The sequence below is a fragment of the Methylocaldum szegediense genome, from assembly GCF_949769195.1.
Taxonomy (GTDB): Bacteria; Pseudomonadota; Gammaproteobacteria; order Methylococcales; family Methylococcaceae; genus Methylocaldum; species Methylocaldum szegediense.
Map to the genome: position 1 here is coordinate 4,206,715 of NZ_OX458333.1, position 56,720 is coordinate 4,263,434.

The 56,720-nt window shown below is 56.9% G+C and carries 55 protein-coding genes and 1 pseudogene (2 of these 56 only partly in view); 39 read left to right on the plus strand and 17 right to left on the minus strand.

Going from position 1 to position 56,720, the window contains the following annotated elements:
• On the minus strand, positions 1–278 hold the start of the coding sequence (locus tag QEN43_RS18300) for a serine/threonine protein kinase (RefSeq protein ID WP_317963471.1). The gene continues 649 nt to the left of window position 1, outside the view; the window shows 278 of its 927 coding nt (coding positions 1–278); its start codon is at positions 276–278; the stop codon falls past the left edge of the window.
• 163 nt (positions 279–441) lie between these two features.
• Here QEN43_RS18300 and QEN43_RS18305 point away from each other — a divergent pair, with 163 nt between their 5' ends.
• Positions 442–1,299 (plus strand): YicC/YloC family endoribonuclease, encoded by an 858-nt coding sequence (locus QEN43_RS18305; protein ID WP_235726546.1) that lies wholly within the window; start codon positions 442–444, stop codon positions 1,297–1,299.
• A gap of 141 nt (positions 1,300–1,440) precedes the next feature.
• Here the strand turns inward: QEN43_RS18305 and QEN43_RS18310 are convergent, their stop codons facing one another.
• A complete protein-coding gene (locus tag QEN43_RS18310; protein WP_036268036.1) occupies positions 1,441–2,286 on the minus strand; it encodes an alpha/beta hydrolase family protein in 846 nt (281 codons plus the stop codon).
• A 305-nt stretch (positions 2,287–2,591) separates the two neighbouring features.
• Here QEN43_RS18310 and QEN43_RS18315 point away from each other — a divergent pair, with 305 nt between their 5' ends.
• The 7 genes and pseudogenes from QEN43_RS18315 (at position 2,592) to QEN43_RS18345 (ending at position 8,576) form a co-directional block, all read left to right on the plus strand.
• Positions 2,592–2,996 carry a hypothetical protein gene (locus QEN43_RS18315; protein WP_026609728.1) on the plus strand — a complete coding sequence of 135 codons (405 nt, stop codon included), beginning with the start codon at positions 2,592–2,594 and terminating at the stop codon, positions 2,994–2,996.
• 1,326 nt (positions 2,997–4,322) lie between these two features.
• Positions 4,323–4,730, plus strand: coding sequence for a c-type cytochrome (locus tag QEN43_RS18320; protein WP_084161774.1), 408 nt, complete (start codon positions 4,323–4,325; stop codon positions 4,728–4,730).
• Positions 4,731–4,841: 111 nt separating this feature from the next.
• A complete protein-coding gene (gene gmk, locus QEN43_RS18325) occupies positions 4,842–5,456 on the plus strand; it encodes a guanylate kinase (protein ID WP_026609731.1) in 615 nt (204 codons plus the stop codon).
• Positions 5,457–5,524: 68 nt separating this feature from the next.
• On the plus strand, positions 5,525–5,692 hold the full coding sequence (locus QEN43_RS18330) for a hypothetical protein (RefSeq protein ID WP_156912680.1): 168 nt from the start codon (positions 5,525–5,527) through the stop codon (positions 5,690–5,692).
• A 36-nt stretch (positions 5,693–5,728) separates the two neighbouring features.
• Positions 5,729–6,530: pseudogene (locus QEN43_RS18335) on the plus strand (IS256 family transposase); the annotation flags it as partial.
• A gap of 57 nt (positions 6,531–6,587) precedes the next feature.
• On the plus strand, positions 6,588–7,742 hold the full coding sequence (locus QEN43_RS18340; protein ID WP_084161777.1) for an acyltransferase family protein: 1,155 nt from the start codon (positions 6,588–6,590) through the stop codon (positions 7,740–7,742).
• A gap of 426 nt (positions 7,743–8,168) precedes the next feature.
• Positions 8,169–8,576: a hypothetical protein gene (locus QEN43_RS18345; protein WP_317963472.1), complete on the plus strand. Its 408-nt coding sequence runs from the start codon at positions 8,169–8,171 to the stop codon at positions 8,574–8,576.
• Positions 8,577–8,674: 98 nt separating this feature from the next.
• Here QEN43_RS18345 and istB read toward each other — a convergent pair whose 3' ends face one another.
• Together istB and istA are read right to left on the minus strand one after the other, a co-directional pair.
• Entirely contained in the window at positions 8,675–9,457 is a 783-nt protein-coding gene (gene istB / locus QEN43_RS18350; protein ID WP_317963303.1) for an IS21-like element helper ATPase IstB, read from the minus strand.
• Complete coding sequence (istA, locus tag QEN43_RS18355; protein WP_026609734.1) at positions 9,454–10,476, minus strand: IS21 family transposase; 1,023 nt, start codon at positions 10,474–10,476, stop codon at positions 9,454–9,456. Before istA ends, istB begins: the two co-directional genes overlap by 4 nt.
• Before the next feature lie 146 nt (positions 10,477–10,622).
• On the opposite strand from istA, the gene QEN43_RS18360 reads away from it, so the two are divergent.
• Both QEN43_RS18360 and QEN43_RS18365 read left to right on the plus strand, forming a co-directional pair.
• The gene (locus QEN43_RS18360; protein WP_036268039.1) at positions 10,623–11,219 is read left to right on the plus strand and encodes a hypothetical protein; all 597 of its coding nucleotides are present in this window, start codon (positions 10,623–10,625) and stop codon (positions 11,217–11,219) included.
• A 113-nt stretch (positions 11,220–11,332) separates the two neighbouring features.
• Complete coding sequence (locus QEN43_RS18365; RefSeq protein WP_026609736.1) at positions 11,333–11,650, plus strand: hypothetical protein; 318 nt, start codon at positions 11,333–11,335, stop codon at positions 11,648–11,650.
• Positions 11,651–11,949: 299 nt separating this feature from the next.
• On the opposite strand, the gene QEN43_RS18370 is transcribed toward QEN43_RS18365, so the two are convergent.
• Both QEN43_RS18370 and QEN43_RS18375 read right to left on the minus strand, forming a co-directional pair.
• Complete coding sequence (locus tag QEN43_RS18370; RefSeq protein WP_026609737.1) at positions 11,950–12,549, minus strand: LOG family protein; 600 nt, start codon at positions 12,547–12,549, stop codon at positions 11,950–11,952.
• 29 nt (positions 12,550–12,578) lie between these two features.
• Positions 12,579–16,274 (minus strand): hydantoinase B/oxoprolinase family protein, encoded by a 3,696-nt coding sequence (locus QEN43_RS18375; RefSeq protein ID WP_317963473.1) that lies wholly within the window; start codon positions 16,272–16,274, stop codon positions 12,579–12,581.
• Between the two features lie 114 nt (positions 16,275–16,388).
• Here QEN43_RS18375 and iscR point away from each other — a divergent pair, with 114 nt between their 5' ends.
• From iscR to parE, 8 genes are all read left to right on the plus strand, one after another.
• Positions 16,389–16,877 (plus strand): Fe-S cluster assembly transcriptional regulator IscR, encoded by a 489-nt coding sequence (gene iscR, locus QEN43_RS18380; RefSeq protein ID WP_317963474.1) that lies wholly within the window; start codon positions 16,389–16,391, stop codon positions 16,875–16,877.
• A gap of 11 nt (positions 16,878–16,888) precedes the next feature.
• Positions 16,889–18,040, plus strand: a complete 1,152-nt coding sequence (locus QEN43_RS18385; protein WP_317963475.1) for a cysteine desulfurase family protein — start codon at positions 16,889–16,891, stop codon at positions 18,038–18,040.
• Between the two features lie 62 nt (positions 18,041–18,102).
• Positions 18,103–18,426 (plus strand): HesB/IscA family protein, encoded by a 324-nt coding sequence (locus tag QEN43_RS18390; protein WP_026609740.1) that lies wholly within the window; start codon positions 18,103–18,105, stop codon positions 18,424–18,426.
• A gap of 396 nt (positions 18,427–18,822) precedes the next feature.
• Positions 18,823–20,007 carry an alanine transaminase gene (alaC, locus tag QEN43_RS18395; protein ID WP_026609741.1) on the plus strand — a complete coding sequence of 395 codons (1,185 nt, stop codon included), beginning with the start codon at positions 18,823–18,825 and terminating at the stop codon, positions 20,005–20,007.
• Between the two features lie 34 nt (positions 20,008–20,041).
• Entirely contained in the window at positions 20,042–21,352 is a 1,311-nt protein-coding gene (locus tag QEN43_RS18400) for a homoserine dehydrogenase (protein WP_317963476.1), read from the plus strand.
• A 256-nt stretch (positions 21,353–21,608) separates the two neighbouring features.
• The gene (locus QEN43_RS18405) at positions 21,609–22,088 is read left to right on the plus strand and encodes a Uma2 family endonuclease (RefSeq protein ID WP_026609743.1); all 480 of its coding nucleotides are present in this window, start codon (positions 21,609–21,611) and stop codon (positions 22,086–22,088) included.
• Positions 22,089–22,116: 28 nt separating this feature from the next.
• Positions 22,117–23,208 (plus strand): threonine synthase, encoded by a 1,092-nt coding sequence (gene thrC, locus QEN43_RS18410; RefSeq protein ID WP_026609744.1) that lies wholly within the window; start codon positions 22,117–22,119, stop codon positions 23,206–23,208.
• A 151-nt stretch (positions 23,209–23,359) separates the two neighbouring features.
• Positions 23,360–25,246, plus strand: a complete 1,887-nt coding sequence (parE, locus tag QEN43_RS18415; protein ID WP_317963477.1) for a DNA topoisomerase IV subunit B — start codon at positions 23,360–23,362, stop codon at positions 25,244–25,246.
• Positions 25,247–25,313: 67 nt separating this feature from the next.
• Here the strand turns inward: parE and QEN43_RS18420 are convergent, their stop codons facing one another.
• Positions 25,314–25,853 (minus strand): ferritin-like domain-containing protein, encoded by a 540-nt coding sequence (locus tag QEN43_RS18420; protein WP_026609746.1) that lies wholly within the window; start codon positions 25,851–25,853, stop codon positions 25,314–25,316.
• Between the two features lie 308 nt (positions 25,854–26,161).
• On the opposite strand from QEN43_RS18420, the gene QEN43_RS18425 reads away from it, so the two are divergent.
• Together QEN43_RS18425 and argF are read left to right on the plus strand one after the other, a co-directional pair.
• The gene (locus tag QEN43_RS18425; RefSeq protein WP_026609747.1) at positions 26,162–27,349 is read left to right on the plus strand and encodes an acetylornithine transaminase; all 1,188 of its coding nucleotides are present in this window, start codon (positions 26,162–26,164) and stop codon (positions 27,347–27,349) included.
• Positions 27,346–28,245 carry an ornithine carbamoyltransferase gene (gene argF, locus QEN43_RS18430; protein ID WP_317963478.1) on the plus strand — a complete coding sequence of 300 codons (900 nt, stop codon included), beginning with the start codon at positions 27,346–27,348 and terminating at the stop codon, positions 28,243–28,245. Before QEN43_RS18425 ends, argF begins: the two co-directional genes overlap by 4 nt.
• Before the next feature lie 42 nt (positions 28,246–28,287).
• Here the strand turns inward: argF and QEN43_RS18435 are convergent, their stop codons facing one another.
• Together QEN43_RS18435 and QEN43_RS18440 are read right to left on the minus strand one after the other, a co-directional pair.
• Positions 28,288–29,268 carry a malate dehydrogenase gene (locus tag QEN43_RS18435; protein ID WP_026609749.1) on the minus strand — a complete coding sequence of 327 codons (981 nt, stop codon included), beginning with the start codon at positions 29,266–29,268 and terminating at the stop codon, positions 28,288–28,290.
• Positions 29,269–29,496: 228 nt separating this feature from the next.
• A complete protein-coding gene (locus QEN43_RS18440; protein WP_026609750.1) occupies positions 29,497–29,703 on the minus strand; it encodes a heavy-metal-associated domain-containing protein in 207 nt (68 codons plus the stop codon).
• 479 nt (positions 29,704–30,182) lie between these two features.
• Here QEN43_RS18440 and QEN43_RS18445 point away from each other — a divergent pair, with 479 nt between their 5' ends.
• From QEN43_RS18445 to QEN43_RS18455, 3 genes are read left to right on the plus strand one after another with little or no spacing between them, the layout of a single operon-like run.
• Positions 30,183–31,523: a nicotinate phosphoribosyltransferase gene (locus QEN43_RS18445; RefSeq protein ID WP_026609751.1), complete on the plus strand. Its 1,341-nt coding sequence runs from the start codon at positions 30,183–30,185 to the stop codon at positions 31,521–31,523.
• Between the two features lie 47 nt (positions 31,524–31,570).
• Positions 31,571–32,149 (plus strand): alpha-ketoglutarate-dependent dioxygenase AlkB family protein, encoded by a 579-nt coding sequence (locus QEN43_RS18450; RefSeq protein WP_317963479.1) that lies wholly within the window; start codon positions 31,571–31,573, stop codon positions 32,147–32,149.
• 18 nt (positions 32,150–32,167) lie between these two features.
• Positions 32,168–32,353 carry a hypothetical protein gene (locus tag QEN43_RS18455; protein ID WP_026609753.1) on the plus strand — a complete coding sequence of 62 codons (186 nt, stop codon included), beginning with the start codon at positions 32,168–32,170 and terminating at the stop codon, positions 32,351–32,353.
• Positions 32,354–32,416: 63 nt separating this feature from the next.
• Here QEN43_RS18455 and QEN43_RS18460 read toward each other — a convergent pair whose 3' ends face one another.
• On the minus strand, positions 32,417–33,706 hold the full coding sequence (locus QEN43_RS18460) for a hemolysin family protein (RefSeq protein ID WP_036268042.1): 1,290 nt from the start codon (positions 33,704–33,706) through the stop codon (positions 32,417–32,419).
• Between the two features lie 342 nt (positions 33,707–34,048).
• Here QEN43_RS18460 and QEN43_RS18465 point away from each other — a divergent pair, with 342 nt between their 5' ends.
• Genes QEN43_RS18465 through QEN43_RS18475 form a run of 3 tightly spaced genes read left to right on the plus strand, consistent with a single transcriptional unit; the run spans position 34,049 to position 35,808 of the window.
• Complete coding sequence (locus QEN43_RS18465) at positions 34,049–34,549, plus strand: Hsp20/alpha crystallin family protein (RefSeq protein ID WP_026609755.1); 501 nt, start codon at positions 34,049–34,051, stop codon at positions 34,547–34,549.
• A gap of 58 nt (positions 34,550–34,607) precedes the next feature.
• Positions 34,608–35,273 carry a DUF1614 domain-containing protein gene (locus QEN43_RS18470; protein ID WP_026609756.1) on the plus strand — a complete coding sequence of 222 codons (666 nt, stop codon included), beginning with the start codon at positions 34,608–34,610 and terminating at the stop codon, positions 35,271–35,273.
• 55 nt (positions 35,274–35,328) lie between these two features.
• Complete coding sequence (locus QEN43_RS18475; RefSeq protein ID WP_026609757.1) at positions 35,329–35,808, plus strand: CDP-archaeol synthase; 480 nt, start codon at positions 35,329–35,331, stop codon at positions 35,806–35,808.
• On the opposite strand, the gene QEN43_RS18480 is transcribed toward QEN43_RS18475, so the two are convergent.
• Complete coding sequence (locus QEN43_RS18480) at positions 35,805–36,593, minus strand: metallophosphoesterase (RefSeq protein WP_235726547.1); 789 nt, start codon at positions 36,591–36,593, stop codon at positions 35,805–35,807. The genes QEN43_RS18475 and QEN43_RS18480 overlap by 4 nt on opposite strands.
• Positions 36,594–36,623: 30 nt before the next feature.
• Between QEN43_RS18480 and QEN43_RS18485 the strand changes: the two genes are divergently transcribed.
• Positions 36,624–36,779, plus strand: coding sequence for a hypothetical protein (locus QEN43_RS18485; protein ID WP_235726548.1), 156 nt, complete (start codon positions 36,624–36,626; stop codon positions 36,777–36,779).
• Between the two features lie 83 nt (positions 36,780–36,862).
• Here QEN43_RS18485 and QEN43_RS18490 read toward each other — a convergent pair whose 3' ends face one another.
• Complete coding sequence (locus tag QEN43_RS18490) at positions 36,863–37,171, minus strand: hypothetical protein (protein ID WP_026609759.1); 309 nt, start codon at positions 37,169–37,171, stop codon at positions 36,863–36,865.
• Positions 37,172–37,322: 151 nt separating this feature from the next.
• Here QEN43_RS18490 and QEN43_RS18495 point away from each other — a divergent pair, with 151 nt between their 5' ends.
• A complete protein-coding gene (locus tag QEN43_RS18495) occupies positions 37,323–37,679 on the plus strand; it encodes a nucleotide pyrophosphohydrolase (RefSeq protein ID WP_026609760.1) in 357 nt (118 codons plus the stop codon).
• 40 nt (positions 37,680–37,719) lie between these two features.
• Positions 37,720–38,349, plus strand: coding sequence for a high frequency lysogenization protein HflD (hflD, locus tag QEN43_RS18500; RefSeq protein ID WP_026609761.1), 630 nt, complete (start codon positions 37,720–37,722; stop codon positions 38,347–38,349).
• Here hflD and QEN43_RS18505 read toward each other — a convergent pair.
• Positions 38,336–38,713 carry a 4a-hydroxytetrahydrobiopterin dehydratase gene (locus QEN43_RS18505; protein WP_026609762.1) on the minus strand — a complete coding sequence of 126 codons (378 nt, stop codon included), beginning with the start codon at positions 38,711–38,713 and terminating at the stop codon, positions 38,336–38,338. The genes hflD and QEN43_RS18505 overlap by 14 nt on opposite strands.
• Before the next feature lie 211 nt (positions 38,714–38,924).
• Here QEN43_RS18505 and QEN43_RS18510 point away from each other — a divergent pair, with 211 nt between their 5' ends.
• From QEN43_RS18510 to QEN43_RS18520, 3 genes are all read left to right on the plus strand, one after another.
• Positions 38,925–39,893 (plus strand): L-threonine 3-dehydrogenase, encoded by a 969-nt coding sequence (locus tag QEN43_RS18510; protein ID WP_026609764.1) that lies wholly within the window; start codon positions 38,925–38,927, stop codon positions 39,891–39,893.
• A gap of 15 nt (positions 39,894–39,908) precedes the next feature.
• Positions 39,909–41,147, plus strand: coding sequence for an aminotransferase class I/II-fold pyridoxal phosphate-dependent enzyme (locus tag QEN43_RS18515; RefSeq protein ID WP_026609765.1), 1,239 nt, complete (start codon positions 39,909–39,911; stop codon positions 41,145–41,147).
• A gap of 341 nt (positions 41,148–41,488) precedes the next feature.
• Complete coding sequence (locus QEN43_RS18520; RefSeq protein WP_026609766.1) at positions 41,489–41,851, plus strand: HPF/RaiA family ribosome-associated protein; 363 nt, start codon at positions 41,489–41,491, stop codon at positions 41,849–41,851.
• Positions 41,852–42,210: 359 nt separating this feature from the next.
• Here the strand turns inward: QEN43_RS18520 and QEN43_RS18525 are convergent, their stop codons facing one another.
• The 3 genes from QEN43_RS18525 to QEN43_RS18535 all read right to left on the minus strand — a co-directional run bounded on the left by QEN43_RS18525 (position 42,211) and on the right by QEN43_RS18535 (position 45,939).
• The gene (locus tag QEN43_RS18525) at positions 42,211–44,490 is read right to left on the minus strand and encodes an ATP cone domain-containing protein (protein WP_026609767.1); all 2,280 of its coding nucleotides are present in this window, start codon (positions 44,488–44,490) and stop codon (positions 42,211–42,213) included.
• A gap of 592 nt (positions 44,491–45,082) precedes the next feature.
• Positions 45,083–45,502 carry an RDD family protein gene (locus tag QEN43_RS18530; RefSeq protein WP_317963480.1) on the minus strand — a complete coding sequence of 140 codons (420 nt, stop codon included), beginning with the start codon at positions 45,500–45,502 and terminating at the stop codon, positions 45,083–45,085.
• 203 nt (positions 45,503–45,705) lie between these two features.
• A complete protein-coding gene (locus QEN43_RS18535) occupies positions 45,706–45,939 on the minus strand; it encodes a hypothetical protein (RefSeq protein ID WP_026609769.1) in 234 nt (77 codons plus the stop codon).
• Between QEN43_RS18535 and QEN43_RS18540 the strand changes: the two genes are divergently transcribed.
• From QEN43_RS18540 to QEN43_RS18550, 3 genes are all read left to right on the plus strand, one after another.
• Positions 45,938–47,686 (plus strand): GGDEF domain-containing protein, encoded by a 1,749-nt coding sequence (locus QEN43_RS18540; protein ID WP_026609770.1) that lies wholly within the window; start codon positions 45,938–45,940, stop codon positions 47,684–47,686. The genes QEN43_RS18535 and QEN43_RS18540 overlap by 2 nt on opposite strands.
• A gap of 971 nt (positions 47,687–48,657) precedes the next feature.
• Entirely contained in the window at positions 48,658–48,930 is a 273-nt protein-coding gene (locus QEN43_RS18545) for a TraR/DksA C4-type zinc finger protein (protein ID WP_036268051.1), read from the plus strand.
• A gap of 220 nt (positions 48,931–49,150) precedes the next feature.
• The gene (locus tag QEN43_RS18550) at positions 49,151–49,987 is read left to right on the plus strand and encodes a sensor histidine kinase (protein WP_051331531.1); all 837 of its coding nucleotides are present in this window, start codon (positions 49,151–49,153) and stop codon (positions 49,985–49,987) included.
• A 108-nt stretch (positions 49,988–50,095) separates the two neighbouring features.
• Here the strand turns inward: QEN43_RS18550 and norR are convergent, their stop codons facing one another.
• Entirely contained in the window at positions 50,096–51,670 is a 1,575-nt protein-coding gene (gene norR, locus QEN43_RS18555) for a nitric oxide reductase transcriptional regulator NorR (protein WP_026609771.1), read from the minus strand.
• Positions 51,671–52,120: 450 nt separating this feature from the next.
• Between norR and QEN43_RS18560 the strand changes: the two genes are divergently transcribed.
• The 4 genes from QEN43_RS18560 to QEN43_RS18575 form a co-directional block, all read left to right on the plus strand.
• Positions 52,121–52,918, plus strand: coding sequence for a hypothetical protein (locus QEN43_RS18560; protein ID WP_156912682.1), 798 nt, complete (start codon positions 52,121–52,123; stop codon positions 52,916–52,918).
• Complete coding sequence (locus QEN43_RS18565) at positions 52,915–54,510, plus strand: DHA2 family efflux MFS transporter permease subunit (RefSeq protein ID WP_317963481.1); 1,596 nt, start codon at positions 52,915–52,917, stop codon at positions 54,508–54,510. The genes QEN43_RS18560 and QEN43_RS18565 overlap by 4 nt, the downstream gene beginning before the upstream one ends.
• Positions 54,507–56,009, plus strand: a complete 1,503-nt coding sequence (locus tag QEN43_RS18570; RefSeq protein ID WP_026609774.1) for an efflux transporter outer membrane subunit — start codon at positions 54,507–54,509, stop codon at positions 56,007–56,009. The genes QEN43_RS18565 and QEN43_RS18570 overlap by 4 nt, the downstream gene beginning before the upstream one ends.
• 124 nt (positions 56,010–56,133) lie before the next feature.
• Positions 56,134–56,720: the 5' end (the start) of an HlyD family efflux transporter periplasmic adaptor subunit gene (locus tag QEN43_RS18575; protein ID WP_084161783.1), read on the plus strand. 670 nt of this gene lie beyond the right edge of the window; the window shows 587 of its 1,257 coding nt (coding positions 1–587); it begins with the start codon at positions 56,134–56,136; its stop codon lies off the right edge, out of view.

Below are 56,720 nucleotides of genomic sequence, written 5' to 3' on the forward strand. Positions count from 1 at the left end.
TCCAGAAACAAACGACGGCCGCGTAGGAACATCGGGCGCGTTTGCTCGCTGTTCGGAACGACATGGTTTTCGGGCGTGCGGTGCGCCAGGCGGCGTGGAAGGTATTCTTTGATCGCTACTTGGTGCTGATCGGCCAACTGGCGCGCCAGGTAGACGGAACTGAACCCGCCGCCGGCCAACGGACGCTCGATCATGTACTGATCGACGATCGTTCCCGATTTCAAGAAGTACAGTTCTTTCGGAGGCTTGTCCGAAGAGTCCGGCCAGAGTTTCCGCATGGAAGGATTCGGCTTAATATTCCAGGTTCTTATTGTTCGTGCGGAGCCGGATTCTTTCTCTCGTCCTCATTCAAAGGGATTTTGAGCCGGCTGCAAAAGTCGAGTGTCTAAGTTCACTTCATAACTCAATCAGTATAAAGCAAGATTTTCCATGATTCGCAGCATGACTGCTTTCGCCAGCGGCGAACGAGAAATTCAGGACTGGCTTTTCACCTGGGAGATACGCTCGGTCAATCATCGCTACCTCGATCTCTCCATACGTTTACCGGATGCTTTCCGTTTTTTGGAGCCGGCCGCGCGTAGCCGCGTCGGAGCGTTCATTAGCCGAGGGCGTTTGGATTGCATCCTATCCTGCAAGAAAAATATCGAAGGCGAGGCCGACATCCGCATAAATCGGGAGTTGGTGACCAAGCTGCTGGCGGCTGCACGCGAGGTGGACGATCTCAGCGACCGACCCTTGATCGGCTTCAGTGCGCTGGATGTCTTGAAATGGCCGGGCGCCCTGTACGAGCCCGAGGCCGACCGAGAGCTGCTGGCCGCTGAAGTTCTCGATCTCTTAACCGACGTGCTTAAGCAAACAATCGTTGGGCGAGAAAACGAGGGGCGTCAGCTGGCCGTTTTACTCAGGGAGCGCTGCCTCAAGCTGAAGGAACACGTCGCCGCGGTGCGGGCGCGGATGCCGGAAGTGCTCCGGTCCATTCGGGAGAAGATCCTCGCGCGGCTGGTCGAAATCTCGGCCAATCCCGATGTCGAGCGGCTGGAGCAGGAGATGGTTTACCTGGCGCAGAAATTGGATGTGGACGAGGAATTGGATCGCCTCGACGCCCATGTCGACGAAGTCCTGCGGGCCTTGGGCCAGAAAGAACCGGTCGGCCGCCGTCTCGATTTCCTGCTCCAGGAAATGAACCGCGAAGCCAACACACTGGGCTCGAAATCCGCCGACGCGGAAACGACCAGGGCCTCGGTAGAGATGAAAGTGCTAATCGAACAGATGAGAGAGCAGACTCAGAACATCGAGTAGCGTTTCACACCCTTTCACGAAACCCGGAGGGTGTGAAAGTCGGGGAAACGCCGTTCGTTAGTCAGGTTGCTCAGGCCAGATTAGACACGGATATAACCAGCGTAATGAACTACGCCACCAGACAGGTCAGCATGCTTGTATTTAAGGGTTGAGGTGCTTTCTTAGAAAATCCAACAGGTCATGCCAAGCCTGCTCGTTCTCGAGGCGCTCAGCCAGAGTGACGCCGTGTGTTTGATAAGGTCCATAAACCAGGAAAGCGTGCCGACAATGGGGATAAATCTTCAATGTGGCGCGATGCTGAGCGCGGTCCAAATGGGCTTTGAACGTGATCGCTTGCTCGACGGGGACGATGTCATCCCTGCCGCCCTTTAGGATCAATATCGGCGCTTTTAATTTCGGAATCTGGGCCAGTGCTTGACGGGTCGAAAATGCCTGCGGTTTGTCTTCCGGGCCATGACCATAGACTCGCCGGGTCAGGGGGTCGCGGCCTAACTTTCCGGTTTGCCCGAGATGCTGCCACCAGCCGTAAATTTCCATGACACCGTCGGCTGCCACGACGGCATCGACCTCCGGTTCCTGGGCGGCGGCCAGCACACTGATCAGGGCGCCGTGCGAGACGCCGACTATGGCCACTTTCCGGGCGTCGATGCCTGGTACTCGCGCCAGCGGCGGCACAGCATTCAGCACATCCCGCACTTCGCCGGCCGCCACTTCGACGGTTCCTTCCGATCCGTCCTCGCCGCGATAGGAGGGGGCGAAGACGGCGTATCCTGCACGCGCCAGTCGGGCGCTGGCCCGCATATGTTCCTCGGAAATGCCGGAAATACCGTCATGATTGAAGAGGATAAGCGGCAATCGGTCTCGAGCGCGGGGCAGGAACAGCAGACCTTTGACCTTCAGCCCGTCGCTGGGATAAGTCCAAACCGAGACGGGGATACCACCGATTTGGCCGGCCGGCTCTTCGGTGACCTCCGATATGCGTGCCATCACACGATGGTGTAGAGTCACCGCGAGACAAAAGACGGACACCCAGGAGAGGGTTCGATTGAGGCGCGATTTTCGGGCGGTCGCCTTCCAGCGTACATTGCTCGGCTGTCGTCGCCGCATCCTCGTTGTCATCATTGTGATCGATCGTCGGTGTTAAACTCGGAGATCGGGTGCTGCGTCGCTCACACCTTAGGTAACGTGGTCGTCAGCACGGTGGGGCTTGCCAGCGATGGTAGCTGGACTCACCGAAAAGTACGACAGGACAGTTCTAAGGACTATTGCCGCAACTGTAATTGAGGAAGCGAATGACGAAACGCGAGACCGTTGTTTTTGCGCTTTTGATCGGATTTTCCGCTTTGGTCGCCGAGGAAGCCTCGGCGCAAGATCGCGACGGCCACGGTCGATTGCTCGATGAACCGCGGAGTGGACTCTATCGGGAGCCGTCTCAAGATATTCGGCAGGATCAAAAAAGCCTTCGGCAAGACTTCCGGGGCGAAATTCAGGAGCGTGCACGGGATCGCGGCGCCGGGCGGGGAGGCGTACGTCCGCGTCGAGGGGAGGGTGGGCGTGAGTCGCTGATGACACCCGAAGAACGCGGGCAATATCAAGACCGATACCGAGAGTTGCGCGAAGGAAAAAAAGGTCTGCGAGGTTTGAATGACGATGCCGGCACGGTACGAGGCTGGCGCGGCAGAGGCGAGAACCAATAGCCGTAGTCAGCGGGCTTCGAGTACGACGGGTAGGGAAGTAACCAGCCCCGACCTTTTCCGGACAGGTTTTTGCACTGTTCATCCCTTTTGCTCCGATTGAAGGCGAAATTGTAGGTTGCGGCGATATCCTTTCTGAGTGCCGCGACGATCGATAAAGCGCCGTTCAAAGAGCGCCCGTCGATAAGCTTTAATTTTCCCTTTTCCATACCCACCTCGCGGCGCTATCAATCGGTGAATAAGCCGCTTCGGCCGTCATCGTCAATATGGGATGATTACGGTATTGGACAGAGATTCTCGAAGGTTTAGCATGACTTGCTCTAGCGGAATATTCGCCCGAGTCCCGGCACAAACCGCCGTGCCTTTCCGGTCGCGAGCCATTCTATGTCGGTATTCCGAGGGTCCGGTGTGCAAAATAGGCTCAGGAAACCCGGTGGGCGTTTTGCGATCGAATTAAGGTAAAAACGCAATGCCAAGGTGCAATAGATAAGCAGGGATTCGGTTGAAGGTTGTCGGAGTTTAGGATTGTATTGTCTTAATCAGTTGGGGCAACGGAAATGAACCGACTTGAACTCTCGATTCCCGCCCAGACGAGGCAAAAAAATGATCGCGCTCCGCCGATGCGCATCATCCGGTTGATTTACGATAGCAGCGGGTTACGCAGGGTCATATCCCGCCAAGCAGGCTGCTTTCCCGATCTGGATGTCAGAAGAGCTCAGGGAGAAAGCGAAGCGGCATTCCGCCGTCGGGCGGGGTTGAGCGGGAGCGGATCGGAACAGAACTGAAGCAGGTTTAGGGTGTATTTCCTTCGATATATTCCTGAGCTTTCAAGGAGCAGGGAGTAATTCTCAAGTGCTTTTAGGTCATTTCAATTCGGGCGCTAAGCATTTTTACGTAAGCCTTTTAACTTTTTCGGACGGATGTGCCGGTTTAGTTGTGGAATAAGGCCGGCGGTAAGGAAACCTCTATAATCCGGTTTCATGGTTGGAAATCTGAACTCTCCAGTTGGAGTTCGATACCGTTTTCCGGACTTGCCCCAGCGTTCGGAGCAAAGCTTCGAAGGCGCGGGGATAGGCCGATAACCTAATTCTTGGGTCACTCCCTGATTGCGGGGCGTTTCTTACTCGATGTCGCGCTAGACCGCGACTTAGGGCCGAATCCCCTTAATTAAGCTCGTATCGGAACACTCTACAAACGGATGAGTCTCAAAGTATGACTCCACCTTCAGACCGGACAGGACGGCGAGGCCGTTTGTAACGCATTCCGAGTCCTTGCGAGCCACAAATGCCCCGTCGATTGGGAATCCTAATGAACAGCAGGAGTGTGGACATGGGGGAAGGAACCAAAATCGGCCGAGCTCGGAGCGAGCTGTTAACCGCACTTGCGATTTTGTTCCTATCCGTATCGTTTGGCGCCTGTGATCGCCGGGAGGAGCCCATAGGGACGTTCGTAGCCGGCGGTGATCCAGAGCGCGGAAGAGAGGCCGTAAAGCGATACGGCTGCGGGTCCTGCCATGTCATTCCCGGAATCGAAGGCGCGAACGGCCTGGTGGGCCCGCCTTTGAGCGGCATTGCAAGCCGTGTCTACATTGCCGGCATACTGACCAATACACCGGAAAATCTGGTGCGCTGGATTCAAGATCCGCCCGCAATCGATCCTCTGACCGCCATGCCGAATACCGCCGTCACCGAAGAGGATGCCCGGCATCTCGCCAGTTTTTTATACACCTTGCGGTAGACGGCCGATTCTCACGACCTCAACCATTGACATGCTAAGCTAACGACCCTTGGTCAACGCTACGGCGTGGGCCGGAAGTCGTCACACCATGCGGTATCATTCTTGAAGCATATGAATATCGGCACGCTGTTCATCGTTTCGGCCCCGTCCGGCGCCGGAAAAACTAGCCTAGTCAAAGCGCTGCGGGAAAATCTCGATGGGTTTACGGTGTCGGTGTCGCATACCACGCGGGCGCAGCGTCCGGGCGAAGTTCACGGCCGGGATTATTTCTTTGTGAGCCATGCCGAGTTCGAAACGATGATCGAGGCCGGCGAGTTTTTGGAACACGCCAGGGTGTTCGACAACTATTACGGCACGGCTCGGGCGACCGTGGAAAATGCCTTGGCCGGGGGACAGGACGTGTTGCTCGAGATCGATTGGCAGGGTGCCCGTCAAATCCGGACTTTAATGCCTGATTGCATTTCCATTTTCATCCTGCCGCCCTCGCTCCGCACGCTGGAAGAGCGACTCAAAGCACGCGGCCAGGACGATCCAGACACCATCGCCCGCCGCATGCGCGACGCCATCTCGGAAATGTCGCATTACAACGAGTACGATTACCTCATCGTCAACGACGATTTCGACCGCGCTCTCGCCGACTTGCGGAGCATCGTAGTCGCCAGCCGGCTCAAGACAGGGCGGCAGTCCGAGGTATACAAGGATTTGATCGACGGACTATTGGCCTAATTCCATTTTGTGTCGGCAAAGCGGCCAGCTCCAGGCCAGATTCACCATTCCGGTCAGCGGAGCCAGTATTGGAATTATGCTCGAAAGTTGTGGATGAGGTAGGCGGCGTATTCGGGATGGTCTTCGAGGTCATCCATTCCTACAAGAGGAGCGAATACGCCATGAGTGAAGATAAGATCATTGCGCTGAAGAATCCAGGGGTAGCCGCGCCGGTGGCGGATGTCTTGACGGAGTAGTTACGGCAAGGTGCCCAGCTGCGGCTGGCGACGGCGATCGCGGCTGGGGATTTTCTGGAGGCGCTGATGGCGCTGTTAGGGCGGGAGGCGCCGGGGCTGTCGGCGAATACGATCAGCCGCTTGAAAGAGGTCTGGAAGGACGAGCATCAGCGTTGGTCGCGGCGGGATTTGTCGAACCGGCGTTATGTGTATCTCTGGGTAGATGGCATTCATTTCGGGGTGCGGCTGGAGGATGCGGCGCAGTGCATTCTGGTGGTGATAGGGGCTACGGCGGACGGCAAGAAGGAGTTGCTGGCGTTGGCCGACGGTTATCGGGAGAGCGAACAGTCCTGGCGCGAGGTGCTGTTGGATCTCAAAGCCCGGGGTCTCACCCTTGATCCGCACCTAGCCATCGGCGACGGCGCCTTAGGCTTTTGGAAAGCCTTACCGCAGGTGTACGGGACCACCCGTGGCCGACGCTGTTGGGTCCATAAAACGGCGAATGTGCTCAATAAGCTGCCGAAGAGCCAACAGCCCAAAGCCAAAGCGGCGCTGCACGAGATCTGGATGGCCGCCACCCGGCAGGAAGCGCTGTTGCCGTTCTACGATTTTCCGGCGGAGCATTGGATTCACCTGAGGACCACTAATCCAATTGAATCCACCTTTGCCACGGTGAGGCTCAGAACTGCTAAAAGCGGCTGTGTGTCGCGGGAGAGCATCCAGGCAATGGTTTTGATGCTGGTGAAAAGGCCGAGCGGCATTGGTAGAAACCGAATTGAATCCCCGATTTAGCCCAAGTTATTGATGGGGCGTCTTCAAGGATCGCGTTCAGGAAGATGTCGAAAAAATTTCCACCTGATCAGCTCCGGATACACGAAATTGACCATTACTCCGTGCCAACTAAACCCAGGACAATATGAGATCATCATCCGGCGCACACTTCATAGCTCTCGACCACGTTAGGGCCTTGGCTGCCTTCATGGTTTTTACGTGGCATTTCACGCATGCAGCGAATGGCTACCCAGTCCCATTCGACTATGTTCCAACGCTATTCCCCTTCTCTATACTCGATGAAGGGCACACTGGCGTAGCTCTATTTATGACTCTCAGTGGTTATTTGTTCACAAAACTACTCGACGGCAAGTCGATTGACTATAGGGCGTTCATTTGGAATCGTGCTCTGCGTCTATTCCCTCTGTTAGTGGTTGTAGTTCTGATCGTCGGCATCAGGCAGTTTGTCAACGGCCAGAGTCTTTCTAGCTATGCCTACTCCATTGCGAAGGGTGCTATATTCCCATCCCTTCCCAACGGTGGGTGGTCAATTACAGTGGAGTTCCATTATTACATAATTCTCCCTCTGTTTCTCTGGATGCTGGCAAAATCAAAGCTATGGCTGCTTTCTGTTATCGCCGCAGCCATTTCATTACGTTTGTTTCTCTATCACGAGAAAGGAGAAATCCAGTCATTGGCTTACTGGACAATTATTGGCCGAATAGACCAGTTTGTGCTAGGAATGTTCTTCTATCAGTTCCGTTCTTACATTGCCAATCGTCATATTATTGCTCTACTGATAATCGTGGTTTTCACGATTATATATTGGTATTTTGATTTTCAAGGAGGCTTTTATAAGAACCCTTCATATCCATCTCCTAGTCCTCTTTGGATAATTCTTCCGACAATCGAAGGTTTCGCATACGCTATAGGTATCGCTTGGTATGACAATTCGTTCTCCCACTCGAAATCCGGGTTGTCGAAATTTATCGGGCGCATTGGAGAATACTCATACTCCATCTACCTTCTGCACTTTTTTGTAGTGTTTTACGCAGCTAAGTTTGTGAATGAAAGAGTCATGGATATTTCCAATTTCTATGTGGCATGTCTTTGGTCTGTTGTCTTCTTTGTTCTAATGACAATTCCAGGGTATTTCAGCTTTCGCTTCATTGAAGCACCTTTCCTTAAGTTGAGGAAAAGTTACGTCAAGACACCCTATGGAGGTCGGGAAACCCAAGGCATAAATGCCCCACAACGCGCTTCGGAAGACCCCCGCAAGCGGCGCGCCGCTGAGCTTTGACGTTATCGCGCCGAGCAAAGCTCGGCGTCTCTTGTAGGACGAAAGGACCGTAGGATGCGGTGACGACCGGAACTACCCTTCGACAGGCAAAGGACTTTCGAGCACCGCTGCACTTGTCGTGATCGCACGCATCGCGTTTTCTCTTTATCGCCTCAACACCCGTTTCGACCCTTCACGGCTCGCATTCAGCAGATTGACATGAATCATAAAATCTCAGGATAAGCATCAAACGCGATTAATCCGGTTCGTTTCTCACTTCATCCTACCAAGGTGGCTATTCAGAGTTGGCCGAATCCAATTTATTAAGGGATGCTTCTCTCTATGACTGTTTGGAAGGTTGGCTTATAAATCAGGTTTAGCGGCTTCACTTGGCTTCTTTCAGCTGAGCTTCCGTACCTTTGTGTTCAGGATCAAGAAGAAAGAGACATGCGCATCTCATCGTCCGATGGCAAGACCTGGATCGAAATTCGGCGGAATGAGGGTGATGATTTTCCGTCATTCGCGTTTAGCGGTGCCGTTAACATCGGGCACGGAAGATTCACGGACAGGAGTACGTCGCTTACATTCTTGAACCTGAGCGAGTTCGCCGAGGCATTAGATGCGTTCATCTTGCAGCGAGATCTCCAGCCTTGCCTGGAAGGCACTTACGGGAGTTACGCGAGGGTGTGGCAGCCTAGAAGTAAGAATGAAGTGATGCTTGGCTTCTGCATCGGAGATGCGTTTTCTGGTTGGGTAGGCACCTCAGAGTTCAAGTTGCAAGGCGAGTTCCCTATCGAGCAGGAGATTTTGAACTCGCTGGTGTTCGCCTTTCGGTCAATGGTAAGAGATGCCTAACAATGTGGTGGAGCATAATGGCTGTCAACGCCGACTGAAAAGTGACCCCTTTTGAGGGTTTATCGCCGAAGTAAAATTGACCCCTTGAGGCCCAAAAGTTATTCGACGGCCGCTGTCTGCGGCGGGGTTGTGCCTGCCTTGCGCTTGTCCTTCAATCGGTAACTGTCGCCGGTGATTTGCACGATGTGGGCGTGATGCAGGAGCCGATCCAGCATCGCGGCCGTCAGGGTCTGATCATCGGCAAAGGTGCCCGCCCACTGGGTGAACGGCAGGTTGCTGGTGAGAATCAGGCTGCCGCGCTCGTAGCGCTTGGCGACGACGTTGAAGAAGAGATTCGCTTCGTCACGTCCGAGCGGCAGATAGCCGATCTCATCGATGACCAACAGCCTGGGCGCCATCACGACCCGGTTGAAGTACTCCTTGAGACGCTCCTGGCGGTGTGCGGCGGTGAGTTGCAACATCAGATTGGCGGCGGTGACGAAGCGTGTCTTGAGGCCGGCCATCACCGCGCGGTAGGCCAAGGCGATCGCCAGATGGGTTTTACCAACCCCGCTGGGGCCGAGCAGGACGATGTTCTCGGTGCGCTCGATAAAGCTCAAACCCGCCAGTTCCTGGAGCTGGGCCCGGGGCGCTCCCAAGGAGAAAGCAAAGTCGTACTGCTCCAAAGTCTTCACGACCGGCAAGGTGGCCATCTTGAGCAAGGTCTGCCGGGTGCGTTCGGCGCGGGCCTTGGCCTCGGCGATGAGCAGTTTCTCGAGGAAGTCGGCAAAGCTCTCCTCGCGATCGGCGGCCTGCTGGGCCAGGTGGGGCCAGTCCGACCCGATCCGCTCGAGCTTCAGGCTTTGGCTGAGTTCGGTAATCCGGGCGTGCTGCAGATTCATGCCGTCACCTCCAGCAACTGGTCGTACACCGACAGGGGATGTTGCAGGCTGTCATGGGGCAAGACGCGGCCAACGTGCCGCTGGGGTGCCGGCAAGCCTTGGGGTGCCTGAACCGGCAACGGCCGCAGGGCGAGGCGCTCTTCGGCCAATCGCACCGCGGGCTGTACGCCGGTGGTGCCGTGCACCCGTTGATGCGCCACCTGATCGAGCCAGGGGCCGATCTGGGCATTGGCGGTCTCGACATCGAGTGTCAAGCCGGCGCTCTTGAGCGTGGCCGCCAGTGGCGTGATGAAGCTGGCTTTCAGGTATCCGTTGAAGCGCTCCACCTTGCCCTTGGTTTGGGCCCGGTACGGCCGGCAGACCTTGGGCCGGAAGCCATACGCCCCGGCCAGCGCGTACAGGGCCGGGTGCCAGCGGTGCCGGCCTTCACCGTAGGCGTCCCGTTCGGTGATGATGGCGCCGGCATTGTCGAACAGCACCTCTTCGGGCACCCCGCCGAAGTAGTGGAGGGCCTCGCGCAGCCCCGTCAACCAGGCCGCGCTGTCCTCGCGGTCGGAAAAGCGCACGAACGTGGCGCGACTGAACCCCAGCGTGGCCACGAAGGCTTTGAGCGGATCGCGCCCCCGCCGGATCGTCGTGAAATCGGCCTGCATCTGGCGGCCCGGTGGGGTTTCAAAGCGGACCACCGGTTCTTCCGGTCGCCGTTTGAAGGGGGCGAGATACGCCTTGAGCTGGCTGATGCCGCCTGCATAGCCCCGTTCACGAAGCTCTCGCAGCAGCACCGTGGCCGGAATCCAATGCGGACGTGCCGCCTCGATGCGTTGCTGCAGATAGGCTTTGAAGGGATCCAACTTGCAGGGGCGGGGCGCCCGCAGCCGGTACCGGGGCAACGCGCTTTCGCTGCGCAGGTACTTGCGTACCGTGTTGCGCGAGACGCCCAGCTCCCGCGCGATGGCTTTGATGCCATGGCCCTGTCGGGCCAATACTTTGATCTCCACTGACTGCTCCTGAGTCAACATTTCCGCGGCTCAAAAAAGCCGCCATTTTCCCCCAAGGGGTCAAATTTACTTCGGTGTCAGGGGTCATTTTTACATCGGCGGTGACAAATGGCGCTGATGTGCCGCGGTTCATCCTCGGCGTCGGGCGTCATAAAGGGGAGCCATAGGTGGGTAACGCGATATCTTGGTTGGCAGTGAGGGGAAAATCGCCCGAAGCCGTGATTCAGGAACTTGAGCTTACACCTACGGGAGAAACGGCACAATACGGTGAGTTCCTTTTTACCGGGCGCGCTCTGTCCAATGGATGGTTTGTCCTAGTCATCAATCACTGTGAACATGATTTTGTAAAACAGAAATCTCTCGCTTCACTCTCGAAGAATTGTGAAGTTATCGCCTGTTCAATTGAAGAACACGTCATGTTCTGCTCTTCAGAGCTGTGGACGAATGGGGAACAAATTTGGCGCATTGAGCACGATGCGCAAAAGAGCATTGATCACATCAATAGCTTTGGGGCACTGCCAGAAGGATATTTGGCAATTGAACGTGAATTTTCAGAGGAGCAAAAGAAAGCTGGCGGCAGAGAGGCTGAAGTCGACTATTTTTTTGAGATCCCTCTGCAAACAGCCAAGTCCATTGTTGGTTTCAAGCACGACGAACCGAGTTCTGAAGACGACGATTTTGAGGTTTTCGATGGCACAATCGGTTCATCATTTGCAAGTCAAAAATCAGCTCAAAGCAAAAGGCCATGGTGGAAGCTTTGGTAATATCGCTCAAGAACGCTATCAACGCGGGCGGTGAAAATCAGTGCTCCTCGTCGCCCAGCTTTTTCGTTGCCGGTAATCGCGAACGTTAGAGCTCAACTTAGTATGACGTCATCATGCGCTTCAAATGGTCTGATTCGGAGAAAAAAGTCGCAAGGCGAGCTTTTGATAAAGCGCTCGAGAAGGAATACGCCGCAATCATAGCCAAGTTTAAAGATATGGCTGCGAAGGCGGAAAAGCCCGAAGACCTTTGGGCGGTTCATAACTATCTCACGAAGCAGCAAAGAGCGCTTGATGAAAAATACGATTACCGCTATTCGGAACTCATCCTTGTATTTGCCAGGTTACTGAGCGAGAAGTGGATCGATGAAAAAGACCTCAATGGTCTGAATCCAGAGAAGCTTCAGGCTATTCGGAATCTCTTGTCCTGGTAAGCGGTTATGAGTACAGCCAGTCTTGGCTGCCAGCGTTAACTGTCCAGTCTCAACCAGACAGCCAGCAACAACGTAAGCGTCCGACCAGGTAGTCCGGGCGTCTCCTTAACATCGACTATGACCGCCGGATAACTTGGTGCATACCACTAAATTTCTTGATTTCGAATGCAAAGCCACCTCAAATCGGTGGCTTACGCAGAGCCTGTCTTGAGCGGAGATAAGGCGCTACCCCACTATCGATGGGTTTCGCTTTGCTCTACCCATCCTACAATGAATTTCCATTTGAATTCCGAACGGAATTACAACTGCTTCTCGTCCTGAATCCACGGAGCGACTGGTTCAGACTTGTAGGCGGCCAGGGATTCCAAAAGCGCTTCCAGGTCGGTGTGGGCCAGCAGTAGCCTTCGGCTCTCGGGTTTCAGGAAACCTTCCGCGAGAGCTCGATCGCATAAGCTCAGGAGAGGTTCGTAATAGCTTTCCACATCGAGAATCCCTATCGGTTTGCGGTGAAATCCAAGCTGAGCCCAGGTTAGGATTTCGAAGAGCTCCTCGAAGGTGCCGAACCCTCCGGGCATCGCGATGAAGGCGTCGGCGAGTTCCGCCATACGGGCTTTGCGGGCGTGCATCGAATCGACCACTTCGAGTCGGGTAAGAGAGGTGTGTTCTACCGTTTGACCTTCTACCTCACGGCCGATCAAAGCTTTCGGGATGACGCCGATAACCCGCCCTCCGGCCGCAAGGCAGGCATTCGATAGAATGCCCATGAGACCCACGTTTCCACCGCCATAAATGAGTTCCAAACCTCGTTCGGCCAGCAGCCGGCCCAAGGTTTCGGCAGCAATTCCGTACTCGGGGCGTTTGCCGGGGCTGGAACCGCAGAAAACGCAAACGCTCTTCACCTGATCACCTCTCCATCAAAAAACAGTCATCAATTGGCGGTTTTCCGAGAGCCCGAGTCCGTGGGACCCGGCTCCATCGAACTTCCGTATCCGCCGCCCCCGGGCGTCTCGATGACGAACACATCGCCCTCGGCCATGTCGGTTTCGGCCTGAGATCCGAGAATTTCCACGGCTCCGTTGCGTCGGATCACGAGGTTTCTCCCGCAGGCTCCGGGATTTCCGCCAGCGAGGCCGAATGGCGGCTGTAGGCGACGGCTGGACACGATTCCGGCGGTCATGGGCTCAAGAAACCGGATTTTTCGGATGACGCCGTCGCCGCCTTTGTACAAGCCCTCGCCGCCGCTACCCCGGCGGATGGCGAAGGTTTCTAGCCGTACCGGAAAGCGCCATTCCAGTACTTCGGGGTCGGTGATACAGGAATTGGTCATGTGCGTGTGCACGGCGTCTGCACCGTCGAAACCGGCTCCAGCGCCGGCTCCGCCGCAGATGGTTTCGTAGTATTGATAGCGCGTGTTGCCGAAGGTGAAATTGTTCATCGTGCCTTGGGAGGCGGCCAGCACGCCCAGCGCGCCGTACACGGCATCCACGATGTGCTGCGAGGTTTCCACGTTTCCCGCTGCGACCGCCGCAGGATAGCGCGGGTTCAGCAGGGAGCCTTCGGGAATCCGGATGTCGAGCGGACGCAGACAGCCGGCATTCAGCGGAATATCGTCGTCCACTAGGGTACGGAATACGTAAAGGACGGCGGCTTTGCACACAGCGGCCGGGGCGTTTAGATTGTCGGGCTGTTGCGGCGAGGTTCCGGAAAAATCGATCGAGGCTTGCCGCTTTTCCTTATCGACGCGAATCGCCACGCGGATGACCGCACCGGAATCCAGCGGCACTTCGAACTCGCCGTCGCAGAGCCGCGCGATCACCCGCCGCACCGCTTCTTCCGCATTGTCTTGTACATACCTCATGTAACACTGGACCGTCGCCAGAGAATAGCGTGCCAGCATGCCGCGGAGCGCCTGCACGCCTTTCACGTTGGCGGCGATCTGGGCGCGGAGATCCGAGAGGTTTCGGTCAGGATCGCGGGCCGGGTAGGGGTTCGCGTTCAGCCAGTCGCGGATGGCCGATTCGAGCAAGCGTCCGTTTTCGACGATCTTGAGACCGGAGCTCAGAACCCCTTCCTGATCGATAGATGTGGATCGGGGCGGCATCGAGCCGGGCGTGATGCCGCCCACGTCGGCGTGATGGCCGCGCGAGGCGAGATAGAACAGGACCGATTCGCCCGCATCGTCGAATAGCGGGGTGATGACGGTGATGTCCGGCAGATGCGTACCGCCGTGATAGGGGGAATTGATGAGCCAGACGTCGCCTGGCCGCAGTTTGTCCCCGTGACGCGCGATCAGCGCTTTGACGCTTTCGTCCATGGAACCCAGGTGAACCGGAATGTGCGGGGCGTTGGCGACGAGTTCGCCGTTCCCGTCGAACAGCGCGCAGGAAAAATCGAGACGTTCCTTGATGTTCACCGAGTGGGCCGTGTTTTGGAGCGTATAGCCCATGTCCTCGGCCACCGACATGAACAGCCGGTTGAAGATTTCGAGACGCGCCGGATCGAGCGGCTGCTCCTTTGCCTCGGTTTCCGGCGGGCTATCCGCACGGTCGATCGCTTCGTGAGCGCTGAGAATGAGATGGTTGCGGGCGGTAATCTCGCCCTGCCAACCGGGTTCAATGATTGTGGTTGAATTGGGTTCGATCAGGATGGCAGGGCCTTGCAAGCGCACGCCCGGTTTCAAGTCCTCGCGCCGGTAAACCGGGGTATCGTGATGGCTTCGCCCGGAGTACATTGGAACTCGGGCGATGGGGACCGGTGTGGTTTCGGGTTCCAAAGGTAAAACCGGCTCTTCGACCGGTTCGTTCAGGCCGATCAGCTCCACAGCTGCCGTCTCGACCAGCAGGGCCTTGTCGGAGTAAACGAAGCCGAAGCGCTGGCGGTGGCGCTCCTCGAATACCGTCCGCATTTCCACCGAATCGCCGAGCGGTACGGCAAACAAGGTGTCGGTTCCTTCGTAACGGAGCATCGCCTGGCGGGTTGCGACGATCCGTTCCGGTGGAACATCTTGGGCCGAGAGTTCCGCGCGCCCTTCGGCTTCGAGGTCATCAAGCTTCGCACGAAGCACTAGGATAGCGGCATCGTTCAGCCGCTCGGCGATCGCCCGTTCCTTGACGACGCGGTAATCGGCAAGACCCATGCCGTAGGCCGACAATACGCCGGCCAGTGGATGCAGAAAAATTTTGCCGATGCCGAGCCGTTCGGCGACCTTGCAAGCATGTTGGCCGCCGGCGGCGCCGAAGCAGCACAGGACGTAATCGGCCAGATCGTGGCCGCGCTGCACCGAAATCGTCTTGATGGCGGCGGCCATGTTCTCCACCGCCACGTCGATGAAGCCTTCCGCCACTTCTTCGGACGACAGCGCTCGGCCTGAGTCTGATCGGATGGTCTCGGCCAGTTCCCGGAATTTGCGCCGAACGATCTCGGTATCGAGAGCCTCATTGCCGTTCGGTCCGAACACGTGCGGAAAGAACTCCGGGCGTATTTTTCCAACCATGACGTTGGCGTCGGTCACGCATAAAGGTCCGCCGCGCCGGTAGCAGGCGGGTCCCGGATTGGCTCCGGCCGAGTCGGGCCCAACTCTAAAGCGTAGGCCGTCGAAATGCAGGATCGAACCTCCTCCCGCCGCGACCGTGTGAATATTCAGAATAGGGGCTCTTAGCCGGACGCCGGCAATCTCGGATTCCTGGCTGCGCTCGAATTCGCCGGCGTAATGCGCGACGTCGGTGGATGTGCCGCCCATATCGAAGGTGACGATGCGGTCGAAGCCGGCGAGACGGGAGACAGCCACCGCGCCGACGATGCCTCCGGCGGGACCCGAGAGAATGCAGTCCTTGCCCTGGAACCGGCGGGCGTCCGCCAATCCACCGTTGGACTGCATGAACAGCAGCTTGCGTTTTTGGCCTTCCGGCATCTTGCCATTCGGCTCGGTGCCCAAGCCAGCCTCGACCTGATCGATATAACGGCGCAATGCCGGGGACAGATAAGCATCCGCGACCGTGATATCGCCTCGCCCGATCAACTTCATGGCGGGGCTCACGCGGTGGGAAAGGGAGACTTGCGTGAAGCCGATCGCCTTGGCCAGCTTTTCCAGTTCGAGTTCGTGATCCGGCTTTCGCCAAGCGTGCATGAGCACGACAGCGAGCGACCGAAAACCGTCCCGGTAGGCCTCGTGGAGCCGTCGTTCCGCCTCAGTAAGATCGAGCGGTTCCACCTCAGAGCCGTGGGCGTCGATGCGCCCTGTGATTTCGACGACCTTTTGGTAAAGCGGTTCGGGGCGGCGGATATTCAGGGCGAAGATATCGGGTCGGTTCTGATGGCCGATGCGGAGGGCGTCAGCGAAACCTCGCGTGATCGCAAGGACTGTCGGTTCACCTTTCCGTTCCAGGAGCGCGTTTGTTCCCACCGTGGTGCCCATCCGGACGAGTTCGATGTTGGCGTCGCCGAGTGGCGCATCGGGCGCCAGACCCAACACATCGCGGATGCCCTGGAGGGCGGCATCGCGGTAGCGGTCCGGATTTTCCGATAGAAGCTTGTGGGTCAGGAGGAGGCCGTCCGACCGACGGGCGACGATGTCGGTGAAGGTGCCGCCGCGATCGATCCAAAATTGCCAGGATTTCGAATGCATGATGCTATCGCCTTGACAGCCGAAACCGAAGGTTTCTTAAATAATTGACTATTTTTCTAGGATATGTGAACCTGAATTCCCACGAAATTGGTGTGAATTTCCGGGAGTCATGCCGTGCGCTTAACGACGAAAGGCCGCTACGCTGTCACCGCCATGCTGGATCTGGCCTATCATAGCGAAAAAAGGCCGGTGACATTGACCGATATCGCGAAACGACAGCACATCTCGCTGTCCTATCTCGAGCAGTTGTTCGCGCGTTTGCGTCGGGCCGGAATGGTCGAGGGGGTGCGAGGCCCAGGAGGTGGCTATCAATTGAGCCGCGATGCCAGCCAAATCAGTATCGCCGACATCATTATCGCGGTCGACGAAGCCATCGATTCGACGCGCTGCGGCGGTAAAGCCAACTGCCAGAACAACCAGCCCTGCTTGACCCATGATCTTTGGTTGGGATTGAGCGAGCAGATTCGCGAGTATTTGGCCTCGATCAGCTTGGCGGATGTCCTGCAGCGCAAGAACGTGCGTATGGTCGCCGAACGTCAGGACAAGCAGGCGTCCGGTGTTCAGGGTATCGACATGCTTTTGCGTAGGGAAACGCGTATTTAGCTTTCCACGCGATGCTTTATTTCGACCACAATGCGACCACTCCGCTGGACGAGCGGGTTCTGGAAGCGATGGCACCGTATCTCGGGGCCTTTTACGGTAACCCGTCCAGCCTTTACCGAATGGGGCGGATCTGCCGCGGCGCAATCGATACGGCCAGGGAGCAGGTCGCTGCTCTGGTGGGGGCTCATCCGTCCGAGGTCGTGTTTACCAGTGGCGGGACCGAAGCCAATAACTTGGCCTTGAAGGGCCTAGCTTTTGCCCGCGAGCCGGGATTGATCGTTGCGGGCGCCACCGAACATCCATCGGTTTCGGAGCCCTTGGAGTTTCTAAAGGCTCGGGGCTGGCGGATTGCAACGATTCCGGTGGGTCGAGACGGTTTGGCCGATGTGGCTTTCATCGAATCTTTGCCGGCCGGCGAGATTCGATTTGCAACCCTAATGCTGGCTAACAACGAAACCGGCGTGATTCAGGATATCGCGCCGATCGCCGGTTGGTTTCGCGAGCTGGGCATTGTTTTCCATTGCGATGCGGTGCAGGCAGCGGGCAAGATCGCGATCGATTTCAAAGCCAGCGGCGTACATATGATGTCACTCTCGGGGCATAAGATTTACGGCCCCAAAGGCGTGGGGGCGCTGATCCTCGATAAAGCCGTTATGCTCGAGCCTCTGCTGCACGGCGGCGGGCAGGAGCAAGGGCTTCGCGGCGGTACCGAAAACGTTGCCGCCATTGTCGGTTTCGGCAAAGCGGCGGAGCTGGCTTTGTCCGAGTTGGAGGAAAGACGCGCCCGCCTGCTCGGTCTCCGCGAACGGTTGGAAGCCGGGTTGAAGACTATCCCCGGCGCGGTCGTGTTTGCCGAAGGTTCGGAACGCTTGCCGAATACCGTGCAGTTCGGTATCGCAGGGTACGACGGCGAGGCCTTAGTCATGAATCTTGACCGGCAGGGCATAGCGGTGTCGAGCGGTTCTGCCTGTGCCAGCGGTGCCGGCGAGCCGAGCCCGGTACTCGTCGCCATGGGGGTTGAGCCGGAAGTCGCCAAGAGCGCGGTACGTGTCAGCTTTGGCAAGAGTAACACCGAGACGGAAGTCGACCGTTTTTTGGATGTCTTGAAAAAGCTCGTGGGCATATCCACGTCCGAAAGCCGGGGAGTGATGCCGATTATTTAAAAGGCTATGCCCTGAGCTTCTATTAAGCTTTTTGAACCAGCGATTCGACAGAGATTACGAGTATGTCCATTACCTTAACTGAGAAGGCAGCGGAGCAAATCGCCAAGCAACTGCAAAAGCGTGGCAAAGGCGTAGGGCTACGGCTGGGCGTGAAAAAGTCCGGCTGCACTGGGTTCGCCTATGTCGTCGAATACGCCGATGCTGTGGAACCAGACGATTCCGTATTCGAACAACACGGCGTGAAAGTCGTCGTGAGGAATAACGATCTGGCCTATCTCTCGGGCGTGCGAGTGGATTATCGCCGGGAAGGAATCAACGAAGCGTTTCGATTCGACAATCCCAACGTCAAGGCGACCTGCGGCTGCGGGGAAAGCTTTGCCGTTTAGGGATGTTCTCATCTACCATCCGATGTCATAGCGTGACTTGTGGTATCGAGTCACGCCGTTTGCGAATCATAGCAACACATCAACGCTGAAATAAGCCTTCCCTGAGCGCGGTCGATAGCGTCAGGGCTTCTATGGCACATCGGTGTGCCTGCCCTTTCCTGTGGCGTGCGCTCCCGTTCGCTCGGCGCGAACGGGAACGTCTAAAGCATGTCCCGTTTCAGGATTAAGCCCGCGTATAGCCGCAAGCGTCGGGGACCGTGGTTATACGGGGTGTTTGCCTCTTTGCTCCATTCCCAAAGCGCCGTTGACAGGCAAAAACCGCATCGGTACTGTAAGTTGCTTGGTTACGCGCCTAGGTTCCGCTTTAAGAATACTCCCTTACGCAAAGAGTCCTGGATGGAAGAATTTCAACGTATTAAGCGCCTGCCCCCTTACGTTTTCAATATCGTTAACGAACTCAAGACTAAGGAACGCGCCCAAGGTGTCGACATCATCGATTTCGGCATGGGGAACCCGGATAGACCCACGCCCCAGCACATCGTCGACAAGCTGGTCGAGGTGGCGCAAAAAGGGACGGCCCATCGTTATTCCGTTTCCAAAGGCATTCCCCGCCTTCGCAAAGCCATTTGCGGATGGTACCGTCGCCGTTTCGGCGTCGAGCTCGATTACGACTCCCAGGCAATCGTTACCATCGGGTCGAAAGAGGGCTTGGCTCATCTGATGTTCGCCACCTTGGGGCCGGGCGACGCGGTGCTGGTGCCGAATCCCGCTTATCCCATCCATCCTTACGGCTGTGTGCTGGCAGGGGCGGACGTACGCCACGTGCCGCTAGTGCCGGGGGTGGATTTCTTCGAGGAGTTGGAAAAAGCCATCAAGACCTCCTGGCCCAAGCCCAAGATGCTGATCCTAAATTTCCCAGGCAATCCGACCACTCAATGCGTGGAGCTGGAATTTTTCGAAAAGGTCGTCGAACTGGCACGGGAATACCGGATCTGGGTGGTGCACGATATTGCCTATGCGGACTTGGTGTTCGACGGCTACACCGCACCGTCCATCTTGCAGGTGCCGGGAGCCACCGACATCGCCGTCGAGTTCTTCACGCTTTCCAAGAGCTACAACATGCCCGGTTGGCGGGTTGGTTTCATGTGTGGCAACCGCGAACTGGTTGCGGCCTTGGGACGCATCAAGTCGTATTTGGACTACGGTACGTTCACGCCGATCCAGGTGGCGGCGATCGCCGCCTTGGAAGGACCTCAGGATTGCGTCGCCGAGATACGCGAGACCTACCGCTCTCGCCGCGACGTCTTATGCGCAGGACTGGACAACATCGGCTGGACGGTCCAGAAACCCAAGGGCACCATGTTCGTCTGGGCGCCTATTCCTGAACAGTACAAACATCTCGGGTCTCTCGAATTCGCCAAGAAACTCCTGCTGGAGGCGCAGGTGGCGGTGTCTCCCGGCATCGGCTTCGGCGAGTACGGCGACGATCATGTTCGCTTCAGCTTGATCGAGAACGAACACCGTACTCGCCAAGCGATCCGCGGCATACGGCATATGATGCGCAAGGATAACTCAGTATAATTCCGGCATTTTTGTTGCTTCATAGGAGAGCGTTTTGAAACCCGTAAACATCGGTTTGCTCGGTTTGGGTACGGTTGGGGGCGGTACGGTCAAGGTTCTCAAGCGGAACGCCGACGAAATTACGCGCCGGGCCGGCCGGGAAATCCACATCAGTGTCGTGGCGGCTCGAGACCTCAACCGTACCAGGATTTGCGACACCGCCGGCATCCGATTGACTACGGATCCGTACGAAGTCGTCACCGATCCCGAGGTGGACATCGTCGTGGAACTGATAGGCGGCCTCGACCCGGCGAAAGATCTGGTCATGCGGGCGCTGGACGCCGGGAAGCATGTCATCACCGCCAACAAGATGCTCATCGCGTTGCACGGCAACGAGATCTTCGCCAAGGCCAGCGAAAAGGGTCTGATGGTGGCGTTCGAAGCGGCCGTGGCGGGCGGCATTCCCATCATTAAGGCGTTGCGCGAGGGGCTTTCCGGCAACAAGGTGGAATGGCTGGCGGGCATCATCAACGGTACCTGCAATTTCATTCTCACGGAAATGCGCGAAAAGGGCCGGGATTTCGTGGACGTGCTCAAGGAAGCGCAAGCGCTTGGGTATGCCGAATCCGATCCTACCTTCGACGTAGAGGGTATCGATGCCGCCCATAAGCTGACGATCCTGGCCTCCATTGCCTTCGGTATCCCGTTGCAGTTCGACAAGGTCTGGACCGAAGGCATCAGCGGCGTTACGGCACTCGACGTAGCCTATGCGGAAGCTTTGGGTTATCGAATCAAATTACTCGGCATCGCTCGCCGCGTTGAAAAAGGCATCGAACTGCGCGTGCATCCGACGTTGATTCCCGAGCGGCGGCTGATCGCCAACGTCAATGGCGTCATGAACGCGGTCCTGGTCAAGGGCGATGCAGTGGGGCCAACTTTGTATTACGGCGCGGGAGCCGGTGCTGAGCCCACGGCCTCGTCGGTCGTGGCGGACATCGTCGACGTGGTGCGCACGCTGACCTCGGATCCGGAAAATCGGGTGCCGCATCTGGCCTTCCAGCCCGACGCGATTTCCGATATCCCGATTCTGCCCATCGAGGACATCGAAACGGCCTACTATCTTCGCCTGAGCGCCGAGGACAAGCCCGGCGTTCTGGCTGATGTGACGCGTATTCTGGCCAATCACAATATCAGTATCGAAGCGGTGATCCAGAAAGAGCCGCCGAACGGGGAAAGCCATCTACCCGTCATCATGCTGACGCAGAAAGTCCAGGAGCGAAAGCTGAACAATGCCATCCGCGAGATCGAAGCACTGTCCGCCATCAACGGACCGGTGAAGCGGATCCGGCTGGAGACTCTGGGTTAGATGAGAGATTAAGGAAGCTCCGACTCACTTCTTTCGACAAGGCCTGTCCCGAGCCCTTCGACTTAGCTCAGGACGGGCCTATCGAAGGGGATGAACGGAATCCAATTGTTTAGAGCTTCCTTAAAGACGAACCAGTTCCGCGCCAGCCTAGGTTCCGTTGATTGATCCGTAAACTGGATCAAAAGCAACCACAAGCAGGTTCTGGTCCAGGTCATGGTATAACCCGGAATAGTGAGACAAGACTCTCGGATTACCCATGGATCCCAAGCTCCTTACCGCGGCCGAACTCGGCGTCCGTCTCGAAATCGTCGGCGGTATGCCATTATGGGAAGCGCAGCCGCTGTATAAACATCAAAAAGCAGTCGATCGCATACGAGCTACGATCAAGCCCGAATCCCAAGCCGGCTGCGCCGGCGTACATGTCGCCGATGTTTACGTCGCTTTTCCCGATGGGTCATTGAAACGAACGGATATCTCCATTTTCTGTCGGGAACCTGACGAGGAAGACGAAGCCATCCGTCTTATTCCTGAAGCCGTGATCGAAGTCATCAGCAAGGGGTTCGATTACAAGGATTTGGAAATCGGCCCGAACTTCTATTTGGCCCAAGGCGTCAAGGACGTCATCGTCTGTAATCCCTACACCTTGGTTGTGCTGCATGTACGCCGGGATGGGGCTGCGCACCATGTTTCGCCGGTCGAAGTTCGGCTGGAATGCGGTTGTTCCGTGACCGTGTAAGTTTTTTCAATCAACTTTCGCCAATAACATGTCTGAAACCAAACGCTATACCGGCCTCATCGAAAAATACCGCGACCGCCTGCCGGTCACGCCGGACACTCGGCCCGTCAGTCTGTGCGAGGGCAACACGCCATTAATCCAGTTGCTCAACATCCCGAAGCTGATCGGCAAGGATGTGGATATTTACGTTAAGTTCGAAGGCTTGAACCCGACCGGATCGTTTAAGGACCGCGGCATGACCATGGCCGTGACCCAGGCTGTACACGAGGGCAGCCGAGCTATCATCTGCGCGTCCACCGGCAATACCTCGGCCGCCGCCGCCGCATATGCCGCGCGTGCCGGCATTACCGCTTTCGTATTGATTCCCGAAGGCAAGATCGCCATGGGCAAACTGGCCCAGGCCATGATCTACGGTGCCAAGGTGATCCAGATCAACGGCAATTTCGACGCCGGGATGCAGCTGGTCAAGACAATTGCCGATCACGCGCCGGTAACGATCGTCAACTCGATCAATCCATACCGCATCGAAGGGCAGAAAACCGCCGCATTCGAAATCGTCGACGCTCTTGGCCGTGCGCCGGATTATCACTGCTTGCCGGTCGGTAACGCCGGCAATATCACGGCTTATTGGAAGGGCTACAGCGAATACGCGCTAGGTACCGAAACCCACGCTCCGGTGACCGACAAACGGCCGATCATGTGCGGCTATCAGGCCGCGGGCGCAGCGCCTTTCATCACCGGTGAATTCGTAGATCATCCCGAAACCGTCGCCACCGCCATTCGCATCGGACATCCGCAGTCGTGGGAGGGTGCCTGGCGCGCGCAAAAGGAGTCGGGCGGCTGGTTCGCAGCATTCACCGATGAGGACATCCTGGCGGCGCAGAAACTTCTGGCGGAAAAGGAGGGTATCTTCTGCGAACCCGCCTCGGCTACGTCTCTGGCTGGCGCCCTGCACGACATCAAATCTGGTCGCATTCCGGAAGGCAGCGCCATCGTCTGCACGCTCACCGGCAATGGCCTCAAGGATCCCGACACGGCCATAGCCCAGTGCACGACCAAGCCGGTGACGGTGGACGCGACCTTGGATTCGGTGAAACGGGCGATTTTGGAGGCGATGTAATCGAACTCCGCCTTAGCGCCCTGAGTAAACGCCGAATTCGGCGTGAGACATACTTAGTCCACCGGCTCGTGTGCCGTTTGAGACCGGCGATTTTGGCCGGTTATGAAATCGCAGACTGCTTAACCGAGGTCAGGTCCATTCAGCAGACTCAATGAACGAAGTTTACGACGCCTCATCGATTGAAGTTCTTTCAGGGCTCGATCCGGTCCGGAAGCGCCCCGGCATGTATACCGATACCACCCGCCCGAATCACCTGGTTCAGGAGGTGGTGGACAACAGTGTCGACGAAGCCTTAGCGGGTTATGCGAAATCCATCGAGGTGCGGCTGCTGGCCGACGGCGGGGTGGAAGTCCGGGACGACGGCCGCGGCATGCCCGTGGATATTCATCCTGAACTCGGTGTATCCGGGGTTGAGGTGATCCTGACTAAGCTGCATGCGGGCGGGAAATTCTCCAACAAGAACTACCGATTTTCGGGCGGATTGCACGGGGTTGGGGTTTCGGTGGTGAACGCGCTGTCCGACCGGCTCGAAGTCGAGGTGCGAAGGGGCGGAAAAATCTACGCGATGAGTTTCGCCCAAGGTGAAAAAACCTCGGAGTTGCGTGAAATCGGTACAACGGCGACGCGTGATTCCGGCAGCACTGTCCGATTTTGGCCGGAAGCCCGCTATTTCGATACGCCGCGTGTCGCTGTTCCGCGCCTGAAAGCTTTGCTTCGCGCCAAGGCGGTGTTGTGCCCGGGACTCAAGATCACGCTGAAGGACGAGCAGGCCAACGAAGAAGAGACCTGGTATTTCGAAAACGGTCTTCCCCAATACCTGCTGGACCGTATCGGATCGAACGCTTGCGTCCCGGAAGAACCCTTCGTCGGCAATTTCGAAGGTCATCAGGAGGCCGTAGATTGGGCAGTGCTCTGGACGCCCGAAGCGGGCGAGCCCGTTACGGAGAGCTACGTCAACCTGGTGCCGACGCCTTTAGGTGGAACCCACGTCAATGGTCTGCGCACCGGCTTGACCGAGGCGGTGCGGGAATTCTGCGAGTTTCGGAATCTCCTCCCGCGCGGAATCAAGATCGCGCCGGAAGACGTCTGGGAGCGCTGTCACTACGTGCTTTCGGTCAAGATGCAGGAACCGCAGTTTTCCGGACAGACCAAAGAACGGCTCAGTTCCCGCGAGTGCGCGGCATTTGTGTCCGGCGTGGTGAAAGATGCGTTCAGCCTCTGGCTCAACCAACATCCTGCCATCGGCGAGCGTATCGCCGAACTGGTTATCGAGAGCGCCCAAAAGCGACTCAAGGCCAGTCGTCAGGTGACCCGCAAGAAAATCACGGCGGGGCCTGCTCTTCCTGGCAAGCTTGCCGATTGTAGTTCCCAGGACGTGAAGCTGACTGAGTTGTTTCTGGTGGAGGGCGATTCTGCCGGCGGTTCCGCGAAACAGGCGCGGGACAAGGAATTCCAGGCGGTAATGCCCTTGCGTGGCAAGATTCTCAACACTTGGGAAGTGGATTCCAGCGGCGTGCTGGCATCTCAAGAAGTGCACGACATCAGCGTGGCGATCGGGGTCGAGCCGGGTTCCTCCGATCTGAGCGGGCTGCGTTACGGCAAGATCTGCGTGCTGGCGGACGCCGATTCCGACGGCAATCACATTGCGACCCTACTGTGTGCTCTATTCGTTCGCCATTTCCGGCCCTTGGTTGAGGCAGGGCATGTGTTCGTCGCCATGCCGCCTCTGTATCGCATCGACGTGGGTAAGAACGTTTATTACGCTTTGGACGAAGCAGAAAAAAAAGGCGTGCTCGATCGAATCGAGGCGGAAAAGATCCGGGGGAAGATTAGTGTCCAGCGCTTCAAAGGCTTGGGCGAGATGAATCCATCCCAGCTCCGCGAAACGACGATGAATCCCGACACCCGGCGGCTGGTGCAACTGACCCTGGACGAGCAAGACGCGACCGACGAGCGCCTGGATATGCTTCTCGCCAAGCGGCGCGCCGCCGATCGCAGGGTCTGGCTCGAAGAGAAGGGCAATCTGGCAGATGTCTAATCTCGGTTCGCGCGAGCAGGGTTCGATGAGTGGCCGTACGGCCAATCCTTTTTAGAAATCAACCGGTCTATCGCCCCAGGTCTTGCAGTAGATTCACCAGGTCGTCGGCATGATTCTCTTCATTCGCCAGGACTTCTTCCATAAGTCCCCGGGTCGTGGGATCGGCATTGCCGACATATTCGATGATCTCACGATAACTGTCGATCGCGATACGTTCGGCGACTAAATCTTCCTTGATCATATCGATCAGCGACTCGCCCTCCACGTATTCCGAATGACTTTTCGATTGTAGTCCGCTCGGCGATAAATCCGGTTCTCCGCCCAACTGTACGATGCGTTCGGCGATGCGGTCGGCATGCATCTGTTCGTCGTTAGCATGTTCAAGGAATTCCTGAGCGACGCTTTGGGCATTGATGCCGGACGCCATGAAGTAATGGCGCTTGTAACGAAGCACGCATACGATTTCCGTGGCTAGTGCTTCGTTGAGTAGTTTGACGACAGTGGCGCGGTCGGCCTTGTAGCCCGGGGTCACCGCGCCTTGCTCGATGTGCTGCCTTGCGCGTTCTCTCAAGGTCTTGACATCGGTGAGAAAAGAGCTATTTGCCATAGCGGGGTCTCCTTGCTGGTAGTGAATGTCTCGCTATTGCTGCTTGGCAGGTCTCGATCCATTACTCGTTATGACAGTCTTTTCCGCAAAAAAATCGAACCGTGTCCTGCCAGGAGGACGCCGAACGCGAGAAATCTTCACGGAGAAAAGCGAGCCTTTCCGCTAACCGGACGGTTTGCCCGCGCCGCTGTCGCGCCTCGGTATCTGGTCCTACAAGTGCTTGTACCCAGGCTTTTTTTTACTATAATGATTCCCTTCGTTCTTGGGGCAGTCTTGCGACTGCCTTTTTGTTTTGGGGAAGACGAGTGATGACCAGTCAGGTAATGCCGACTTATGCCCGATTACCGGTAATGTTCGACCGGGGCGAGGGTGCATGGCTTTGGGACACGGAGGGCAAGCGCTATCTGGACGCCATTTCCGGCGTCGCGGTATGTAGCCTGGGTCATGCCCATCCGGCTATTTCTCGTGCCATTTGCGAGCAGGCGGGCAAATTGTTGCACACTTCGAACATTTACCGGATCGAGAAGCAAGAAGAGCTCGCCGCCGAACTGTGCCGTCTGAGCGGACTGGATAACGCTTTTTTCTGTAATTCCGGCGCCGAGGCGAACGAGGCGGCTCTCAAGATCGCTCGACGCTACGGACATCATCGCGGCATAGATCGGCCCGCCGTAATCGTCATGGAGGGCAGCTTTCACGGACGCACGCTCGCGACCTTGAGCGCCACCGGCAATCCCAAGGTGCAGGACGGATTTGAACCTCTGGTCGACGGTTTCGTTCGAGTACCCTACGGCAGCCTCGCGGCCGTCGAGGCGGTCGTCGACCCTAAGGTCGTGGCTGTCCTGGTCGAACCGGTGCAGGGCGAGGGTGGCGTACGCGTTCCAGCCGACGACTATCTACCCGGCCTTCGCCGCATCTGTGATCAGCGCGGCTGGCTTCTGATGCTGGACGAGGTTCAGACCGGTATTGGTCGGACCGGTAAGTGGTTCGCATTCCAGCACTACGATATCGCACCCGATGTCATGACCCTGGCTAAAGCCTTAGGCAACGGCGTGCCTATCGGCGCCTGCGTCGCTAGAGGAATCGCCGCCGAGATGTTGACCGCCGGCAAACATGCGTCCACCTTCGGCGGTAATCCCCTGGCCTGTAACGCCGCATTGGCCGTATTGAAGACCATCGCCGAAAACGGCATGGTGCAGCGTGCGGCAGAAATGGGTGAGCGTCTCTTGAGCGGAATTCGCGACCGGCTATCGGACAATGCCCGAGTCGTCAATGTTCGCGGAAAAGGCCTGATGATCGGTATCGAACTCGACACACCTTGTGCCGAGCTGGTTCCTCAGGCACTGAGCCGTGGCCTTTTGATCAATGTCACGGCGGATCGAACGATACGCTTGTTGCCACCGTTCGTGTTCAACAACGATGAGGAAAAGCAATTGATCGAAGGCGTCTCCGCTCTGGTTGCCGACTACACGGCTCACGGGAACGGAGAAAAGGCATGAACCCGCGTCATTTGATTACTTTGCTGGATCTGAGCAGCGATGAGTTCCGCGGGCTCATCCGGCGGGCCATCGAGCTCAAGCATCTCAAGAGCCCCTACGAACCGCTGAAAAACAAAGTGCTTGGGATGATGTTCGAGAAATCCTCGACCCGCACGCGATTGTCGTTCGAAGTCGGCATGGTTCAATTCGGCGGAGCCGCGATTTTTCTCTCGCCACGGGACACTCAGTTGGGACGAGGCGAGCCCGTCGAAGATTCCGCCCGGGTCGTATCGCGCATGGTCGATGCCGTCATGCTGCGTACCCATTCGCACGAAATGGTCGAAACTTTCGCGGCCTATTCGCGAGTGCCGGTTATCAACGGTCTGACGGACCGATTCCATCCCTGCCAATTGCTCGCCGACATGCAGACCTATTTTGAACACCGCGGTGATATTACCGGTAGGACGGTAGCCTGGATCGGTGATGGCAACAATATGTGCCAAACCTATATCCACGCGGCAGGACTGCTCGATTTCCGGCTTCGCATCGCCTGCCCGGCTGGCTACGAACCCGACCCGGCTCTGGTCGAATGGGCGGGCAGTCGCGTAGAACTAATGCGCGATCCCACGGAGGCAGTGCGAGGTGCGGACCTAGTCGTAACCGACGTCTGGGCTAGCATGGGCCAGGAATCGGAACAGGCAGAGCGCCGAAATGCTTTCCAAGGTTACCAGGTCGATTCGGATCTGATGAGGCTGGCGGCTTCGGAGGCGTTATTCATGCATTGTCTCCCGGCCCATCGCGGCGAGGAGGTCAGTGCCGAAGTGCTCGAAGGCCCGCAAAGTGTGGTCTGGGACGAGGCCGAGAACCGCCTGCATTCACAAAAGGCTTTGCTGGAATTGCTGCTGGTCAAAAGCTGATTTTCATTCGATGGCGGCGGGGGATAGTGCCGCCGCCTGCACTCAACGAAGAAGGTGACGAACCTCCTCGCGTTCAGCCAGCAGTTCGGCCTCGGTGATCTTGAGCCTTTCCCGGCTAAATTCGCTGGTTTCCAAATTCTGTACCACTCGGTACTTCGCGTTCTCGATTTCGACCGGATAGGAAAACATGAGGCCCGGCGTGATGTCATAACTGCCGTCGCTGAGGACCGTCATACTGGTCCAATCCCCGGCCGGTGTGCCGAAAAGCCAATTCCGCATATGCTCTAGCGCTGCATTGGCGGCCGAAGCGGCGCTCGATTTTCCGCGCTTTTGGATTACCACCGCGCCGCGGTTTTGTACGGTGGGGATGAATTCTTTTTCGTACCAATCCCATTCGATCTGGTCGAGGGCCGGTTTTCCCCGAACCAAGGCGTGGTGTAAGTCCGGGTACTGTGTTGTCGAATGATTGCCCCAGATGATCACTCGCTTGATATCGTTCACCGAGCAGCCGCAATGAAGGGCTAACTGGCTTACTGCCCGATTGTGGTCGAGTCGGGTCATCGCCGCGAAGTTTTCCGACGGAAGATCGGGGGCGTTATGCTGGGCGATCAGGGCGTTGGTATTGGCTGGATTGCCAACCACCAAGGTTTTGACGCTACGCTTGGCGGCAACATTTAGGGCACGACCCTGAATGGCGAAAATGTCGGCATTCACCCTCAACAGATCCTTGCGCTCCATGCCGGGACCGCGTGGCTTCGCACCGATCAGAAAGGCAAGATCGACGTTTTCGAAGGCGACATAAGGATCATCGGATATGACGATGTCGTGGAGCAGGGGTGATGCACAATCGATAAGCTCCATCCGGACGCCGTCCAGTCCCGCCATGGCTTCGGGAATTTCGAGCAAATGCAAGACGATGGGGTGATCGTCGCCCAGCAAGTCCCCCGCAATCAGCCGAAACAGCAATGCGTAGCTGATTTGCCCAGCCGCTCCGGTGACGGCGATATGTGCAGGCGTTTTCATGTGCATACCCTATTTCGTGTTTGAGTATCGAGCCGCGGCGCCAAGGCCAGGGAGCAATTCCCTGCTCGAAAACCTCTCAGACATTAGACAGGTAAGCGGCACGATTCGCGATTCCGTTCTATCCATCGGCACCTCTCCGTAGTCCGTCACAAGACGGCAAACATTAATCCCATCTTTTTGGAGCCCGGAATGGGCTCCAGTCCTTGCAGCGTTGGTGCGCGGGAACTTTCAGTCGACGGTGAAGCCTTTTTCGGTGATGGCCTTCTTGACCGAGGCCAAGTCGGTCTGGGTTTGGTCGTAATCGATCTCGACCGTGCCAGCCTTGTGGGAAGCGATGACTGATAAAACGCCGGCACAGGATTTGACGGCGTCCTGAACCAGATTCTCGCAGCCGCCGCACTTCATACCCGAGACCTTCAAGACGATTTTTGCCATTGAACACACCCAATCTGTGAAAGCAATGATTTCCGATACGAGCTCGCGGCCTACCGCGATTGCGATCTTGCCGATGCGAAAGCTTCTGAACCAAAAGCCAGCGGATTGCGCCCAAGTTCAAACAGAGCAATTCCGCATTTGCAGCGGGCCTTGAACTCGAAGCCATGCGTGGGCGTCCAGGAATTATAAGTCTTGCCGTTGGAGCGAACCAGACATTCGGTATATAGGCATCGGCGGCTCTTGAAACAAGAGTTGGTTTGACAGTCAACGCACGATCGCCTAATGATTCGAAACCGATAGGCTTTGTTTTCTTATGACATTAAATCCTCAGAAAATTTCGCCCGACATTATCGATAAGGCCCTTGAATACCCCAGTCGGGCTTACCGGCCGCCGCCAAGGGCCCTCGCGCCAAACCTAGGCTCGGGCGATTTGGTGCCGCGCAGGGCGCTTGTTTCACACCAAAGAATCGGATGATGGTATGAACGGGGAAAACACTGCGCTTCTTACCGATCTTTATCAGCTCACCATGCTCCAGGCTTATCATCGGGAGGGCATGTCGGATACGGCCAGCTTCGAACTGTTCGTACGAAAGATTCCGCCGACTCGAAATTTTCTGGTTGCCGCCGGGCTGGACCAGCTTATCGAGTTCCTCGAGAGTTTCAGGTTTTCCGACGAGGAGTGCGAATGGCTCGGTACTCTAGGGTATTTTTCTCAGGACTTTATCGACTATTTATCCAAGCTTCGTTTTACTGGGGATGTTCACGCCATCCCGGAAGGCACGATCTTTTTCCAGAACGAGCCTATCGTTCGAGTCACGGCACCGATTTCAGAGGCGCAAATCATCGAGACTCGTCTGATCAATATCATTCAGCTTCAGACCATGATCGCTTCAAAAGCGATTCGCTCGGTCCTCGCGGCACCCGGAAAGCTTTTGGTGGATTTTGGATTACGCCGCGCTCATGGTGCCGAAGCCGGTCTGATGGCGGCTCGTGCCGCTTACCTGGCTGGCTTCGACGGTACATCGAACGTGTTGGCTGGGAAATTGTTTGGCATTCCGACTTACGGCACCATGGCCCATTCCTACGTCATGGCACATGACGACGAGGCCGACGCCTTTGAACGGTTCGCGGAAAGCCTGCCAGGCAACGTTGTGCTTCTGATCGACACCTACGATACGCTGGAGGCTGCCCGAAAAGTGGTTGCATTGGCTCCCAGGTTGGCGGCAAAAAATATCGCTATCAAAGGCGTGCGTCTCGACAGCGGCGACCTCACGGAACTGGCCAAGGGCGTAAGAACGATTCTGGACGATGGCGGGCTTACGCAATGCACGATCTTCGTCAGCGGTGATCTGGACGAGCATGAACTCTCGAGGGTGCTCAAGGCAGGCGCCCCTATCGATGGATTCGGTGTCGGGACGCGCCTGACGACATCCCGGGATATGCCATATCTGAATTGCGCCTACAAGCTGCAGGAATATGCGGGACGCCCCAGGCGCAAACGCTCCAAAGGCAAGGAAAGCTGGCCGGCACGCAAGCAGGTGTACCGCCGTTACGACGATGACGGCCGTATGCTGCACGACATCATTGCGATAGAGGACGAGCCCGGACTGGAAGGTGAACCCCTGCTCCGCCAGGTAATGGCGGGAGGCAAGCGGGTCGGCGCGAGGGAAACACTGGCCGACATGCGAGCGCGGTTGCGCGAACAATTGCAGCGGTTGCCGGTCGAGTTGGCTGCGCTCGATAAGAGTTCGACGTACCCTGTGTTGATCTCCGACGGTTTGCAGCGGATGGTGCAACACATGGAAAGCGTGGGACTCTGACCAAGACCGAGCCGCTTGATGCAGCCAAGCCGACCTATCGGACGATTATGATCAACTTGGCACCTCGAGATGGCGAACTGTATTTCGTCGAAAATTTCGTGCCCCGACAGGAAGCAGACTCGCTTCATGGTCTTCTGCGGCGGGAATTGGCTTGGCGAGAAGAAGAAATCATAATGTTCGACCGGCGAGTCAAGGTGCCGCGGCTAGTATGCTGGTACGGGGACGCCGGCGCGGTGTACCGCTACTCGGGTGTTGACCATATGCCCCTGCCGTGGACCGAAACCTTGCTGACCCTCAAGGAGCGTATCGAACGGTTTTGCGGGCGCCGGTTCAACAGCGTGCTCGGCAATCTCTATCGCGACGGTCGTGATTCAATAGGGTGGCACGCGGACAAGGAAAAAGAACTGGGACCGAACCCCTTCATCGCGTCTTTGAGTTTTGGTGCCGAACGGCTGTTCAAGTTACGCCACAACAAAACCGGAGAAACCCTGGAAATCGCTTTGACCCACGGCAGTCTCCTGCTCATGGGCGGGAGTCTACAGCACGGCTGGCGGCACGCCGTGCCTAAGGCGCGGGAGCCTAAGACTGAGCGCATCAATCTGACCTTCAGAACCATTCTTTTCTGATTTTAGGAGCAGCGATTCATGGGGGAAGTCATTAACTTTCGACGGCCGAAAGCTTCCGAGAAGCACGCCGGTAAGACTTTATGCCGGAGCGGCTTTCACAAATGGACGGTGACGCAGGAAAAGCCTTTCGATGTCAAACAGGGCAAGCTGGTCACGGTTTACCGGTGCGCACGCTGTGGTGTCACGAAAAGCGAGCTGCGCTAACTCGGGGGATGGCGTACTCGTCGCTCGCTGGCGGGAGCCGCCTCTGTCGAACTCAGGTTTTTGTCAGTCGGTGTTGATTGGTGAAACCAACAGCTTGTCGACTCGATTTTTGTCCATGTCGACCACTTCGAACCGAAGATGATTCCACTCGAAATGGTCAGCGGCACGGGGAACATGGCCGAGTTGTAGCATGACGAAACCGCCTATCGTGTGGAAATTCCCCGATGCTTCATCCGGCAACTCGTCTAGGTTGAAGATCTGCTTGAATTTCTCGGTGCTGAGCATCCCGTCTAGCAGCCAAGAGCCGTCGTTGCGCTGGATCGCCTCCGGTTCTTCTTCCCCTTCGGCCATTGGGATGTCGCCCACGATGGCTTCCATCACATCCTTGAGCGTGACCAGTCCCGCGACTTCGCCGTATTCGTCCACGACTAGGGCCATAGGTGTTTTCGAACGTTTGAACTCTTCCAGCAGTTGCATGGGATTGAGGGACTTCGGCACATAGCGTGGTGTCTTGATCAATCGGCCGAGATCGATGTTCTCTCCGAGCAGGGCTTTCGTCAGCAGATCCTTGGCTTGGATGAATCCTATGACGTTGTCTAGCCCATCCTTGCACACGGGGATTCGCGAATAGGGGCTCTCGATGATCTTGCGACGGTTCTCCTCGAAGGAATCCTTGATGTCCAGGTAATAGATGTCCATGCGAGGCGTCATGATCGCGCCTACGCGAAGCGCGTCCAAACGCAGGACATTCGAAACCATCTGCTGCTCGGATTTATCGAACACGCCGGCTGCGGTGCCTTGTTCGATCATGATCTTGATTTCTTTCTCGGTGATCAGAGGTTCTTCGGCTTGCCGGGCTCTAAACAGCCATAGGATGAAATCGGTCGATAAACTCAGGATTTTGACCAAAGGATAAGCCACCAGGGAAATGAAGTTCATGGGGCGCGCAATGATCGCGGCGATCTTCTCGGGCTTTTGCAGCGCAAGTCGCTTGGGGACCAACTCGCCGATGATCAGGGAAAAATACGTGATGCCGATCACGACTATCGCGAGCGACAGCCCTCGGCTATACGGCGCGATTTCTGGAAACTGTTCGAGATACGTGGCCAACTGGCCGGCAATAGCGGCCTCGCCAAAAGCGCCCATAAGAATTCCGACCAGGGTGATACCGACCTGGATCGTGGATAGGAAATGGGAAGGTTCGTTTGCTAAGCGGAGAGCGGCTTTGGCGCCGAAATGGCCTTCTTGGGCGGATTGTTGTAGGCGAACTTTTCGGGAGGAGACTATGGCCATTTCCGACATGGCGAAAACGCCATTTAACAGGAAAAGAAAGACCAATATAAGAATTTCCATTAACAGATAGCGGTTGTTTTTCCGGTAGGTTAGAGTAGCGAATCAGTAAAGGCGATGCAAAAGGGTGTTTTCATGCACCGACCAGCCGAAGATAAGAGGGGTGAATGATCGAGGATGCGCTCGAAATGCTCCACTTTTCGGGACGAAGCTTTCTCTCGCAACAGTTTGACAGGGCTTGTGGTCGAATGTTGCAAGGCTTGGAAACGCGATAGAACTTCAGAACTGCGTTAGACTGTTGATAAGGTTGTGTTAAGGGTTTCATTTGGGAATGAGGCACATCCCTCGTCGTTGTGCCTGACCGGTAAAACTCGCTTGGCGTGTTAAACAAAAGGAGGAAATGCCATGACCGACAAGAAAGAAAAAAAACAGTCCGCCAGCAAAGAAGTGGCCCAGCAACCGACAGGGCAATTCTTAAGCCCTTGGGACGAGATAGAGCAATGGTTCGACGAGGTGCGGCGGAATTGGATGCAACCGTTCTTTTTCGGCCGGGCTTGGCCGGAGCGGGACTTCTTCTCGGGTGGACGCGTGCCTAGGGTAGACGTGATCGACCGTGAACAGGAGCTATTGGTGCGCGCGGAACTTCCAGGGGTCAGCAAGGAAAATCTCGATGTTTCGTTGCAGGACAATACACTCAGCATCCGAGCTACAACCCAGCGTGACGAAGAAGAGGAAAAAGGCCAGTTTTATCGGCGCGAGTTGAGTCGGGGCGAGTTTCAGCGAACCATACGCTTGCCTTGTCAGGTGGAGGGCGATAAGGCTAAAGCGAGTTTCAAGGACGGCGTACTGGAGCTGACCATTCCGAAGGTGGCCGCTTCCAAGCGTAAGACCATTAAAGTGGAATGATCTGCGATGGGCCGCGGGGCAATGTCCCGCGGTCTTTTTTATACATGGGACAGGGCTGGTGCGATCACCGTTTTCACCTATCTACTTCTTGTTCTTTCTGGGCCTGTTGCTGTGGATTGTCTTCAGCATTAAGCTCGGACTGATAACCTTGACTTTCCAGAAACTCGGTTTGAATCCCGAGTCGGCGCTTACACTGCTGGTTACGTCCTTGCTTGGCAGCGCCATTAATTTGCCGTTGTTTACGCTGCGTGTGTCTGCGCCACCGCCACAGCTTGAAAGGATCGGATATGGTTTGCTGCGTCGTCCGCCGGTGCCCTTTACCGGCCGCACTCAAGTCGCAGTGAACGTGGGTGGCTGTTTGGTGCCGGTGATGTTCTCGCTGTACTTGATCAAAAACTTCGGCGTTCCATCTTTTCAAATCGTTGTAGCGACTACATTCGTCGCTTTGGTCAGCTATTTCATGAGCCGGCCCATTCCCGGCGTCGGTATCGGCATGCCGATTCTTGTGGCTCCCCTTTCGGCGGCTTTGGCCGCCATTTTTCTAGGAGGCGAATACCGGTCGCCGCTCGCCTATATTGCGGGATCTCTAGGGGTTTTGATCGGTGCCGATCTGTTGCGTTTGAAAGACATCCGCCGCATGGCGGCTCCGATTGCCTCTATCGGGGGCGCCGGCACTTTCGACGGCATTTTCATGACCGGCCTGGTGGCCGTGCTTTTGAGCTAAATCAGCGAAGTTCTCGAATCGGGATAATGGCCTTCGAAGGCCGATCAAGATGATCATGTTAGAGCTAAAACTTCTGTTCCTGCTGATGGTAGCCAACGGCGTTCCCATATTGATCAACAAAGCGCTTGGCAAACGGTTGGCCCGGCCGATAGACGGCGGTGTCCGCTTCATTGACCGACGTCCCTTATTCGGCCCATCGAAGACTTGGCGGGGGCTCATCAGCGCGATTCCGGTAACGGGATTGGCCGCTGCGGGCGTGGAACTTCCTTTCGAACTGGGGGTTTGGGTCGGAGCTACGGCCATGCTGGGCGATCTGTTTTCTAGCTTTCTCAAGAGACGCCTTGGTATTCCGGCCAGCGGCATGGCTCTTGGACTCGATCAGATCCCAGAGTCTCTGTTTCCGTTACTCGCTGTGCGTGCCGAACTGGGTTTGGAATTGATCCAAATTGCGGGTTTGGTTGCCGGCTTTTTGTTCGCGGAGCTCGTGGTCTCGCGCATCCTTTTTCAGCTTCGGATACGCGAGCAACCGTATTAGGTCGAGCGCAAATGATGCAGGGTTATCTCCGGTGGGCAATTCAATCGCACGTCTACGATGCTGACACCGCTGCCCGCTGAGGTGTAGCCTTGCAGGGAGTGATAACGCCAGGGTCCATTGCAGAAGGTCCTGGGCGCCTTCGCATTAAGCATGAGGGGAATGCGCCCGGGCAAGCAGATTTGGCCGCCATGGGTATGGCCGCTCAGCATCACGTCGAAATTGGCATACGCCGCGTGCCGATACATTTCCGGCGAGTGCGAGAGCAAGATGGACACCGCATCTTCGGGAATTTGGTCGGTCGCTTTTTCGATGTTGTCAGCGCGGTAATAATGAGGGTCGTCGATGCCGGCAAGATAAATGGTCGCATCGCCTCGAGTGAGGGCTACCGATTCGTTCAGAAGCATGTGGATTCCAAGCTTTTCCAGCTCCGGCACCATGCGGATCGTGTCATGATTGCCGAGTACGCCGTAGACAGGGCCTTTCATATATGGACGAACCATCGCCATGGCCGCCAGGGTCTGATGATATGGACCAAAGGTCTTGGCCCGATAGTCGCCGGTCAGAACGCAGATGTCGTAGTCATCGACCCGGTCCAAGGCGTCGATGAGCGCATGGGGAATGTCCTCCGCGATGTCCAGATGAAGATCGGTGATGTGCAACAGGGTAAACCCGTCGAACGCCCTCGGAAGTCGTTCGAGCCTGATCTCGTTGTGTCGGATCGTTATCGTCCGGGCATTTTCGCGCCCGCGGTCGTGCAGCCATAACAGCTTAAGCGTATGGCGCATCAGACCGTGTATCGAGTACCAATTTTCAATATGGAACAACGTACGTCCCTGACCGAATACTCGCGCTTCGAAATCGTGCTCTATGCCCAGTCTTTGATTGAGGTGGCAGCGTCCGACCCGCCGCTCCAGCCATCTATAGGTCTCGGGGTCTATGGGAGGGCAACGAAGGTGAGCAAACGAGGTTGATTTTGATGCAAGCGCTGAATCTCCCGCCGCCTCCATCGGGGGGAACGAAAAGCGTCCGGCCGGCTGCGTGGGCTGCATCCGCATCAAGGCATCACATGATTCAACAGCTTGGCCAGCCTACTGACGGCATCGTATACGACCGGTACGGCATCGGCCGTTTGAGACGGTTCTTTAACGGCTTTTTCGACACGGTTTGCCGCTTGGCTCATGGCTTGAACTGCCTGCTGATAGACCGGCGACGAACTGCTAATATTAATGTTGACTAAATCTATTTTATGCTGGAACAGTTGGTCGAGCAGTTCATCCACCTGCTCGCTTTCGGGCAGCTTCTTTTCGCTCAGCGTTTCCAAGGCGCGAATCGTGCGTTGCAAGTTCTGAATAAGACTTTCCATTTTTTACACCTTCACGAGCGATGGTTTACGAACATTGAACGAAATCACGGAGGGTTCGTCCAGAGCTGGGTGTCCTCATTCTCTCGCTAGATTCGGGTTAACTATTTTCTCTTAATCCGCCTCAATAGAAAAATACGCTGACAGAGTGTCCATGGATATCGCAGCGATACAGCGGGCTCTACGGGAGTTCGCCGATGAACGAGACTGGGAACAATTCCACAGCCCCAAAAATCTCGCGATTGCGCTCTCGGTGGAGGCGGCGGAACTGTTGGAACGGTTTCAATGGCTTAAGGATGAGGAATCGCGCCGCCTGGCGGAAAAACCGGAGGACTATCGCGCCGTACGGGAAGAGGTCGCCGACGTCTTGATTTATCTGTTGCGGTTGGCGGACCAACTGAATATCGACCTGGATGCGGCGGTAGAAGAAAAGATGCGGAAGAACGCAGAAAAGTACCCGGTCGAATTGGCCAGAGGAAACGCGGTGAAATACAATCGGCGCCAACCGTAATCCGGCGCACCGAATTCCTTGGCATTAATCCTATTCGGACATGATAAAAACGTTACGTAATCAAGTGATCGCTTTGGCCGGTTTGTCGCAAGCGGTGTATCTCGTGCAAAACATCGCGAGGCGGGGAATGGCCGATCGCGAGGACACGGCGGCCAGCATCGGCAGCGTGCTCAAGATAGACTCGGGGGATGTAGTGGATGTTTACGGCGGTCTCCATCGCATCGCAACGGGCATCAAGCAGATCGAAAAGCAGTTGGGAGGGCCCGACGTTGTGGATCCGGAGCAGGCTCGCTACGCATCTACGCTGATTTTTCTCGAGCGTAAGCTAATGAAGCAGCCCCAAATGCTGGACACCATCCGTGCGGCCATGGAAAAAGCGTCCGCTTTGGCGGCGGAGCGGGGTGTTCTGGACGAAGAGGTGCTTGCTACGCTAGCCCATGCCTATCAGCAGACCGTCAGTCAACTGACGCCGAGGGTATTAGTAACCGGCGAGCAGATGTATCTGTCCGACCCGGAAAACGGCAACAGAATTCGCTCGCTTCTGCTGGCCGGCATTCGCTCGGTAGTCCTGTGGCGAAGGTGCGGCGGCAGTCGATGGAAGTTGCTGTTTATTCGCCCGAAGCTGCAACAGGAAGCACGGCAGTTGCTGGAATCGCTCAGTCGTACTTGAGGTATCTCAAGCGCGGATCGTCCGGCGTACCTTCCAGAATACCTCCGGTTTCTTCGCTCGGACGCCACTGCACCACTTCCTCGATCTTTTTCGCCAATGCGAAGTCCTTGTCCGTGATGCCTTTCGCCGAGTGGGTTGCGAGTTTGACGATCACGAATGCATAAGAAACGGTCAGATCGGGGTGATGCCAGGCGGCTTCTGCGAGGTGCCCGACCGTATTCACCACCATTAGGGTGGATTTCCAGCCGTGAGTCTTGAACTTCCGGCGTATCCAGCCGTTCTCGTAATACCAATGCGGAAGCTCCCGTTTCAGGCGCTCCTCGATTTCTTCCTGAGAATAGACCTTTTCTTCTTTCTTGGTCATGGCTTATGCCTCCGGGTTGGGAGTCGACCAGAGATTCAGCTTGTTGCTGTCGAACCCGCTTGTCAAGGCCCGCCGGCTTTGGAGTGAGCATAAGAACAACCGGATGTCTGCGGCATTGACCGGGGTTATCCTGCGATTTACCCTTGCCTTATCGGTCTCTCGGAAAGCGGTAGCTGCTTGTCCCGAGATTCGCTGGGATAAGGAGTAGACGATGACTACACAAGGTCGAATTCTGGTGACCGGCGCACTCGGCCAAATCGGTTCGGAACTGGTTCCGGCGCTGAGAGCCCGGTATGGCGAGGACCGCGTGGTGGCAGCCGATATTCGCATGCCTCCTGCCGGAGCGGGCGACGGCTTGTTCGAGCATCTCGACTGCACCCAGCTGCGCCAGATTCAGGATGTCGTGCGCCGCTATCGGATCGAGACCATCTATCATTTGGCGGCGCTTCTTTCCGCCGTAGCAGAAGATCGACCGCAGGTGGCCTGGAATGTCAATCTGGGCGGTTTGTACCGCGTGCTGGAAGTCGCGCGCCAGTACCGGTGCGCCTTGTTTTTCCCAAGTTCGATCGGGGCCTTCGGGCCGACTACTCCGCGCATAGCCACGCCGCAGGATACCATCCAGCGCCCGACCACGATCTACGGCATCACTAAGCTGACCGGTGAATTGCTCTGCGACTACTATTTCCGCCGTTTCGGGGTCGATACGCGAGGCTTGCGGCTGCCGGGCATCATTTCCTATCGCACTCCACCCGGCGGCGGAACCACCGATTACGCCGTGGACATCTTCTACCACGCGATCCGTTATCGCCATTACACCTGCTTTCTCCGTGCCGACACCCGTCTCGACATGATGTACATGCCGGACGCCATCCGGGCCATGATGATGCTGATGGAAGCCGATGCCGCCAGTTTGAAGCACCGCAACGCGTTCAATGTGACCGCTATGAGCTTTACGCCGAGCGAATTGGCCGCGGAGATCCGGAAGATCGTTCCGGATTTCGTGATTGACTACGAGATCGACCCCGTACGCCAGGAAATTGCCGATTCCTGGCCGCAATCCCTGGACGATAGTGCGGCGCGGGAGGAGTGGGGTTGGCTGCCGCACTACGACATCGCGCGAATGACGAGCGATATGCTCGAGAAGATTCGAGCCAAACTGCAAAGCGCGGCAAGCGCTTAACGATGAGGTGACGTTATGGCCATGGAGCGAATGGAGGCTCTTTTGAAGCAGGAATTGGCGCAGCTGGAGCGGTCCGGCATGCGCAAGAGCCGGGAAGCGATCATTACCGGCGTGGTACCGCCGCGGGAGGGGCGCGGCGTCCGCTACTTGCTGCAAGGAGAGGGAGACCGCCCGTTTCTCCGCATGAATTCCAACGGCTATCTGGGACTTGCGCTACACCCGGAGGTGGTGAAGGCTGAGGAGGAGGGTGCCAGGGCCTACGGCGCCGGTCCGGGAGCGGTGCGCTTCATCAGCGGAACCTACGAGCCGCATGTGCGGCTGGAGCAGCGTCTGGCCGAGTTCCACGGGCGCGAGGCGGCGATGCTGTTCAGCTCAGCTTATGCGACCGTAATGGGCGTCTTGCCGACGCTGATCAGTGCCGAAACTGCGGTGCTTAGCGACGAGTTGAACCACAATTGCATCATCAACGCCATTCGCTTGGCGCGTCCGAAGGAGAAGTTCGTATATGAACATCTGAACGTCGATCAGGCCGAGACGTTCTTGCGGCAGGCGGCCGAATCGTGCCGGCGCGGCATTATCGTGACCGACGGCATTTTCAGCATGCGCGGCGACCATGCGCCGCTCAAGGAACTGCTGGCGCTGGCCAGGACTTATGACGAAAAGTTTGCCGAAGGGGTGATCGTCGTCGTCGACGATTCCCACGGCGTCGCCGCTTTCGGGAAAACCGGCCGGGGAGTCGAAGAGTATACCGAGTGTGGGCACGTGGATGTATTGATCGGCACATTGGGAAAGGCTTTCGGCGTCAACGGCGGGTATGTCGTCGGGAGTTCGCTTTTGATCGATTATTTACGCGAAAAAGCGCCGCTTTATATCTATTCGAACCCGATCACGCCTGGCGAAGCGGCCGCCGGCGTGAAAGCCGTCGAGATCGTGTCCGGCCCGGAAGGGCTACAGCGGCTCGAGCGTTTGCGAGAATTGACCGCTAAGTTTCGGCAAGGTCTGAGAGATGTGGGTTTCGAAACGCTTTCCGGGGAGCACCCGGTCGTTCCCTTAATGCTCAGGGATACTGAAAAGACCCGAAGTATGGTTCTTTATCTTCGCCAGCGGGGCATTCTGGCGACCGGTATTGTCTACCCGGTGGTGCCGCGCGGCGACGAAGAAATCCGGTTTCAGGTCTCCGCAGACCATACTGCGGCGGATCTCGACGAGGTGTTAAACGTACTGGGCGAGTCCAAGGACATGCGTGCGTCGTGATCGATCCCGCGATCGCGGGATCCCGGCGCGAGGCGTGCGACGACCTGTGCTCGACGGATGAGTCAGACAAGCAAGCCCGAGACTTAATGGGCGTCGGGCTGCGAGTCGACACGGAGAGTTCGGGTTGTATTATCATTGCTTATGGAGCGGCACGGAAAATGACGGGGTAGACGTTTTACCGCCCCATAAACCCAAGCCCCACGGGCTCCTGACATCCATAGTTGAGGGAACCACTTCAAAACACGCCGAAATCTTGGACGAGCCGGGCAGCCCATGCTGCACCGAAGCTTCGGCGGAGACGTTTGGGATTACTAAGACTAAACACTTAATGGGAAAGACCTATGCAAGTACCACTAGAGATTACGTTCCGAGGAGTTCCTCATTCCGACGCCGTTGAAACCCGCATTCGGGAAAAAGCCGCCAAATTGGAGCAGTTCTGCGATCACATCATAAGCTGCAAAGTCGCTGTCGAAGCGGAGCATCATCATCAGCATCAAGGTAATCTCTATAAAGTCAGGATCGATTTGAACGTACCGCAGAAACAAATCGTGGTCAGCCGCGATCATCACGACAAACAGGCGCACGAGGATGTCTACGTCGCTTTACGCGATGCTTTCGACGCTGCAAAGCGCCAGCTTGAGGAATATGTCCGTATCCAGCGCGGTGAAGTCAAGAACCATAGAGTTTCGTCCGCCGCACTCTGATCCGTTGAACGCATAAACGCACGACAATCCGGGGCGTGAGGAGGTCTGGTCTTCCTTACGCCTCGCCTCTAATTCCGGATTCCACCGAAAATCCTTCTGAATTCTCGACAGCTATCCCATGGCGGAGTGTCGTGGGGTCACGACATGGACCGCAAGCGTTGCGGTCTAAATAATTTGTAAGTTCTCGGGCCGATACACCGTTACTGAAATGCATTGCGAAACCCGGCCTGCTTCCCCGTCGCCCGAACAAAGTTGTTCCTTTTTGGCGGTGTGGTTGTCACATGAATTAACGCGGGACTGTCCGGCGGCTTCCCCGAAACCACGTGGCAGTCTTCGGTGTTATCGGTCGAGGGATTTGCTTAAAGAACGCCTTCTTCGGGATCGAGTTCGCAGAGTCCGCCGACGCAAGCCGGCGTTTGCGCGCCGATAGTCTGGTCTTCCTTTTCGTAAAGGACGATACGGGAGAAGTCGATTGCCGGCAGGCTGGCCATCCGTGCTTCATATTCCTCTTTGGAGATTTCCTCGTAGGGAGCGAGCTGGTAGACCGTATCGGTGCGCGGAAGAAAGGATAAGCCGCCCAGCAGTTCCCAGTTCTCGTACAGCCAGTTAGCCGTTCCAATCCATTCATCGGAACCCACGGAAATCGTCACCGACGGGTTGTGTTCGGTGTAATGCAGCTTGACCGTTTTCCAGTGTTCGAGTTGATCCAAGGCGCTCAGATCGGTGCGGACGATGGCACCGTCCGGTGCGCGCACCGGGAACTCCAGCACGTAGGTCGTAGCCTGTCCCTCCATATGGCCAACCTCGGGATAATAAGGAAATTTCTGGTCCTTCAGCATCGCGAACAGCGGATCCGTCGCCGCAATGCGGACGCGCCGGACATAGTACCGGGCATAGCGCGGATGCATGCCGGAGGCGGAGTCGACAAGTTGGGAAACGGTCCCACTCGGCTTTACGCAGGTAATGGCTGCTGAAGGGTTGATGCCGAAGCGGGCCGCGTATTGGCGGTTGACCTCGATGGCATGTTCACGAAGCTTCCTCAGCGTTTCGGGCTGCCGCGCGACCCACGAGTCCCATAGACCCGTAATGGAGACGCCCAGCAGCCTTTCCTCTTCACAATTTTTCCGCCATTCGTCCGAGAGATAGGGGAACTTGGTGAGCATCGACTGATAGGTGCCGAGAATAGTCGCCACCCGAACCTTGTCGAGTAGAGTCTGTTCGGTGTCCTCGGACCGCGCCACCACCTCGCTCAGATTGCAAAGTTGCTTGGAGCGCAGAACGATTTCCCCGCAGGGATTCGTACCGCTCGTGGCCCAGTGGGGCTCGAACAGCCGCCAACGCCGCTCCGGCATTTGCCGCGGCAGGTCTCCGCGGTTGAAAAGCCCGCGCTCGCCCGTACCGCTTTTAGCGAGTGCTAGCCACTCTTCGAGAAAATCGGTCGCTGTGGGTTTGGCGTCGTAGACCGCCGAATTGTTGGCCATCGCGCGATGCGGATGAGCGATATAAAAATGGCCGGTCTTGGCCGTGCGCATGTCTGGATCGTCGAAATCAGACAGTGAGATCAAGGCGGAGCGGCGTACTCCACCCATGCTCACCACTTCGCCGATCTTGCAGACGATATCGTGCACATCGATGTTTCGTAGCCGCTTGCCTTGATTGGCGAGAATGCGGCTGCGGGTATAGTCGAGCACCGCTTTCAAAGGGCCGGGGCCGGAGCTTCGGCCGCCCATGGTGTGTAGCCTAGCCCCGGCCGGGCGCAGCTCCGAATAATCGAACTCCATATCCTGGCCTTCGAACCAAGTGTGTAGCCCGAGCTTCAAGGCGTCGCACCAGCCCTCCTTGCTGTCGGCGATCTTATGGACGGGACGTTTGAGACCGCTCTGGCGCTTGATGATAGGGAGCAACTGGATATTCTGGCTTTCGACGGAGAAACCGACTCCGGCACCGCACATCAGGAGATACATGATCTCCGCGAGATCGTCCAAATTGGAGGGCGCCAGGTAAGCGCAGTTGTAGGCTGCGACATGTGTCGCACGTGCCGCTTTGCCGGCCGACCACATCAGGCGCATGGACGGCATGACGCGTTGCTCGATAATCGCGCTTCGGATCTCTTCGTATTCCCGCGGTGTCAGCCGGTCGCCGAGGATTTCGTGCATGAAAGCCATATAGCGATCCACCGTTTCCACCCAGGTCTCGCGGCGTCCCTCTTCGTCGATCCAGCGCGAATAAGTGCGATAGTAGATGAACTCCCCCAAAGTGCTCGAAAAGTAGCGCTTGCTGTCGTCTGCCAACTGTTTGACTTGCACCGGGACCAGCTTGCCCTTTTCGCGGATTTGCGCCCTTTGATGGCGGTAGAGAATATAAGCCTTGGCGGTTTTAGGAAAATCCTGAAGGATGAGGGTCTCTTCAACCAGGTCCTGGATTTCTTCGATATGGGGAAGATGCGTGTCGGGATAGCGCCGATCGAGTTCCACAATTACCGCATCGGAAATTTGTTCCGGATCTCGCGTGAGATCGCCTTCCCCGCTGGCCTGCATGGCGCGATAGACCGCATGGCTGATACGCGACGGATCGAAAGCCACGATCCGGCCGTCGCGTTTTCTGACCGCCGAAAACTTGCTCCGCACAGAAGGCGCCATGGCGTTACCTCTTGGCTTCCAGCCTACTTCTCAATTGATCGAAAGGCTATACGGGCTGCACGATGTTGTCATCAAGCTTCGAAAGATGCCAATCCGGAACGTCGCTTTGGTCGCTTTGATAGGCGCCTACGCCCGACACTGGGCTGTTCCTGGGAAGGCGCCAGGTACATCCTCGCGAGACCTTATCCTCGAACATCTGTTCGATGGGGTCCAGAGACCGTTTGGACTAACAGCCGGGCGAGGGTATGCGCTGGCGAAATTCTCCCCTCCTTGCCGCGACGTTTGCGATTTGCCGCGTTTCGGACCTGAAAGTTACGTCCTCGCAAGCTTATCCGACAGGTTAGGGTGAAGGGAGTTTCCGCGGATGGACTTTCCGTTAGGCCTCGAGCGCTGGCGTGAAACCACATCTTTAAAATCATGCCCATGCCAAGCGCGGCGGTGTTCCAGCTGAGCGCTGCGCGGGGTTATACCTGTTGCGAGATGCTTGAGCACAGGCCGGGTGCCGAGTCGGTGAGCAAAGGAGCCAAGTGGTTTCAGGGCGAAAGGCGGTTGTCTGCCGCGGAGCATGAGTTGCCGCTGTCGCCGGTACCCATCAATTCTCCCGAACAACTCGGCTTCCGGACGCGAGATCGTGCCAGCTACGTGCTTGCGAATCGAACACGATCCAAAGGAAGCCGAGCCCCATCAGACCAAAGGAGATCAACCCGCACACGAATCGAATCGAAGCCTGACCCCAGGAGATGGGATTGCCGGCTGTCGTGCAGAGGCGAATTTTCCAGGCGCGCATGCCCAGGGTTTGTCCCCCGTGGGTCCAAAACCAACCGAAAAACGCGAAGCTGACTAGCACGAGATAGGCACTGTAAAGTCCGTGGTTCGGTCGAAAGGCTTCTCCGCCATTGAGCGGCAACAGCACGAGCGTTGCGGCGAAGAGTACCGCGACCAGCACCACGAGATCGTAAAAAAAGGCTGCCAGGCGACGTAACAGGCCAGCAGGAACGCAGTTTGATGTCATGAGCTCAGTCGAAAGCTGTGGCGTGTAACTTGGCCAGATGCAGAATGAGGAGCAAGGTGTGGGAGAATCTTGTGCACAGTTTTTGCATTAACTATTGATGAGCGGTTTTTTCGGAATTTGGTACTAAATCACATCATCATTTGTCGCCCGCGTATAAGCTAGACATCGGGTGACTGGAACCGGTGCGAAGGCAGGATGACCGCTCAACGAACACCTGGTTTATCGTCGTCAGGCAACGACAAGCGTCTCGAATTTTCGCGAGCAGCCGATTTGGCGCCAAAGAACATCGAGAGATAAACCAGAAGTGCGACTAGCAGCACGGAAAGCGTGATCGGTGGGCGTACCATCGGCAAGAACAGCAGAATCACAAAGGTTGCGACCAAAGCACTGGCATGGATCGGAAAAGCAAGGAATACGTCGAGTCTAGGTTTGAACATGTATCTCCTCTTCCAGAGTTTGTTGCAATTGTGGGTCCGTGGAGATGTGGAGTCTTATTTTCTCTTCGGACAAGATCGCCATTCCGGTGGCATTCCAAGAACCCTCGAGGCCGGGAAGTTGGCAGCGAATAGTAGCACGAAAGCGACGCAGCCCGCGTTGTTGCTGCAGAAGGGGATCGTCGAACTCATTGTCAAGCGGTTCTCGTTGTATGCGTTATTGACGATCTGCTGGCTGCTGATCGCCTGCGCAGGATTGGCGTTCGCCATTTTTCTCGACATCCACCGGCATACCCAGCAGTTTTCCGAAACATCCGCACTGATTCAGGCGCAACTGGCCTCACAACTTCGCCGCCATATCGATGCGACCCACGGTTTTGCTGCCTTCCTGAAAGTTCAAGAGCCCTTGACTCAGGAGAAAGTGGCACGCTACACACGTTTGATTACGGAACAGGATCCGGGCATCTACTTCATGGGCATCGTTCCGGCATTCGATATCGAGGAAGTGGACGGGTTCGAAGCCTTGCGGCTACAAAAAGACGTTCGCAATGGTTCCCGCGCCCGCGCTTTTTCCGATGCGGAGAACCGTCTGGTTCGGGTTGCGGCCGCCGGCAATCCGCTCTTCTATTCTCCGAATTCCGCAGAGTTGTACGATAACAAGCTTCCGAAATCGCCGACTATTGGTTTCGATTTCCTCTCTATACTCAAGAATGCTTTCCAAAACACCGCGGCATCCCGGGAAATTACCGCTACCCACGCTTTCCTCCTGGATGACGGCGAGTGGGGATACGCCCTGATCGAACCGGTAAGCCTAGCGGACGGGGTAAGCTTCGCGGTAGTGATCTGCAGGATAAATGCACTGCTCCACCTGCCTTCCGATTCCGTATCGCTCGCGCTAAGCCTTTTCGGGACACTGCATGCCGATACGTCCCCAAGCGACAGATTGATACACCGGCAGGCGACGCCGGTAAGCGCCCTAGAGTCTGCGTTGTTTCCCAAACTGATTTTCCGCAGTTCTTTCGGCGATCCGGAAAAGCTGTTTCGGCTCGAACTCGAACGTCAGTTGGGGTGGGCTGATCTGGACTGGAGCCGGCTGCATTTGATCTTGGTGGAATCTTTGGCATTCCTGCTCGTTTTTCTGGTCGTCGCCAGAATCCACGACCGTTATGAACGGCGTAAGCTCGAAGAGGGCAACAGACTGTTTCTGTTAGCCAATTTCGATCCGTTGACGGGACTGCCCAATCGCCAGCTATTCATGGACCGTCTGGATCAGGCCTTGGCTGCGGCGAATCGTTCGAATCAGAAGTTAGCCTTGCTTTACCTCGATCTGGACGGTTTCAAGCAGATCAATGACTACTACGGGCATCACATGGGGGATAAGGTCTTGCAACGTGCCGCGCGGATTTTTCAGCGCTCCGTTCGGGAGACGGATACCGTCGGTCGGCTTGGAGGAGATGAGTTCGTGGTGCTCTTGCAGAGTGTTGGAGACCGTAGCGGTGCAGAGTCGGTGGCCCGGAAAATCAAGGAAGCCTTTTCTCAGCTGGCAGGGGAGATAAATGACATGCACAAGGGCATGCCCATCCTGGGGACCAGCGTGGGCATAGCAGTTTACCCGGAAGACGGTTCGACCGCCGCAGAGCTGTTGAAGGCTGCCGATCAGTCGATGTATCGGGACAAGGCTGTCGGCAAATGCCAACAGAGTTCGACCGCCGAGCTCGTGGCCCTGGATTGTCCCCCGGCGTCGTGGTGAAGCCTGCCACGCTGTCGTACAGCTTTGCACCAAGACCTCGCTAACACGATCAGGGCGACCAGACCGATATTTACGGGCCGGACTAATCGCCTGACCATTGGGTCGCAGAAACTACCGTGGCGATGCCGAGCGGCTTCAGAGCCTCCCGCGAACGGCTTTCCGGGTTGCGAAGCAATACCCCGTTGAGTCCGTGCATCGCCACGTAGCGAGGACCGACTGGGCTGACTCGAGTCGCACAGGTTCAAAGTTCTTGGAGCCGGTTCGACCTTCGCCGGTGTGCGACCGACTGCGAAGCTGTCTGCGAGGCTCGGATTCGGTTCGATCGCGGTTGTTGAGCGCATGATGATCGCCGCGCCAACTCGCGTGGCTGTTCGCCATACTCGGCGCTCGAACAGCGAGGCCAGCCAACCTCCGCCGGTCAGAACGCAAAAGATCATGATGATAGGCTTTTGCTTATCGATACGGCTTTCAGTAAAGATTCACCGCGTTCTAACTCTTCCTGCCTGACGATAGGGTGGCCTGTTTCCAGATAGCAAACATCTTTGCCGGAGACCAAGAAGGACGTCCAGCGCATGCCACCGAACGGCGGGTTCGATAAACCGGCCGTTTTTCGTTGCGACCTATCCGGACAAAACCGAAATAGCCATCACCGCAGCGGTGGTGACGAGGCGTTCTAAACGCTCTTCCTTAGACTTAGAGAGGATTTCGTCGCCGACCCGGAGTCTCGAACGGATCGTCAAACCTAACGTCCACGATCGGCTTTTCCGCAATCCGCGGCTTAACCTAAGTAGGCTTTCATAGGTGCACAAACCTATATCTTCGGCTCGTCGTCCGTTACACCATTTACGTACCAATACGGTGGCGGGAACCGATTGAAACATGACTTTCTCGAAGGGGTAAAATCGCCTGACACGGCAGACCGATGCGGTGCCCGGTGGACGTTTTCCTGAACGGTAAAGGAGATTGCCGACATGGACTACATCGATATTGCTCAAATCGTGGAAGAGTGCACGCGAGCCGAAGCCCTGCAACGCCTGAAGGCGTCGGTGGCCGAGAACGAACAGCAAGTGACCGATCCCGAGCGCGGTCTGGTAGTCTGCCTCGATTGCGAGGCCCCCATTCCGTTGGAGCGCCTCGCGGCCAACCCCCGAGCCGTACGCTGCATCGATTGCCAGTTGGAGTACGACCGCGAGCAGCAGCACGAAGCCCGGTTGTATCCCAGTTTCGATGACTGGGATCCGTGATGCCTTCGACGCTCCCTATCGATCGACCGGTGGTTGCCTTGTGGTCGCGGAACCGGCGAATGCCCGGCCGGATTCGCAATTTGCCGTGAGGCGGTCACTTGGTCATGGGTCAGTTGATCTGCAGGGCATCGGCATATTCGGAGCCAGGGCGGGCACGGCGGTGTCTCACATGCATCGAGTATTCGGTCACAAGTGTTTTACATGACAAAAAAGAAGTCTTATGTGGTCCTCCGATTGTAAGGATGGTGCCCTAAGCATTGCCGATTCGGCAGCTGCCGAGGACACCGTTCCGGGTCAGCCGAGTAAGGAGGAATTCCTAGCGATGCTGGCCCACGAATTGCGCAACCCATTGGCTTCTATCCGCAACGCGGTCGAAGTATTGCGCCGCCTGAATTTGCAAGAGCCGAGAGCGGAATGGGCGCGCGAGGTGGTGGACCGTCAGGCAGCCCAGTTGGCCCGAATGATCGACGATCTTCTCGATATGTCCAGGATTACCCGGGGCAAAATTACGTTGCGTCCGGTTTCACTCAATCTGGCTGTCGTGATCGTTCGGGCGGTCGAGGTCAACTTGCCTCTGATCAAAGCCCGGCGGCTCAAGCTTTTCATCGAATCGGAGCCGCTCGATATCGAATTGGAAGGCGACGAGGTTCGTCTAACCCAGGCACTGGCCAATATTCTCAATAACGCCGCCAAATACAGTTACGAGGAAGGCCGGATTTGGCTTTCGGTGAAAATCGAGTCAGACGAGGCGGCGATCCGAATCAAGGACGAAGGGATTGGCATAGCGCCCGAGCTTCTCCCTTATATCTTCGATCTGTTTACGCAAGGCCCGAGAACCTTGGATCGCACCCAGGGTGGCCTAGGTATAGGGCTTTCGCTAGTAAGAAGCCTGATCGGAATGCATGGAGGGCGAGTGGCGGTTTCCAGCGCGGGTGAAGGTCAGGGTGCCGAGTTTGTCGTGTGGTTGCCGCTTCGGCGTGAGCGAAGCCCGATTTCGGATCGCGAGCGCTACGACTCCTCCGCGACGTGGTCCCGCTTAAACTTCCTAGCAACGTGACGGTCAAAGGTCTCGATTTTGGTTGCTTTCTCTACATGCAAGCCGGACGATGTCCGGCTTTTTTGCGTTCTTAGCACTACGCTCTGGGTGATGTTTCTAATGGCAGCATCAACCCGTCCGTCTTAGCGGTTTCAGTCCGAGCCGCCTTGCGAGACGATGCAGGTTGCCCCGATCCAGACCTAAGCGGCGGGCGGTTTCCGACCAATTGAAGCGACATTCGCCCAGCGTCTTGAGGATTAGTTGGCGCTGAAAATCGTCCACCGCGCGCGTCAGAGAGATCGAGCCCGGCCCTGGTGGCATGCCGCCCTTGGCGTCCATGTTTCGGAGAACCTCGGGCCCGATATCCAAATCGTCCGGCTGTAAGGTTAGCGAGCGTCCGCGTTCCGCCGACGCGCGCAGGGCGGCGCGGAGAATGACGTGTTCGAGCTCCCGTACGTTTCCGGGCCAAGAATAGGCTGTCAACACTTCGATCGTTGCGGGTGCAAGGTTAATTCGGTCCAGGCCTAAACGGGTCCGGGCCTGATCCAGAAAATGGCCGGCCAAGGGCGCGATATCGGAGGGTCTTTCCCGCAGCGGAGGTACGTGCAAAGGATATACGCTGAGCCGATGGTAAAGGTCAGCGCGGAATCTTCCAGCCTTCACTTCTTCGGCGAGCTGCCGATTTGTCGCCGCAATGATTCGGACGTCCGCCCGGTGGCTTTTGTCCGAGCCGAGGCGCTGAATTTCGCCGAACTGCAAGGCGCGCAGCAGCTTCGCCTGGACGGAGAGCGGCAGTTCGCCGACTTCGTCCAGAAACAGAGTGCCTCCCTCCGCTAATTCGAATTTGCCGGCCCGATCGGTGCTAGCACCGGTAAAAGCGCCGCGGACATGCCCGAATAATTCGCTTTCGGCCAGCGTTTCCGGGAGTGCCGCGCAGTTCACGTACACAAGAGGCTGGTCAGAGCGCAGGGACTGCGCGTGTATGACGCGGGCGACCACCTCCTTGCCGACCCCGGTTTCCCCTGTGATCAGGACCGTAAGATCGGATCGGGCGACAATGCCGATGTTGCGCTTCAGTTCCTGCAAAGCAGGACTGTCGCCGATGAGCTGTCCGCCGCCACGTTGCAGGGCTTCGTTCACCAGCTCGCTGGTTACCAGTTCGCGATGTTTGGCCAACCGTTCGAGCGCACTGATGAAGGACTCGTGGCGAAGCGCCACCGTTGCTATAGCGGCGAAAGTCTGGAAAACGTCATCGTGAAGGCCGTCGAAGGCGCCTGGGTTCAAGGCATCCGCCGACAATACTCCGAGTAGGGTGTTTTCGTTGTAAAGGCTACAACCGATACAGGAATGTACCCGCAAACTACCGCCGGCGTCGTTCAGCAACAGCGAATCGTAGGGATCGGGTCTTGGGTCGTCGGGTGGGAATCGGACTGGCGTTCTCGAACTGAGTATCGCCGCGAACCGGGGATGTTGTTCTGGATGAAATTGGCGTCCCATGACCTCCGGCGAGAGACCCCGGGTGGCCACGGGCACGAGTACCCCGTCTTGAAACCGCAACACGGCACAAGCGTGATTTCCCGTCACCTTGGCGAAAATTTCGAGAAACCCCTCGATCCGCTCCTTCATCGAGAGATTGGCCGTGAGGCTCAAGACGGCTTCGCGAATCGCACTCTCGATGGTTCTTATCTTTGAGCGTTCGGTCATACTCGAAGATTCGTAGTCACTTTGACAAGAATGCTGTCAGAATGACAGCAATTCCATCCTTTTTCAATTCGGCTTTCGTTCCGGAGCACTCCAGCGCACGAGCCCTTATCTTCGGGCGTCGGACGCCGCGGCCTGCCGCCGAACGATTTCGAGTCGATGTCAATATGACGACGCCTGGGTGATCGTGATCAAAATATCGAATCAAATCAAAGGGATATATCATGGCAGGGATTTTGCTCAAGAGCGTGCAAGGCGTAGCCGATCAGGTATCCCCACGGTACGCCCGGACGAATTTCACTTGGCAGAGCGGCGTTCCATGGCCGCAAATATTTCACGGGCTCTAGTGATCACCACCCTATGAGGCGTTATAGCGTATTGCTGATATTGCTCGCAGCACTGAGCGGCTGCCTTGCTCCCCCCATTCGACCGCCGGCGGCCGAGACGGTCGACATGCGAACCGTGCTCGTGATTCCCGTGGAGCCGCCCCCGCTCGAAGTGAGCCCGGATCTGATCGAATCGCGACTGCCCATCTACCGGCAACACGACACCGTGCCATTCGATCTTTTCCTGGAAAGGAAAATTTATCGAAATCCCGGCGGGGTAATGATCGCGGGTCTGGTTGCCCATGACGACATCGTTCCAGAGATGGTCACCCGGCGAGCGCCGATGACGACGTCGAGCATCCCTGGGCTGCAGTCGGCCAAAGCACTCGGCGAGAACTGGGTCCCCACTTTCGCGCTCGCGCGTGAAGCGGTCTCGCAGCTGATGTCCGGTGGTCTCGAAGCCGTTGCCTCCGGGCATTATTACCCGCTTCCGCTTGCTCCGAACGAGCGCACGGCAAACTTAGCGTTTTGGCGTGGCGCTATCCGAGACTGGTACAATCAAGACACCTCGCCGGTCGATTATCGCTTGCACGGACCGGGACGAATTGATGCGGTTTTGGAGGTGGGCATCGGGACTTACCGGATTTTCGAGGCCCAGGCTCCCTTGCAGGTTTTGGTCAAGCTGATAGACCCGGTATCCCGAAAGGTCATCGGCAGAACCGCAGCCGAGGCTTTTCCGGTCGAAGGGACGGCACCGGAACTGCTTGCTCGGGAAGCGGAGAAGTTCAAACAGCTCGTGTCGACGGTTGGTGCGAAGCTCATTGAACAAAGCTTGAGCGATTTAGGATTGCCGGTAACCCGGAGTGTCCGGCAGGATGAGCGGAGTACCGAGACGGCTGTTGCAGACGGGATCTCGACTCTGTGACGGTCGTCTTTCCCCGGCCCCTGCGTGGCTGGCGCTTTGTGCTTTTCAACTTGGCGCTGGGCCTGGGGCACATGGTCGTACTGTTCAATGCCGGCTCGTACATCGCCTTGATGCCGCATGTTGCAGGGGACCTCGGCGGCGTATTGCCGAGTCTTGGCACTTGGGCGCAGACCGACTTCATGATCGCGTTGGCGCTCGCGTTTCCCATCGCTCGATGGCTGGCGGGGCGCTTCGGTGACTATCGGTTATTCGCCACAGCGTTCGTGGGCTACGCGATAGCGTCTTATCTTTGCGCTATCAGCGAAACCATGCAGCTGTTTTTGCCCTCCCGCATTTTCCTTGGTTTCACAGGCGGTATCACACTTCCCATCGGGCAGGCTCTGTTGTTGAAGGAGTATCCCCCTAGGATCAAATCGATAGGGCTCGGGATTTGGGGGTTATTCACCCTGATGCCGTTTACCATTGGTTTTCCCATTGGTGGCTGGTTGGCCGACGAGCTCGGCTGGCGTTATCTTTTTTATTTCAATATTCCGGTAGCCTTGACGATTGCCGGCGTGACCGGGTCTTTGCTGTACGGTCGGGGGTTCCAGCGCCGCTACACCCGTTTCGATTTTGTCGGGTTCCTGCTGTTAACCCTGATACTTGGTGGCCTTCAAACGATTCTGAACATGGGCAACGATTTCGACTGGTTCGATTCGCCGTTTTTGCGCGGCGTGTTGATCACCGTACTCGTGGCGCTGCCCTGCTTCATCATTTGGGAACTGGGTGAACGACATCCCGCACTCGACATCCGGCTATTCGCCCACCGCAATTTCACCATCGGTGTCATTTGCCTGATCTTGGGCTTTCTATCGATTCAGGGGCTGCTCTCGTTATTCATCGTCCAGCTTCAGTTACTGCTGGGCTACACTTCGTTTCTTGCCAGCCTTGTGTTCGTCGTGATGATTTTTCTGGCGGCACCGGTGATTGCCATCATGCATGAACTCATCAAGGGTACCGACGCGCGGATATTCGCTTGCATGAATTTATTGGGCTTGGCTTTCACCTTGAATTGGATCGGGCGGTTCGACGATCCCGGCTCCTTCGATCAAATTATTTGGCCTATGCTTCTGCTCGGGTTTTTCCTGGGTTCGTTCTTCACTCCGCTGACCGCGATCGCGCTACATCGCCTGTCGCCGAACCAGATGACGCGAGCCGCAGAAGAGGCGGCGGCGCTACGTATCGCCGCTGGCGCGTATGGCATTACCTTACAGGGCGTCATGCTGTTTAGGCGTACCCCGTTTCACCAGCTTCACCTAGCCGATCAATTCGGAGGACGTCGGTTTCCGTCTTTAGACGTGTTGCGGCCGCTTGCCTCGCGCCTCGAGGCGGCCGGTCTCGATCCCGGTATGGTGCAGGCAAAGCTTTTCGCCATCCTCAAGCAGCAGTCCGCCATTTTGGCGCTCAACGACGCCTTTCTGATGGCCAGTTATCTTTTTTTGGGACTGGCCGGGCTGGTATGGCTCGCCCACCCGACTCACCGGCCGCTGCACCCGAAGCCGGCCGCGGATTTGAGAGAGATCCGAGGCGAGGAGCTGATGGAGCAGCCATGAGGTTGGGAACGATCCATCGTCGCCTGCTCGCGGGCTCCCTAGCGCTATTTCTGATCGGGGGTTGCGCCTGGATTCCTTCGGGCGGCCAACGTGCCGAGTTCACCCAAACGCCGCCGGATATGGCCCAGAAATTGTCCGCGGTCCGCGGAGACGAGTCGCTGAAGGTGCGACCGTCTTGGCCCAACAACCGCTGGTGGCTGCAGTTCGGCAGTTCCGAGCTGAACTATCTAATGGATATGGCGCTCAAGGACAATCCCGGCGTCAAGGCGGCTGCGGCGAGGTTACGCGAGGCGGAAGGTTTCGCCCGGGTCGAAGGGGCGAGGCTACTGCCCTTCCTCGACGCTGAGGCGGAGGTCGCAACGGCACGGTTTTCGGAGTACAGCGTCAATGTCGCCCTAAGAGGTGCGCATACCGTCTCGGCGCTGATCAATCCTTTTAGCCTACGCTACGAATTCGATTTCTGGGGTAAGAATCGTGCCGCGTTGGAAGCGGCCCTCGGCGAAGCGGCGGCCGAAGAGGCGGAGCTGGCCAAAGTCAGGCTGCAATTGACGGCGGCGATAGCGAGATGTTACTTCCGAGGCGTCGCGCTACGCCAACAGCTCGATTTGGCGGAAGAGATGGTCGGCTTGCGGCGGCAATTGCTCGAACTGGCAAGGACGCGCTATGACTTGGGTTTGGATTCCGCTGATCCCGTCAAGCAGGCCGAAACGGAACTACAGACGGCCAGCAAGCGCCACGCCGCGACCCGTGACTATTTGGACCTGCAGCGTAACCTGTTGGCGCGTCTGATTGGCCGCGGTCCCGATGCTACACAGCACCTGTTCAACCGGCGGGTCAATCTGCCCGAAAGAATTCCGCTGCCCGAGAAGCTTCCCCTGGAACTGCTCGCCCATCGCCCGGATCTGGCGGCAGCACTGCACAGGGCCGAAGCGGCCGCGCAGCGGATCAAGGTGGCTAAAGCCAGCTTTTACCCGACCGTCGATTTGACGGCTTTTGTCGGGTTCAACGCGTTGCGTATGACCAAGGGTGCGAGCTCCCTCGCCAATATTCTGTTTTCGGGGAACAGCTTCGCGTACGGCGTCGCGCCCGGCGTTAGGCTTCCTATTTTCGAGGGGGGACGTCTGCGCGGTCAATTGTCGGTACAGCGGGCGGAATACGACGAGGCCGTTGAGCTTTACAACAAGACTCTGCTGCAGGCGATTCAGGAAGTCGCCGATAGCCTCAGTAATTGGCGCGACACTCAAAAAATTGTCGAGGCGCAGAACCGTCTGTTGACTTCGCAGCGCGAGGCGCTCGATCTCGCCCTGGAGCGGCTTCGAAGCGGTTTAGACGACCGCCGAGCGGTGCTGGCGCGCCAGCACGCCGTATTGGATCACGAGTACGCGCTAAAGACGTTTGAAACCGATCAGTATGTCGCCATGACCGATCTTATTGAGGCCTTGGGCGGAGGCTATTCGAACGGTCTCGACGCCACACGCCTGCAGCCGATGTCGGATTGATAAGATTCCTGCCTAACGATGGGCCAAGTCCCGACGCGATTCTGTTAAGCCAAGAAGTAGCTCCATCCGCATAATTCGAACAATAAATTAGAACAATAAATCTGGGAAACTCACGCAAGCACGTATGAAGATTCATCCCAAGGCGATTCGCGCCCGCCGTAATCGTCGTTTGTTGCTGGTGGCTCTAGCCGTGGTCGCGAGTGCGCTGAGCTATGCCGTGTATTGGTGGATTCACGGCCGGTTCTGGGTCGTAACCGACAATGCCTTCGTCGCCGGCAATCTGATCCCGGTCGAAGCGGATACCACCGGCATCGTCACCCAGGTCCTGGTCGAAGAAACCCAATTCGTGAACAAGGGCGACCTCCTGGTTCAGCTCGACGAACACCGCGCTTACGCCGCCCTGGGACAAAGCGAAGGCGACTTGGGGCGGACCGTGCGCAGCATCGGCGCCCTGTTTGCGACACGCCAGCAACTCTGCCGGAAACGGGATGCACGCTCGGCCCTGCTCGCCCGAGTACGCCATGACGTGATTCGCTTCCGCCAGGCGTATCCGAGCGGTTCAGTTTCGGAGCAAGTCTTGCAAAACGCCGAGGATCAGATGACCGCGCTCGGGGCGGAACTGCGTGAGGTCGGGGCGGAACTCCAGGCCATTGAGGCACGCGTGGGGGGCACCAGCCGCACCGAACACCCCGAGATCGAAGCCGCCAAACA

Coding starts and splice junctions, on each gene's coding strand:
- QEN43_RS18305 (WP_235726546.1), top strand. CDS start 442: ATGACTGCTTTCGCCAGCGGCGAACGAGAAATTCAGGACTGGCTTTTC.
- QEN43_RS18310 (WP_036268036.1), bottom strand. CDS start 2,286: ATGGCACGCATATCGGAGGTCACCGAAGAGCCGGCCGGCCAAATCGGT.
- QEN43_RS18315 (WP_026609728.1), top strand. CDS start 2,592: ATGACGAAACGCGAGACCGTTGTTTTTGCGCTTTTGATCGGATTTTCC.
- QEN43_RS18320 (WP_084161774.1), top strand. CDS start 4,323: ATGGGGGAAGGAACCAAAATCGGCCGAGCTCGGAGCGAGCTGTTAACC.
- gmk (WP_026609731.1), top strand. CDS start 4,842: ATGAATATCGGCACGCTGTTCATCGTTTCGGCCCCGTCCGGCGCCGGA.
- QEN43_RS18340 (WP_084161777.1), top strand. CDS start 6,588: ATGAGATCATCATCCGGCGCACACTTCATAGCTCTCGACCACGTTAGG.
- QEN43_RS18345 (WP_317963472.1), top strand. CDS start 8,169: ATGCGCATCTCATCGTCCGATGGCAAGACCTGGATCGAAATTCGGCGG.
- istB (WP_317963303.1), bottom strand. CDS start 9,457: ATGAATCTGCAGCACGCCCGGATTACCGAACTCAGCCAAAGCCTGAAG.
- istA (WP_026609734.1), bottom strand. CDS start 10,476: ATGTTGACTCAGGAGCAGTCAGTGGAGATCAAAGTATTGGCCCGACAG.
- QEN43_RS18365 (WP_026609736.1), top strand. CDS start 11,333: ATGCGCTTCAAATGGTCTGATTCGGAGAAAAAAGTCGCAAGGCGAGCT.
- QEN43_RS18375 (WP_317963473.1), bottom strand. CDS start 16,274: ATGCATTCGAAATCCTGGCAATTTTGGATCGATCGCGGCGGCACCTTC.
- QEN43_RS18385 (WP_317963475.1), top strand. CDS start 16,889: ATGCTTTATTTCGACCACAATGCGACCACTCCGCTGGACGAGCGGGTT.
- QEN43_RS18390 (WP_026609740.1), top strand. CDS start 18,103: ATGTCCATTACCTTAACTGAGAAGGCAGCGGAGCAAATCGCCAAGCAA.
- alaC (WP_026609741.1), top strand. CDS start 18,823: ATGGAAGAATTTCAACGTATTAAGCGCCTGCCCCCTTACGTTTTCAAT.
- QEN43_RS18405 (WP_026609743.1), top strand. CDS start 21,609: ATGGATCCCAAGCTCCTTACCGCGGCCGAACTCGGCGTCCGTCTCGAA.
- thrC (WP_026609744.1), top strand. CDS start 22,117: ATGTCTGAAACCAAACGCTATACCGGCCTCATCGAAAAATACCGCGAC.
- parE (WP_317963477.1), top strand. CDS start 23,360: ATGAACGAAGTTTACGACGCCTCATCGATTGAAGTTCTTTCAGGGCTC.
- QEN43_RS18420 (WP_026609746.1), bottom strand. CDS start 25,853: ATGGCAAATAGCTCTTTTCTCACCGATGTCAAGACCTTGAGAGAACGC.
- QEN43_RS18425 (WP_026609747.1), top strand. CDS start 26,162: ATGACCAGTCAGGTAATGCCGACTTATGCCCGATTACCGGTAATGTTC.
- argF (WP_317963478.1), top strand. CDS start 27,346: ATGAACCCGCGTCATTTGATTACTTTGCTGGATCTGAGCAGCGATGAG.
- QEN43_RS18435 (WP_026609749.1), bottom strand. CDS start 29,268: ATGAAAACGCCTGCACATATCGCCGTCACCGGAGCGGCTGGGCAAATC.
- QEN43_RS18440 (WP_026609750.1), bottom strand. CDS start 29,703: ATGGCAAAAATCGTCTTGAAGGTCTCGGGTATGAAGTGCGGCGGCTGC.
- QEN43_RS18445 (WP_026609751.1), top strand. CDS start 30,183: ATGAACGGGGAAAACACTGCGCTTCTTACCGATCTTTATCAGCTCACC.
- QEN43_RS18450 (WP_317963479.1), top strand. CDS start 31,571: ATGATCAACTTGGCACCTCGAGATGGCGAACTGTATTTCGTCGAAAAT.
- QEN43_RS18455 (WP_026609753.1), top strand. CDS start 32,168: ATGGGGGAAGTCATTAACTTTCGACGGCCGAAAGCTTCCGAGAAGCAC.
- QEN43_RS18460 (WP_036268042.1), bottom strand. CDS start 33,706: ATGGAAATTCTTATATTGGTCTTTCTTTTCCTGTTAAATGGCGTTTTC.
- QEN43_RS18465 (WP_026609755.1), top strand. CDS start 34,049: ATGACCGACAAGAAAGAAAAAAAACAGTCCGCCAGCAAAGAAGTGGCC.
- QEN43_RS18475 (WP_026609757.1), top strand. CDS start 35,329: ATGTTAGAGCTAAAACTTCTGTTCCTGCTGATGGTAGCCAACGGCGTT.
- QEN43_RS18480 (WP_235726547.1), bottom strand. CDS start 36,593: ATGCGCCATACGCTTAAGCTGTTATGGCTGCACGACCGCGGGCGCGAA.
- QEN43_RS18485 (WP_235726548.1), top strand. CDS start 36,624: ATGGAACAACGTACGTCCCTGACCGAATACTCGCGCTTCGAAATCGTG.
- QEN43_RS18490 (WP_026609759.1), bottom strand. CDS start 37,171: ATGGAAAGTCTTATTCAGAACTTGCAACGCACGATTCGCGCCTTGGAA.
- QEN43_RS18495 (WP_026609760.1), top strand. CDS start 37,323: ATGGATATCGCAGCGATACAGCGGGCTCTACGGGAGTTCGCCGATGAA.
- hflD (WP_026609761.1), top strand. CDS start 37,720: ATGATAAAAACGTTACGTAATCAAGTGATCGCTTTGGCCGGTTTGTCG.
- QEN43_RS18505 (WP_026609762.1), bottom strand. CDS start 38,713: ATGACCAAGAAAGAAGAAAAGGTCTATTCTCAGGAAGAAATCGAGGAG.
- QEN43_RS18510 (WP_026609764.1), top strand. CDS start 38,925: ATGACTACACAAGGTCGAATTCTGGTGACCGGCGCACTCGGCCAAATC.
- QEN43_RS18515 (WP_026609765.1), top strand. CDS start 39,909: ATGGCCATGGAGCGAATGGAGGCTCTTTTGAAGCAGGAATTGGCGCAG.
- QEN43_RS18520 (WP_026609766.1), top strand. CDS start 41,489: ATGCAAGTACCACTAGAGATTACGTTCCGAGGAGTTCCTCATTCCGAC.
- QEN43_RS18525 (WP_026609767.1), bottom strand. CDS start 44,490: ATGGCGCCTTCTGTGCGGAGCAAGTTTTCGGCGGTCAGAAAACGCGAC.
- QEN43_RS18530 (WP_317963480.1), bottom strand. CDS start 45,502: ATGACATCAAACTGCGTTCCTGCTGGCCTGTTACGTCGCCTGGCAGCC.
- QEN43_RS18540 (WP_026609770.1), top strand. CDS start 45,938: ATGTATCTCCTCTTCCAGAGTTTGTTGCAATTGTGGGTCCGTGGAGAT.
- QEN43_RS18535 (WP_026609769.1), bottom strand. CDS start 45,939: ATGTTCAAACCTAGACTCGACGTATTCCTTGCTTTTCCGATCCATGCC.
- QEN43_RS18545 (WP_036268051.1), top strand. CDS start 48,658: ATGGACTACATCGATATTGCTCAAATCGTGGAAGAGTGCACGCGAGCC.
- QEN43_RS18550 (WP_051331531.1), top strand. CDS start 49,151: ATGTGGTCCTCCGATTGTAAGGATGGTGCCCTAAGCATTGCCGATTCG.
- norR (WP_026609771.1), bottom strand. CDS start 51,670: ATGACCGAACGCTCAAAGATAAGAACCATCGAGAGTGCGATTCGCGAA.
- QEN43_RS18560 (WP_156912682.1), top strand. CDS start 52,121: ATGCGAACCGTGCTCGTGATTCCCGTGGAGCCGCCCCCGCTCGAAGTG.
- QEN43_RS18570 (WP_026609774.1), top strand. CDS start 54,507: ATGAGGTTGGGAACGATCCATCGTCGCCTGCTCGCGGGCTCCCTAGCG.